The organism is Arthrobacter oryzae (assembly GCF_003634095.1).
Taxonomy (GTDB): Bacteria; Actinomycetota; Actinomycetes; order Actinomycetales; family Micrococcaceae; genus Arthrobacter; species Arthrobacter oryzae.
Genome location: NZ_RBIR01000011.1, coordinates 56,818 through 112,709, shown reverse-complemented (window position 1 = coordinate 112,709; position 55,892 = coordinate 56,818). Strand labels below are relative to the sequence as shown.

The 55,892-nt window shown below is 67.8% G+C and carries 52 protein-coding genes and 1 pseudogene (2 of these 53 only partly in view); 21 read left to right on the top strand and 32 right to left on the bottom strand.

Annotation, left to right across the window (positions count from 1 at the left end; translation table 11 throughout):
- Together C8D78_RS18310 and C8D78_RS18305 are read right to left on the bottom strand one after the other, a co-directional pair.
- On the bottom strand, positions 1-505 hold the 5' portion of the coding sequence (locus tag C8D78_RS18310; protein ID WP_120955288.1) for a carbohydrate ABC transporter permease. The gene continues 449 nt to the left of window position 1, outside the view; only the first 505 of its 954 coding nucleotides appear in the window; it begins with the start codon at positions 503-505; its stop codon lies beyond the left edge, outside the window.
- A gap of 110 nt (positions 506-615) precedes the next feature.
- Complete coding sequence (locus C8D78_RS18305) at positions 616-1,911, bottom strand: ABC transporter substrate-binding protein (RefSeq protein ID WP_120955287.1); 1,296 nt, start codon at positions 1,909-1,911, stop codon at positions 616-618.
- A gap of 140 nt (positions 1,912-2,051) precedes the next feature.
- Between C8D78_RS18305 and C8D78_RS18300 the strand changes: the two genes are divergently transcribed.
- The gene (locus C8D78_RS18300) at positions 2,052-2,783 is read left to right on the top strand and encodes a FadR/GntR family transcriptional regulator (protein WP_120955286.1); all 732 of its coding nucleotides are present in this window, start codon (positions 2,052-2,054) and stop codon (positions 2,781-2,783) included.
- Between the two features lie 81 nt (positions 2,784-2,864).
- On the opposite strand, the gene C8D78_RS18295 is transcribed toward C8D78_RS18300, so the two are convergent.
- Together C8D78_RS18295 and C8D78_RS18290 are read right to left on the bottom strand one after the other, a co-directional pair.
- Positions 2,865-3,896, bottom strand: a complete 1,032-nt coding sequence (locus tag C8D78_RS18295; RefSeq protein WP_120955285.1) for an aldo/keto reductase — start codon at positions 3,894-3,896, stop codon at positions 2,865-2,867.
- Positions 3,897-3,934: 38 nt separating this feature from the next.
- On the bottom strand, positions 3,935-4,807 hold the full coding sequence (locus C8D78_RS18290; RefSeq protein ID WP_120955304.1) for an NAD-dependent epimerase/dehydratase family protein: 873 nt from the start codon (positions 4,805-4,807) through the stop codon (positions 3,935-3,937).
- A gap of 184 nt (positions 4,808-4,991) precedes the next feature.
- Between C8D78_RS18290 and C8D78_RS18285 the strand changes: the two genes are divergently transcribed.
- Positions 4,992-5,465 (top strand): universal stress protein, encoded by a 474-nt coding sequence (locus C8D78_RS18285; protein ID WP_120955284.1) that lies wholly within the window; start codon positions 4,992-4,994, stop codon positions 5,463-5,465.
- Between the two features lie 10 nt (positions 5,466-5,475).
- Positions 5,476-6,183 carry an SRPBCC family protein gene (locus C8D78_RS18280; protein WP_208642004.1) on the top strand — a complete coding sequence of 236 codons (708 nt, stop codon included), beginning with the start codon at positions 5,476-5,478 and terminating at the stop codon, positions 6,181-6,183.
- Between the two features lie 13 nt (positions 6,184-6,196).
- On the opposite strand, the gene C8D78_RS18275 is transcribed toward C8D78_RS18280, so the two are convergent.
- Positions 6,197-7,564 (bottom strand): phosphoribosyltransferase, encoded by a 1,368-nt coding sequence (locus tag C8D78_RS18275; protein ID WP_120955283.1) that lies wholly within the window; start codon positions 7,562-7,564, stop codon positions 6,197-6,199.
- A gap of 118 nt (positions 7,565-7,682) precedes the next feature.
- Positions 7,683-10,418, bottom strand: a complete 2,736-nt coding sequence (gene mgtA / locus C8D78_RS18270; protein ID WP_120955282.1) for a magnesium-translocating P-type ATPase — start codon at positions 10,416-10,418, stop codon at positions 7,683-7,685.
- 248 nt (positions 10,419-10,666) lie between these two features.
- Here mgtA and C8D78_RS18265 point away from each other — a divergent pair, with 248 nt between their 5' ends.
- Entirely contained in the window at positions 10,667-11,401 is a 735-nt protein-coding gene (locus C8D78_RS18265; protein WP_120955281.1) for a GAF and ANTAR domain-containing protein, read from the top strand.
- A 45-nt stretch (positions 11,402-11,446) separates the two neighbouring features.
- On the opposite strand, the gene C8D78_RS18260 is transcribed toward C8D78_RS18265, so the two are convergent.
- From C8D78_RS18260 to C8D78_RS18245, 4 genes are all read right to left on the bottom strand, one after another.
- Positions 11,447-12,241 carry an alpha/beta fold hydrolase gene (locus C8D78_RS18260; RefSeq protein ID WP_120955280.1) on the bottom strand — a complete coding sequence of 265 codons (795 nt, stop codon included), beginning with the start codon at positions 12,239-12,241 and terminating at the stop codon, positions 11,447-11,449.
- Between the two features lie 170 nt (positions 12,242-12,411).
- Positions 12,412-12,621: a hypothetical protein gene (locus C8D78_RS18255; RefSeq protein ID WP_120955279.1), complete on the bottom strand. Its 210-nt coding sequence runs from the start codon at positions 12,619-12,621 to the stop codon at positions 12,412-12,414.
- Positions 12,622-12,918: 297 nt separating this feature from the next.
- A complete protein-coding gene (locus C8D78_RS18250) occupies positions 12,919-13,332 on the bottom strand; it encodes a VOC family protein (RefSeq protein WP_120955278.1) in 414 nt (137 codons plus the stop codon).
- Positions 13,333-14,202: 870 nt separating this feature from the next.
- Complete coding sequence (locus C8D78_RS18245; RefSeq protein ID WP_120955277.1) at positions 14,203-14,769, bottom strand: type 1 glutamine amidotransferase domain-containing protein; 567 nt, start codon at positions 14,767-14,769, stop codon at positions 14,203-14,205.
- Positions 14,770-14,978: 209 nt separating this feature from the next.
- Here C8D78_RS18245 and C8D78_RS18240 point away from each other — a divergent pair, with 209 nt between their 5' ends.
- The 4 genes from C8D78_RS18240 to C8D78_RS18225 all read left to right on the top strand — a co-directional run bounded on the left by C8D78_RS18240 (position 14,979) and on the right by C8D78_RS18225 (position 20,039).
- Positions 14,979-16,853, top strand: a complete 1,875-nt coding sequence (locus tag C8D78_RS18240) for a Na+/H+ antiporter (protein ID WP_120955276.1) — start codon at positions 14,979-14,981, stop codon at positions 16,851-16,853.
- 263 nt (positions 16,854-17,116) lie between these two features.
- On the top strand, positions 17,117-17,368 hold the full coding sequence (locus tag C8D78_RS18235) for a DUF2630 family protein (protein ID WP_120955275.1): 252 nt from the start codon (positions 17,117-17,119) through the stop codon (positions 17,366-17,368).
- A gap of 29 nt (positions 17,369-17,397) precedes the next feature.
- Positions 17,398-18,402 (top strand): CapA family protein, encoded by a 1,005-nt coding sequence (locus tag C8D78_RS18230; protein WP_120955274.1) that lies wholly within the window; start codon positions 17,398-17,400, stop codon positions 18,400-18,402.
- Positions 18,403-18,695: 293 nt separating this feature from the next.
- Entirely contained in the window at positions 18,696-20,039 is a 1,344-nt protein-coding gene (locus C8D78_RS18225; protein ID WP_244208484.1) for an ammonium transporter, read from the top strand.
- A 145-nt stretch (positions 20,040-20,184) separates the two neighbouring features.
- On the opposite strand, the gene C8D78_RS18220 is transcribed toward C8D78_RS18225, so the two are convergent.
- A complete protein-coding gene (locus tag C8D78_RS18220) occupies positions 20,185-21,276 on the bottom strand; it encodes a hypothetical protein (protein WP_120955272.1) in 1,092 nt (363 codons plus the stop codon).
- Between the two features lie 220 nt (positions 21,277-21,496).
- Here C8D78_RS18220 and C8D78_RS18215 point away from each other — a divergent pair, with 220 nt between their 5' ends.
- From C8D78_RS18215 to arfB, 5 genes are all read left to right on the top strand, one after another.
- Positions 21,497-22,945, top strand: coding sequence for a S8 family peptidase (locus C8D78_RS18215; protein WP_120955271.1), 1,449 nt, complete (start codon positions 21,497-21,499; stop codon positions 22,943-22,945).
- A gap of 99 nt (positions 22,946-23,044) precedes the next feature.
- A complete protein-coding gene (locus C8D78_RS18210) occupies positions 23,045-24,367 on the top strand; it encodes an LssY C-terminal domain-containing protein (RefSeq protein ID WP_244208483.1) in 1,323 nt (440 codons plus the stop codon).
- A gap of 105 nt (positions 24,368-24,472) precedes the next feature.
- The gene (locus tag C8D78_RS19770; RefSeq protein ID WP_167467956.1) at positions 24,473-24,616 is read left to right on the top strand and encodes a hypothetical protein; all 144 of its coding nucleotides are present in this window, start codon (positions 24,473-24,475) and stop codon (positions 24,614-24,616) included.
- A gap of 48 nt (positions 24,617-24,664) precedes the next feature.
- Complete coding sequence (locus C8D78_RS18205; RefSeq protein WP_120955269.1) at positions 24,665-25,306, top strand: NADPH-dependent F420 reductase; 642 nt, start codon at positions 24,665-24,667, stop codon at positions 25,304-25,306.
- A gap of 130 nt (positions 25,307-25,436) precedes the next feature.
- Entirely contained in the window at positions 25,437-25,859 is a 423-nt protein-coding gene (gene arfB / locus C8D78_RS18200; protein WP_120955268.1) for an alternative ribosome rescue aminoacyl-tRNA hydrolase ArfB, read from the top strand.
- Between the two features lie 162 nt (positions 25,860-26,021).
- Here arfB and C8D78_RS18195 read toward each other — a convergent pair whose 3' ends face one another.
- Positions 26,022-27,071 carry a Gfo/Idh/MocA family protein gene (locus C8D78_RS18195; RefSeq protein WP_120955267.1) on the bottom strand — a complete coding sequence of 350 codons (1,050 nt, stop codon included), beginning with the start codon at positions 27,069-27,071 and terminating at the stop codon, positions 26,022-26,024.
- A gap of 191 nt (positions 27,072-27,262) precedes the next feature.
- Positions 27,263-27,868 (bottom strand): DnaJ family domain-containing protein, encoded by a 606-nt coding sequence (locus C8D78_RS18190; protein WP_120955266.1) that lies wholly within the window; start codon positions 27,866-27,868, stop codon positions 27,263-27,265.
- Between the two features lie 628 nt (positions 27,869-28,496).
- On the opposite strand from C8D78_RS18190, the gene C8D78_RS18180 reads away from it, so the two are divergent.
- Positions 28,497-30,524, top strand: a complete 2,028-nt coding sequence (locus C8D78_RS18180) for a glycosyltransferase family 2 protein (protein ID WP_147429649.1) — start codon at positions 28,497-28,499, stop codon at positions 30,522-30,524.
- 123 nt (positions 30,525-30,647) lie between these two features.
- On the opposite strand, the gene C8D78_RS18175 is transcribed toward C8D78_RS18180, so the two are convergent.
- The 4 genes from C8D78_RS18175 to C8D78_RS18160 all read right to left on the bottom strand — a co-directional run bounded on the left by C8D78_RS18175 (position 30,648) and on the right by C8D78_RS18160 (position 35,625).
- Positions 30,648-31,577 carry an MBL fold metallo-hydrolase gene (locus C8D78_RS18175; RefSeq protein WP_120955263.1) on the bottom strand — a complete coding sequence of 310 codons (930 nt, stop codon included), beginning with the start codon at positions 31,575-31,577 and terminating at the stop codon, positions 30,648-30,650.
- 9 nt (positions 31,578-31,586) lie between these two features.
- Positions 31,587-33,275, bottom strand: a complete 1,689-nt coding sequence (locus tag C8D78_RS18170) for a long-chain-fatty-acid--CoA ligase (RefSeq protein WP_120955262.1) — start codon at positions 33,273-33,275, stop codon at positions 31,587-31,589.
- A gap of 117 nt (positions 33,276-33,392) precedes the next feature.
- Positions 33,393-34,652, bottom strand: coding sequence for an MFS transporter (locus tag C8D78_RS18165; RefSeq protein WP_120955261.1), 1,260 nt, complete (start codon positions 34,650-34,652; stop codon positions 33,393-33,395).
- Positions 34,653-34,845: 193 nt separating this feature from the next.
- Positions 34,846-35,625: an SDR family NAD(P)-dependent oxidoreductase gene (locus tag C8D78_RS18160; RefSeq protein WP_120955260.1), complete on the bottom strand. Its 780-nt coding sequence runs from the start codon at positions 35,623-35,625 to the stop codon at positions 34,846-34,848.
- A gap of 68 nt (positions 35,626-35,693) precedes the next feature.
- Here C8D78_RS18160 and C8D78_RS20005 point away from each other — a divergent pair, with 68 nt between their 5' ends.
- The gene (locus tag C8D78_RS20005; RefSeq protein ID WP_244208482.1) at positions 35,694-36,503 is read left to right on the top strand and encodes a TetR family transcriptional regulator; all 810 of its coding nucleotides are present in this window, start codon (positions 35,694-35,696) and stop codon (positions 36,501-36,503) included.
- Positions 36,504-36,842: 339 nt separating this feature from the next.
- On the opposite strand, the gene C8D78_RS18150 is transcribed toward C8D78_RS20005, so the two are convergent.
- The 4 genes from C8D78_RS18150 to C8D78_RS18135 all read right to left on the bottom strand — a co-directional run bounded on the left by C8D78_RS18150 (position 36,843) and on the right by C8D78_RS18135 (position 39,430).
- A complete protein-coding gene (locus tag C8D78_RS18150) occupies positions 36,843-37,265 on the bottom strand; it encodes a DinB family protein (protein ID WP_244208487.1) in 423 nt (140 codons plus the stop codon).
- Positions 37,266-37,596: 331 nt separating this feature from the next.
- The gene (locus C8D78_RS18145) at positions 37,597-38,385 is read right to left on the bottom strand and encodes an alpha/beta fold hydrolase (RefSeq protein WP_208642003.1); all 789 of its coding nucleotides are present in this window, start codon (positions 38,383-38,385) and stop codon (positions 37,597-37,599) included.
- 88 nt (positions 38,386-38,473) lie between these two features.
- Entirely contained in the window at positions 38,474-38,971 is a 498-nt protein-coding gene (locus C8D78_RS18140) for an SRPBCC family protein (RefSeq protein ID WP_120955258.1), read from the bottom strand.
- A gap of 18 nt (positions 38,972-38,989) precedes the next feature.
- On the bottom strand, positions 38,990-39,430 hold the full coding sequence (locus C8D78_RS18135; protein WP_244208481.1) for an ArsR/SmtB family transcription factor: 441 nt from the start codon (positions 39,428-39,430) through the stop codon (positions 38,990-38,992).
- Between the two features lie 254 nt (positions 39,431-39,684).
- Between C8D78_RS18135 and C8D78_RS18130 the strand changes: the two genes are divergently transcribed.
- Both C8D78_RS18130 and C8D78_RS18125 read left to right on the top strand, forming a co-directional pair.
- Positions 39,685-40,698, top strand: coding sequence for a medium chain dehydrogenase/reductase family protein (locus C8D78_RS18130; RefSeq protein ID WP_244208480.1), 1,014 nt, complete (start codon positions 39,685-39,687; stop codon positions 40,696-40,698).
- A gap of 161 nt (positions 40,699-40,859) precedes the next feature.
- Complete coding sequence (locus C8D78_RS18125; protein WP_120955256.1) at positions 40,860-41,432, top strand: MOSC domain-containing protein; 573 nt, start codon at positions 40,860-40,862, stop codon at positions 41,430-41,432.
- A gap of 122 nt (positions 41,433-41,554) precedes the next feature.
- Here C8D78_RS18125 and C8D78_RS18120 read toward each other — a convergent pair whose 3' ends face one another.
- Positions 41,555-42,226, bottom strand: coding sequence for a hypothetical protein (locus tag C8D78_RS18120; protein ID WP_120955255.1), 672 nt, complete (start codon positions 42,224-42,226; stop codon positions 41,555-41,557).
- A 221-nt stretch (positions 42,227-42,447) separates the two neighbouring features.
- On the opposite strand from C8D78_RS18120, the gene C8D78_RS18115 reads away from it, so the two are divergent.
- Both C8D78_RS18115 and C8D78_RS18110 read left to right on the top strand, forming a co-directional pair.
- Positions 42,448-43,851, top strand: coding sequence for a cation:proton antiporter (locus tag C8D78_RS18115; protein WP_244208479.1), 1,404 nt, complete (start codon positions 42,448-42,450; stop codon positions 43,849-43,851).
- A gap of 416 nt (positions 43,852-44,267) precedes the next feature.
- Positions 44,268-44,471, top strand: coding sequence for a hypothetical protein (locus tag C8D78_RS18110; RefSeq protein WP_120955254.1), 204 nt, complete (start codon positions 44,268-44,270; stop codon positions 44,469-44,471).
- A 107-nt stretch (positions 44,472-44,578) separates the two neighbouring features.
- Here the strand turns inward: C8D78_RS18110 and C8D78_RS18105 are convergent, their stop codons facing one another.
- The 5 genes and pseudogenes from C8D78_RS18105 to C8D78_RS18085 all read right to left on the bottom strand — a co-directional run bounded on the left by C8D78_RS18105 (position 44,579) and on the right by C8D78_RS18085 (position 50,020).
- A complete protein-coding gene (locus C8D78_RS18105; protein ID WP_120955253.1) occupies positions 44,579-45,586 on the bottom strand; it encodes a carbohydrate kinase family protein in 1,008 nt (335 codons plus the stop codon).
- A gap of 28 nt (positions 45,587-45,614) precedes the next feature.
- On the bottom strand, positions 45,615-46,676 hold the full coding sequence (locus C8D78_RS18100) for an NAD(P)-dependent alcohol dehydrogenase (RefSeq protein WP_120955252.1): 1,062 nt from the start codon (positions 46,674-46,676) through the stop codon (positions 45,615-45,617).
- A 62-nt stretch (positions 46,677-46,738) separates the two neighbouring features.
- A pseudogene (locus C8D78_RS18095) lies at positions 46,739-47,655 on the bottom strand (carbohydrate ABC transporter permease).
- Positions 47,652-48,620 carry a carbohydrate ABC transporter permease gene (locus C8D78_RS18090; protein WP_120955251.1) on the bottom strand — a complete coding sequence of 323 codons (969 nt, stop codon included), beginning with the start codon at positions 48,618-48,620 and terminating at the stop codon, positions 47,652-47,654. The pseudogene C8D78_RS18095 and the gene C8D78_RS18090 overlap by 4 nt, the downstream one beginning before the upstream one ends.
- A 53-nt stretch (positions 48,621-48,673) precedes the next feature.
- Positions 48,674-50,020, bottom strand: coding sequence for an ABC transporter substrate-binding protein (locus tag C8D78_RS18085; protein ID WP_120955250.1), 1,347 nt, complete (start codon positions 50,018-50,020; stop codon positions 48,674-48,676).
- Between the two features lie 274 nt (positions 50,021-50,294).
- Between C8D78_RS18085 and C8D78_RS18080 the strand changes: the two genes are divergently transcribed.
- Positions 50,295-51,233, top strand: a complete 939-nt coding sequence (locus tag C8D78_RS18080) for an AraC family transcriptional regulator (protein ID WP_120955249.1) — start codon at positions 50,295-50,297, stop codon at positions 51,231-51,233.
- A gap of 14 nt (positions 51,234-51,247) precedes the next feature.
- On the opposite strand, the gene C8D78_RS18075 is transcribed toward C8D78_RS18080, so the two are convergent.
- From C8D78_RS18075 to C8D78_RS18060, 4 genes are all read right to left on the bottom strand, one after another.
- Positions 51,248-52,219 carry a GGDEF domain-containing protein gene (locus C8D78_RS18075; protein WP_120955248.1) on the bottom strand — a complete coding sequence of 324 codons (972 nt, stop codon included), beginning with the start codon at positions 52,217-52,219 and terminating at the stop codon, positions 51,248-51,250.
- Positions 52,216-53,013 carry an alpha/beta fold hydrolase gene (locus C8D78_RS18070; protein ID WP_167467955.1) on the bottom strand — a complete coding sequence of 266 codons (798 nt, stop codon included), beginning with the start codon at positions 53,011-53,013 and terminating at the stop codon, positions 52,216-52,218. The genes C8D78_RS18075 and C8D78_RS18070 overlap by 4 nt, the downstream gene beginning before the upstream one ends.
- Before the next feature lie 345 nt (positions 53,014-53,358).
- A complete protein-coding gene (locus C8D78_RS18065) occupies positions 53,359-53,631 on the bottom strand; it encodes a hypothetical protein (RefSeq protein WP_120955247.1) in 273 nt (90 codons plus the stop codon).
- Positions 53,632-53,846: 215 nt separating this feature from the next.
- A complete protein-coding gene (locus tag C8D78_RS18060) occupies positions 53,847-54,710 on the bottom strand; it encodes a helix-turn-helix transcriptional regulator (protein WP_120955246.1) in 864 nt (287 codons plus the stop codon).
- Between the two features lie 136 nt (positions 54,711-54,846).
- Here C8D78_RS18060 and C8D78_RS18055 point away from each other — a divergent pair, with 136 nt between their 5' ends.
- Positions 54,847-55,704 carry an aldo/keto reductase gene (locus tag C8D78_RS18055; RefSeq protein ID WP_120955245.1) on the top strand — a complete coding sequence of 286 codons (858 nt, stop codon included), beginning with the start codon at positions 54,847-54,849 and terminating at the stop codon, positions 55,702-55,704.
- Positions 55,705-55,708: 4 nt separating this feature from the next.
- On the opposite strand, the gene C8D78_RS18050 is transcribed toward C8D78_RS18055, so the two are convergent.
- Positions 55,709-55,892 carry the 3' portion of a carbohydrate kinase family protein gene (locus C8D78_RS18050; RefSeq protein ID WP_120955244.1) on the bottom strand. 671 nt of this gene lie beyond the right edge of the window, so the window shows 184 of its 855 coding nt (coding positions 672-855); its start codon lies beyond the right edge, outside the window; its stop codon occupies positions 55,709-55,711.

Sequence of the window (55,892 nt, the reverse complement as noted above, 5' to 3'; positions counted from 1 at the left end):
GAATGCCGGCCATGCCGAGCAGCTGGTTGACGAAGCCGATGTTGGGGTCGAAGATCAGCCGCCACATCATGCCGACGGCCACGGGCGTGGCAACCAGCGGGAGCAGGATGGCCACGCGGACCCACTTTTCGCCGCGGAACGGGCGCCACAGCAGCAGCGCGATGCCCATGCCGAGCACCACCTCGCAGACGAGGGCAACGCCGGTGAAGCTGAGCGTCCGGCCGACGGCGGGCCAGAAGCGTTCGACGTCGGACAGGACCGTGAGGTAGTTCTGCAGGCCGACAAACTCCGAGGCGGCCCGGACCGAGCCCTGCGAATCCGTGAGGCTCAAGTACAGGGTCCAGGCCAGGGGGAAGACGATAAGGACGCCGACGAAGATCATGGCGGGTGCGGCGAAGAGCCACTTGCGGTGCCGGTTAGCCCAGCCCGAGAAGTTTTCGCGTGCGCCAGGTGGGCGGGCGGCCTTCCGGGATGGTGCGCTGCGGGGAGGGGTCAATACAGACATGGTTCACCTAAGGAGTTGGGGGTGAAGTGAAGAGCTGGCCCGGCGGGACGGCAGCGGACTGCCGTCCCGCCGGGCCGTGTAGGGCACGGGCGCGTCACGCGCCGTGCGCGCTACTTCTTTTCGCTGTCCAGGAACTTCTGGAAGGCATCGTTCGCGGTGTCGGCCGCGGCGGAGGCGTCAGCGCCGGTGATGGTGCCGACGATCGGGCTGCCCACAATTTCGCGGGCCTTGCCTACTGTGACAACCTGGGGACGGTCGTGTCCGACGCCGTTCTTGGCGCTGACGGAGATGGCCTGGGCGAGGTCCTTCGGGTAGGTGGAGGTTCCGGCCGGGTCTGCCCAGACCGAGGCCCGGGGTCCGGGGACACCGGCCTTCTGGGCCTCGAGGGTGCGTTCCTTGCTGGTGGCCCACTGGATGAACTTCCAGGCGTTGTCCTGGTTGCTTGATGCCTGGTTGATGGCGAGGCCCCAGGACGGGATGTTGTACGGCTTGGATCCTGCCGGGCCCGCGGGCAGGGCGGCGAAACCGACCGTGTCGGCCACCTTGGACTTGGCCGGGTCGGTGGCGTTCTTGTAGAGCGAGTCGGCCTCGGTGTAGAAGGCAGCCTTGCCCTGCGTGAAGATTGCCATTGCCTCGGGCCAGCTCATGTCGGTGCTGACGTTGGCGGGTCCGTAGTTCTTGATCAGTCCGCCGTAAAACGCGTAGGCCTTCTTTGCGGCGGCGGAGTTTACGGCGGACTTGCCGGCGGCGTCCGTGAAGTCGCCGCCGAAGCTGTACAGGAAGCTGGAGAACTGGGTGACGGCGGCGGACTTGCCGGTGCGGGCCACGAAGCCGGCCGTGCCCGGAGAGGAAGCCTTGATGGCCTTGGCCGCTGCTTCGAGCTCGTCCATGGTCTTCGGAACCTCGAGGCCGGCGGCCTTCAGCAGGTCCTTACGGTAATAAAGGACTTCGCGCTCGGTGATGATCGGAACGCCTACCACCTTGCCGTCAACGGTAGAGGCCTTGACCGGGCCATCCTGGTAGTCCTTCCAGTCCCAGGTGGGGTCCGAGGAGACCTTGCTGGTCAGATCCGCGAGGTAGCCGTTCTTGGCGAAGGCTTTGCCTTCCTGGAGCGGGCGGTACATCATCACGTCGATCTCGTCGCTGCCGGCGTTGAGCTTGACGTTGTACTGGTCCGAGAGTTGGTCCTCGCCCAGCTGGGTCAGTTCGACCTTGAGGCCGGTCGACTTCTCGAACTCGGGAATGGCCGCCTTGATGCCTTCGGTCCAGACGTGGTTCGCGAGGGTGACGCGGACAGTGCCCGATGTCTTTGCGTCGGTGCTGCCGCTGGCCCCGCCGCAGGCAGTCAGCCCCAGGGACAGGACCGCGGCCACAGCCGCGTACTTCGCAATTGAACGTCGCTTCATTACGACTTCCTTTGGTTTTCAGGGCCGGGCGTCTCTGTCCAGCCAACTGCAAATGCATCTTTACATCTGCTCTGGAAGCGATCTTAGGTAAATAAAGCAGATTTAAACAAGCCCTTGCGCCCCACCAGTATGATTTATTTATGCAAACCCCAAAGGCGGAGTCGTCGGCTGATCTGCATTCCGCGCTGGTCCAGAAGCTGGGGCTCGCCATTGCCGAGGGGACCTTGTCGCCGCATTCGATCCTGCGTTTGGATGAGCTGGAAGCCCAGCACAACGTGTCCCGGTCCGTAGTCCGGGAGGCCACGCGGGTTCTATCCTCAAAGGGCATGCTGGAGTCGCGGCGCCGGCTGGGCACGGTAGTGCAGCCTGAAGAATCATGGAACGCTTACGACCCCCAGGTCATCCGCTGGCGGCTCGCGTCCTCCAGGCGGCTGGAGCAACTCCAGGCCCTGAACGAGCTCCGCGGCGCAATCGAACCCCAAGCGGCGCGCCTGGCAGCCGAGCGCGCGTCGTGGGATGCCGGCAGCGACCTCGTGTCCCAGGCCGCCCGGCTGTGGGCCGCCGGGCAGCGCGGGAACCAGGACGAATTCCTCCGCCTGGATATTGAATTCCACGCCGCCGTCCTGCGGGCCTCCGGAAACCCCATGTTCTCCCAGCTGCACAACCTCGTCACCGAGGTCTTGACTGGTCGCACGGAACACGGGCTCATGCCGCACCTGCCTCACCACGAGGCCTTGCAACTCCACGCCGACGTGGCCAACGCGATCCAGCGGGGCGAGGCCAATGCGGCACACGCCGCCATGAGCCGGATCGTGGAGCAATCCACCGAGGAAATGGGTGACATCTGGTCCAGCCACCACCACCCCGAATAACAACGCGGGGTCACTTCCGGCCCATCCCGACCCTCTGGACCGGCGCGAAGTGACCCCGCGTTGGCTGGTTAAGGCCGGGGGCTAGCGGCCGCCCTCAAGCTTCCGGCTGCGCTGCTCCTGCGCCATCGGCCCGTACGGATAGACGCCGACGCGCGGCCGGCTGGCCTCGGTCAGCCGCTCCGTCTCCCCCTCGGTGAGCCGCAGATCGGCCGCGGCCAGGTTGTCCTTGAGCTGCTCCAGGCTGCGGGCGCCCAGGATCACCGAGGTGACCGCCGGCCGGTCCGCCAGCCAGGCCAGCGCAACCTGGGACGGGCTCACGCCATGCCGTGCGGCGGTTTCCTGCACCTCGGCGAGGACGTCCCAGGTGCGCGGATCGGCGTTGCGCGCCTCCCAGGCCTCCATGCCGCGTTTCGGGTTTTCGCCGAGCCGGGTGGCCCCGGCCGGCGGCTGGTCGCGTTTGTACTTTCCGGACAGCCAGCCGCCGCCGAGCGGGGACCACGGCAGCAGGCCGATCCCGGCGTCCAGCGAGGCCGGGACGATCTCGGACTCAATCTCGCGGACCAGCAGGCTGTACTGCGGCTGCAGCGTCACGGGGGCACTCCAGCCCTGGGCCTTCGCCACATGGACGGCCTTGGTCAGCTGCCAGCCCAGAAAGTTGGAGAAGCCGTAATAGGCGATCTTGCCGCTGCTGACGGCGTCGTGCAGGAACCGCAAAGTCTCCTCCAGCGGAGTGACCGGATCCCATGCGTGCAGCTGGTACAGATCGATCTGCTCCACGCCCAGCCGGCGCAGCGATTCATCCAGCGCCCGGGTTAGGTGCCGGCGGGAGGTCCCGACGTCGTTCGGGGCCGTCCCCATCGGGAAGCGGCCCTTCGTGGCGATGACGGCCCGGTCGCGGATCTCAGTCCGGTCGGCCAGCCAGCGTCCGATGATTTCCTCGGACACCCCCGAGCTGTAGACATCCGCGGTGTCGATGAAGTTGCCGCCCGCCGCGAAGTAATCATCCAGGATGGCGCGGGACTGCTCCTCGGTGGCCTCGGCCCCGAAGGTCATGGTGCCGAGGGCATAGGTGGAGACAACGGCGCCGCTGTTGCCCAGGGTGCGGTATTGCATGGAACTCCTCAGTGGTCGGTGGATGGGTTGCGGGTGCTTCAGTCTTCGGTCGGGGTGGTCCGGGAGGGATGGTAGTTCCGCCAGCTGTGCTCGGGGGCGTAGCCAAGGAGCCGTTTGGCCTTGTCGATCGAGAGCAGTGTCTCGTGCTCGCCGAGGTCCTTGACCACTTTGACGTCGGGGAAGACCTCGGCGGCCAGGCTGGCACTGGAACGGCTCATCACGGTGTCCTCGTTCGCGATGATGAACGCCTCGAACCCGGCCCTGCCGTGCTCCAGGGCCCTGGCCACGGCCTGCGCGCCGTCCCGGCCGTCGATGTAGCCCCAGAGATTCCACTTGCGCAGCGCCGCGTCGTGGTCGAACGCCGGGAACTCCTCATAGTCTTCCGGGTCCATCACGTTGGAAAAACGCAGGCCAGTGATGCTCAGGTCCGGGTCCCAGCGGGTCAGCTCGATGGCCATCTGCTCCTCGAGATGCTTGACCAGGGAGTAGGTGCTCTCCGGCCGGGCCGGGTATTCCTCATCCACCGGGATATAGGGCGGGTCGACGTCGAACGGCAGTCCCAGCACCGTCTCGCTGGAGGCGTACACAATCTTCTTGATCCCGGCCCGGCGGGCGGCCTGGAACACGTTGTAGGTGGACAGCGTGTTGTTCTCGAATGTGGCCGCGTCGGGGGCATGGCCGGGGGCCGGGATGGCGGCCAGATGCACGACGGCGTCGAACCCCGCATGGCGGTCCTCCAACCCCAGGAACACATCCACCACCTGGCCGTAGTTACGCAGGTCCACCTCCGTAAATCCGCGCCCGCGCACGCCCGTCCGGTCCAGGTTGGTCACCTCATGGCCGTCTTCGCTCAGCCGACGTACGACGCTCCGTCCCAGCTTTCCGCTTCCTCCGGTAACAGCAACTCTCATCAGGAACTCCTCGGGTGGCAGGCTCTGCTGACCGTCATGGTCCAGCACGTGGTCCGGTCGTGGCCAACGCCTGGTCGGGCGCCGGCAATCACTGTTCCACCCTAAGGGGAGGCCGGCACGCTGCCCAGCCCCGCGTGACTTTCGGCCCTAGGCAGTCCCGGGAGCAGGGGGAAGTCTGGGGACCATGAATGGTGATCAGCGCATTGTCGTGGGCGTGGACGGTTCCGAATTTTCGACGACGGCGCTCCGCCTCGCGGGGCGGATGTCCACGAGCCTGAACGTCCCGCTGGAGGTCATCACGTGCCTGGGCACGTCCGATTTCTTCCTTGCATCCCACTTGCCGGAGGACAGCACGCCCACCGCCACGCAGCTTGAGGAGACCGCCAAACGCCTCGTGGACCAGGCCTTGGAGCGCGCCTTCGGCGATTCGCGCCCGGAGGGGCTCACCCGCTCGGTCAAGTTCGGGGCGCCGGCCAAGGTCCTTATCGATGAGAGCCAGGACGCCCAAATGCTGGTGGTGGGCCGGCGCGGGAAGGGCGGATTTCTCCATCAGGTGATGGGCTCGGTGAGCGGGGCCTGCGTGGCCCACGCCCACTGCCCCGTGATGGTGGTGGGCCAGGGTGCGGACGACCGTCAGGGCGCTCAGACCGCCGGGTGAGGTCCGGCGCGTGAGCGGCCCGCACGTTCCCGGCCGGTTGCGCGGACCACTCGCCGCGCTGGCCGCCGCGGCGGCGGGGGCCGCATATGTCCTGGCTGTCCGGCCGCGGCTCCTGCTCTGGGGAGCCACTACCCAGGAGGCGGCAGGCCCGCTCGCCGGGGACGAGTTCGTGCCCGGGCCGCGCATGCAGAGCACCCGCGCCGTCACGATTGCGGCCCCGGTGTCAGACGTCTGGCCGTGGCTCCTCCAGCTCGGCGCGGGACGCGGCGGCATGTATTCCTACGACTGGCTGGAGAATGCCGCGGGACTGGGCATTCACAGCGCCGACAGGATTCGCCCTGAACTGCAGCACCTGAAAGTCGGCGACACTGTTCCGCTGTCCCCCGACGGCGGCCTTTCGGTCAGGCTTCTCCAGCCCGAAGCAGCCCTGGGCCTGGGCGGAACCATCGACTTGCGCACGCTGCGGATGTCGCCGCGGATACCTCCGGACGGCGGGCCTCCGGCCGGGCCCCGGGTGGATGTCGGCTGGGCCTTCGTGCTGCGGCCGGTGGGGTCCCAGGCGTGCAGGCTCGTCTCACGCACCCGCTACGACTATTCGCCGGTGGCCGCGGGGCTGCTCCTCCGCCCGCTGTTGGAGCCGGTGCAGTTCCTGATGGAGCGGCGGATGCTGCTGGGCATCCGGAACAGGGCCGAGGGCCGCGGGGCGCACGGCGTCTAACCGTTCAGGCCGTTCAGACGCCCGCAGCCCGCGGGTTGGTTCCGTCCGGGGTCAGCAGGTAATCGATAAACCAGTCCCGTGCGAGGATGGCCGCGGCAGCGAGCGTGCCAGGTTCTTCAAACAGGTGAGTGGCGCCCTGCACGACGGCGAGCTGGCTGGGGCTGCGCATCAGCGCTTTGGCCTTGCGGTTGAGCTCGAGGACCTCGTAGTCCAGGCTTCCCACGATCAGGAGCGTGGGCGCAGTCACGGCGGACAGCCGCGGTCCGGCGAGGTCGGGGCGACCCCCGCGTGAGACGACGGCCGCAATCCGCGCGGACGGCTCGGACGCCGCCCACAGCGCCGCCGCAGCGCCAGTGCTGGCACCGAAGTAGCCGACGGCGCACGAGGCCGCGTCCTCCCGGGTGGCAAGCCAGTCGGTTGCCGAGGACAGCCTGCGGGCCAGGAGTTCGATGTCAAAGACGTTGGCGCGGTGGCGTTCCTCCGCGGGCGTCAGCAGGTCCAGCAGCAGCGTGCCCAGACCGGCCTGCTGCAGGACGCCGGCCACGTAACGGTTCCGGGGGCTGTGGCGGCTGCTGCCGCTGCCGTGGGCGAACAGCACTACGGCCCGGGCCGGGACCGGAAGGTGGAGCTGGGCCTGGAGCCGCACCCCGCGGGACGGGATCTCCACTTCCTCATCGACGTCGGCGGCGCTCCCGGCGCGGGTCCCCGGCCCGGTCCGGAATGTCGACGGCGGCGAGGCCTCGAGGCGTTTGGCTGCAAGATCGAGCAGGCGCACCACCTCGTCGTCGTCGGTGGGCGAGAAGTCCCGGTAGTGGTAGCCGACGGCGGTGAACTGGCGGGGCGTGGCCAGGCAGACCACTTCATCCGGTTCGTTCAGGTTCGCGAGCGTGTCCGCCGGGGCGACCGGAACGGCCAGGATCACCCGCGCGGCACCCTGTTTGCGGGCTATTCGGCAGGCGACGCGGGCTGTGGAGCCGGTGGCGATCCCGTCGTCGACGATCACCGCAATGCGTCCGGTGAGATCCTGCCGGCTCCGGCCCTTCCGGAACAGCACCACCCGGTTTTCCAGCACGGCGCGTTCGCGCTCATCAACCGCACGGAGTTCGGCTTCACTGACCCGGGCGTGGGCCAGGACCTGCTCGTCCAGGACCTTGGCCCCGCCTTCACCGATCGCCCCCATGGCGAGTTCGGGCTGGTACGGAAGCCCGAGTTTCCGGACCACGATCACGTCCAGGGGAGCGTCCAGTGCGGCGGCCACCTCGAAGGCGACGGGCACGCCGCCGCGCGGCAAGCCCAGGACCACAATGTCCTGGCCGCGCAGTTCCGCCAGGCGCCGGCCCAATTGCCTTCCTGCGTCAACCCTGTCCTCAAAAATGCTCATGGGTTATGGCTCTCCAGTCGAAACGTCGGCCATCGGCCCTGCCGGTTCCTGCGCTGCTGAACCGGCGTCCCTACGGGCCCTGCGGGCCAGAAATTGACGAGATGGCCGTTCCCTCCAACTATCCGCCCGGGGCCTTAACCCTGTGAGGGCCTTTGTGCCCGGTTTTGCGCCTGCGGCGCCAGCCCGGGCCGCGGTTGATGAGCAGGGGCCTTGGCGCAGGGATGCTGAAGCGGGCGGCCCGCCGCGCGATGTGGTGGGTGCGGCCGCGGCGCCGGACAGGAGCGGCCCTGAGTGGCCGGGGCTGTTGCGCGGCCCGGGCGTAAAACCAGACTTTGGCCACTTCCACCAGCACCAGGTACACCGCCGCCATGCCGAGCAGGGCCAGGAAGAACGGGACCGGCAGCGGGTCGAATCCCAGCACACCAGCCAGCGGCGAGAACGGCAGGTACACCCCGAGTGCCACCACGCCCAGGGAAGCGCCGATGAGCCCCGCCGACGGCCTGCTCCGGAAGAACGGCACGCGCCGGGTCCGGATGACGAAGATGATGAGCGTCTGCGTCACGATGGACTCGATGAACCAGCCGGCGCGGAACTCGCCGGGAACCGCGTCGAAGACAAACAGCATCAGGGCGAACGTGGCGAAGTCGAAGATGGAGCTGATGGGGCCGAACAGGAACATGAAGCGCCGGATGAAGCCGATGTCCCAGTGCGACGGGGCCACCAGCTGCTCCTTGTCCACCCGGTCCCCCGGAATGGCCAGCTGGCCGGCGTCGTAGAGCAGGTTGTTCAGCAGGATCTGGCCCGGCAGCATCGGCAGGAAACTCAACAGCACCGAGGCCGTGGCCGCACTGAACATGTTGCCGAAGTTGCTGGAGGTGCCCATCAGGACGTACTTGATGGTGTTGGCAAAGATCCGCCGGCCTTCCCTGACGCCTTCGGCCAGGACGCCCAGGTCCTTGTCCAGAAGCACGACGTCGGCCGCGTCCTTGGCGACGTCGGTGGCGCTGTCCACCGAGATGCCGATGTCCGCGGCGTGGAGTGCCAGGGCGTCGTTGACGCCGTCGCCCATGAACCCGACGGCACCGCCGCTTTGCCGCAGCAGCCGGATGATCCGGGCCTTCTGCTCGGGCGAAACGCGGGCGAAGATACTGGCCTCCCGTGCCGCGACCGCCAGCTCCTGGTCCGACATGGCTTCCACCGCCGCGCCGCTAAGCGTCCCGCCGGAGAGGACGCCGAGTTCGTCGCAGACCTTTTCGGCAACCCTGGCGTTGTCTCCGGTGGCGATTTTGACCATGATGCCGAGCGCCTCGAGCTGGTCCAGCGAGGCCCGGGCGTTGGTTTTGGGCCGGTCCAGGAAGACGAGGAACCCGGCAAGGACCAGGTCCGATTCGTCGGCCGGCGTCAGGTCCTCCAGCCCGTCCGCCGGCCGGGTTCCGACCGCCACCACCCGGGATCCGGCGTCGAACTGCTGGTCCAGCACCGCCTGCACCTCCGCGGGGGTGCCAACGCACAGGGCGAGGACGTCTTCCGGCGAGCCCTTGGTGATGATGCGGGCGGGTCCGCCGGCCTCACGCACCAGCACGCTCGTGCGGCGCCGCTGGTGGTCGAAGTCGATGACGTCCAGGCGTTCGTAGCGCTCCGGCCGGAAGTCCGCGGCCTCGGACGATTCCCACAGGGCGGCATCCAGCGGGTTCAGGCCGATTGTTGAGCGCCTCGCCTCGGCGTAGTCGGCCTCGGTGGCCAGGAGCCCGAGCGTGAGCAGTTCAGCTGGCGGGACGGCCGGGCCGACTGGCAGCGCGGCGGTGAAGCTGATCCGGCCCTCGGTCAACGTCCCGGTCTTATCCGTGACCAGGATGTCCATGTCGCCGAGGTCCTCGATGCAGACCAGGCGCTTCACGAGGACCTTTCGGCGGGCCAGCTGCCGGGTGCCGGTGGCCAGGCTGGTGCTGACCACCGCGGGCAGCAGCTGCGGGGTGATGCCGACGGCGATCGCCAGGGAGAACAGCAGCGATTCGATCACCGGCCGCTGCAGCAGCAGGTTCGCGACGAAGATCAGGGACGTCAGCCCGATGGCCACCTGCAACAGCAGGAAGGAGAACCGTTTCAGGCCCAGCTGGAACTCGGTCTGCGGCTGCCGCTCGCCGAGGCCCAGCGCGATCCTGCCGAATTCCGCCCGCCCGCCGGTGGCGACAACCACTCCCGTGCAACTGCCCGACTGGACCACGGTCCCCATGAAGAGGCAGCTGCTCAGGTCCCCCAGCGGGGCATCCTGGGGCACGGGCGCAGGATCCTTGGCGGCAGGCAACGATTCGCCGGTCAGGATGCTTTCATCGCACAGGAGGTCCTTCGCCGCCAGCACCCGCATGTCCGCGGGGATGATCGCCCCGATCCCCAGGTGGACGACGTCGCCGGGCACCAGCGCGGTGACATCGATTTCCGCCGGGGCCCCGTCCCGGACCACGACGGCGCGGTGCGAGACACGCGAGTGCAAGGCCTCCGCGGCGCGTTCGGCCCGGAATTCGTTGCTGAACCCGAGGCCGACGCTGACCAGCAGGATCACGCCGATGACGATCGCGTTCGTGGCGTCCCCGAGGAAAAGCGAGAGCCCCGCGGTGATGAGCAGCAGGATCAGGATGGGGCTGGCCAGCTGCCGGCCCAGGACCGACCACCCGCTGGCCATATGGGTCCGCACCGCGTTCGGCCCCACCTCTGTCAGGCGCCTGGCGACTTCTGCACCGCTGAGTCCGTCCTCGCCGGAGCCCAGGTCTCCCAGCACGGCGGCCGCGGGGCTGGCCGCGGCGCGGGTGATTGCCAGAGGGGCGGTGCGTGAGTCCTTGAGATCGAGGTCCGGCATGCAGATTCCGTTCACGACAATTCGTTTAATCCACAGCCTACGTCCCCGGACAGACAGTTCGGGGGCCTTTGGACCCCGATCAGCGGGTGGAGCCCGCGTGCCCGGATGGATATACTCTCCCGGTACGGTTTTGCAGCAAGCCGTTGGATTGTTCTTCGATCCGGCTGGCCGCTGCCGTATCCGCCACTTGCCGCGGTGGGAAGCACGGCCGGGTCGTCCTGACCTGAGTGAAACGGCACAACAGATAAGTGGCCAGCGAGTCAACCGAAAATTCAATCAACAAGCACCTGAATGAACTGGTGCTCACCAGCTCCGACGTCGAGGAGTTCCTTGGCGAGCTCGCCCGGATCTCGGCGCGCAGCCTGTCAGAGCCCGGGGACGAGATCCTCTGCGGCATCACGCTCCTTCGGCACCGGAAGGCTGCCACTGTTGCCAGCAGCAGCCCCGCCGCGCAGGCCATGGACGAGATCCAGTACGCCTACGGCGACGGCCCGTGCATGACGGCGTCCCGGGAGCAGGAAACCATCCACGTTCGTGACCTCGAACGCGATGGCCGTTGGCCGCAGTACGCCCTGGCCGTGCGCGGGCATGGTTTCCGGTCCATCCTTGCCGTGCCGTTCCTGCTGGAAGGCGAAACCCGGGCCGCCTTGAACCTGTATTCGCACCGGCCGGGCCGGTTCGATGCCCGGGCCACGGGACTGGCCCGGGATTTCGTCCGCCAGACGTCGATGGCCCTGCGGCTCGCGGTCCGGTTTGCGCAGAGCAGCGACACAGCCGCGAATCTGAAGGCCAGCTTGGAAACCCGAACCGGCATCGACGTCGCGGTCGGGATCATCATGGCGCAGAACCGCTGCAGCCAGGACGAGGCGTTCGAGCTCCTGAAATCGGCGTCAAGCGCCCGGAACATCAAGCTTCACGCGGTCGCGGCCGGGGTGGTCGAGTCACTGGGCCAGGGGCCCACCCGGACTCATTTCGACGCCTGACCGCACCACCGTTTGGCGCAGACGGCCCTGTCTGGAACCCGCCGGCTACTCCGGATGGCCCGGCAGCGCGTCACCCACCGCCGCGCGGGGGCCCGTGAAAGCCAGAATCGCATCCCGCACCTCCAGTGCCCGGGTGTGCTGAACGACGTGTCCGGTCCCCTGGACCTCCATCAGTTGCCCCCGGCGGGCCAGCCCGGCCAGCCGGCGGCTCCAGTCCGCGTCCGCCACGGGGTCGTTGGCGCCCCGCATCACGAGGATCTCCGCCGTGACGCCCGTGATTCGCTCCGCCAAGGGGTACTCCATCATGACCCGCAGGGTTTTGAAGTACCAGGCAGGGCCGCACCGCAGGTAGTCGGTGAAAACCACGGCGTTTGAGGAGGGGCTTTCGTAGAACAAGGCGTCCCGGCCCAGCGCCAGGGCCTGCTGGACCACTGTGCCGCGCCGGGGATCAACCACCGGCCCCATCAGCACCAGGTGCTGGACCCGCCCCGGCGCCTGAAGGGCCGCCTCAGTGGCGAACTGTGTTCCCATCGAGTGCCCCACGAGAATGAATTCGGCCACGCCAAGCTGTTCCATGGCGCCCAGGATGTAGCGGGCGTGGTCGGCGACCGAAAGGGTGTTCCGGGGCCTGGGCGTTGCCCCGAAGCCCGGCAGGTCAATGGAATAGGTGTCCATCGAGCCGGCCAGGAGGCGATGCAGCCGGCGCAGGTAGCGGTGCGACGCGCCGATCCCGTGGATGAGCACGACGGGGGTGGCGGACCGGCCGCCAGGCGCACGCGAGGCGTAGACATGCCCGGCGTGGCCCGCCGCAGACACCTCCATGCGGACCGGGCCGCTCATGCCGCGCCTTGGTGCAGGAGGCAGCGCGGTTGCGGGAGGGGGCGCGTGGCAGCGGCCGGGGCCATAGGTGCTCGTTTCGTTGCAGAATGGTCAACCCAGTCTAGTAAGCATGCTGACTAGATGCGGGAAGCCATGCAGAAAAGCCGAGCGTCCCCGGATGATCCGGCCGGTCAGTCGTCCCGCTTGTCCCGCTCCTGGAACTCCTCATCGAGGTCATAGTGCCGGAATTCCGTCTCCGGATTGGGCTCCCCCTCAGCCACGTACTCGTAGTCCAATTGGCGCTGGACTTGGCTGTCGAGGACCTGAAGCTCCTTGTCGGCCACCTTGCTGAGGTCCTCGGGGAATTCATCTCCCGGACTGAGGTGCAGTTTCTCGGTCATTGCATGCCTCTCCCGGCCAGGCGGATGGACTCGTACCTGCACTATCCTGGCCGCCTTCAGGATAGCGCCAACTGCCGTCTGGGCCGAGCGGTTTTGGGCCCGGATTCAACGGGACGCACCGGCGGGAAGCTCGACCTCGGCGTCCTCACCATGGCGGGAATGCCGGCGCCGGCATCCTCACGGCTTCAAGCGCGAGCCGGGATCCTCACGGTGGCCGGATGCACGACGCCGGCGTCCTCACCGCACCGCGGCGGGAATGCCGGCGCCGGGATGAGCCCAGCCCGATCGGCTCGCCGCCTACGCGGGCTCGGAGCCGACATTCACCAGCCAGTCGACGCCGAACTTGTCCTTGCACATGCCAAAGACGTCGCCCCAGGGGGCCTTGTCCAGCGGCATGGCGACCGTGCCGCCGTCGGCCAGCTTGTCGAAGTAGCCGCGGAGCTCGGCTTCGTCGGTTCCGCTCAGGGACACGGAGAAGTTGTTGCCGGCGGTGTAGTCCATGCTGTTGGGCGTGTCCGCGCCCATGAGCACCATGCCGCCGTCGGTCCGGAGCTGGGCATGCATGATCTTGTCCTGCTCCGCCGGGTCTTCACTGGCGTGGTATTCGGCGAAGGTGCTCATGGTCAGTTCTCCGCCGAACACCGACTGGTAGAACGTCATGGCATCCTTTGCGTTGTCGCGGAAACCGAGGTACGGATTGAGCGTGGTCATCTCCGGGACTCCATTCTGTCGGGGGCGCCGCTGCCGGGGTCGGCGCTGCGGGGACCGGCGGTGGGTAGCCGCTGGTGGGATAGCCATGCAGCGCGGCAGCAACGGCGGTGCACTGTACACGGCATATCCTGCCCCAAAAAGGAGAGCGTGGGTAGGTGCCCTCACATAGCCGTTCCGCCCACGAACTCCTGTGCATCTGCGCTCCTGCCCGGTTGCTCGGGGCCCGGACCGGCGCCGGCCGCCGGAAAGGCCGGAAACCCGGGCGTCGCCGCGCCCGGGTGGCAAAGCAACTGGGAAGGAGCGCGGGCACGTGGGCTAAGCCGTGGCCCGCGCACTCGGGATTCAGGCCGTCTAGCCCGCGGCCACGGGAGTCAGGCCGTCTGGCCCGCACGTTCTCCTTCCTGCCCGGTTGCTCGGGGCCCGGACCGCCGCCGGCCGCCGGAAAGGCCGTAAACCCGGGCGTCGCCGCGCCCGGGTGGCAAAGCAACCGGGAAGGAGCGCGGGCTCGGGGGTTAAGCCGTCTGGCCCGGCTTCACGCGGTCAGGCCCGCNNCCGTAAACCCGGGCGTCGCCGCGCCCGGGTGGCAAAGCAACCGGGAAGGAGCGCGGGCTCGGGGGTTAAGCCGTCTGGCCCGGCTTCACGCGGTCAGGCCGTCTAGCCCGGGGCCACGAGGTGAAGCCGTCTAGCCCGCTGCCACGGGAGTCAGGCCGTCTGGCCCGCACGTTCTCCTTCCTGCCCGGTTGCTCGGGGCCCGGACCGGCGCCGGCCGCCGGAAAGGCCGTAAACCCGGGCGTCACCGCGCCCGGGTGGCAAAGCAACCGGGAAGGAGCGCGGGCACGGCGGTTAAGCCCTGGCCCGGGGCCACGGGAGTCAGGCCGTCTGGCCCGCGTGCTCGCCCTCGGCGATTTCCTCAAGGAGCTTGGCATTGAAGGCCGGGAGGTCATGCGGGTTGCGGCTCGTCACCAGTCCTTGGTCCACCACCACCTCCTGGTCAGTCCAGTTCGCGCCGGCGTTCCTCAGATCCGTCTGGAGCGTGTGATACGAGGTCACGTTCCTGCCACGGATCACCCCGGCGTCGATGAGCATCCACGGCCCGTGGCAGATGGAGGCCACCGGCTTGTGCTGCTCGAAGAAGGCCCGGGTAAACGCCTGGGCATCCTTGTCGACGCGGAGGTGGTCGGCGTTGACCACGCCTCCGGGGATGACCAGGGCATGGAAGTCGGCGGCGTCGGCCTGCCCGGCCGCGAGGTCGACCGTAAACTTCTGGCCTTTCTCGGTGCCGTTATAGCCCTGCAGCTGGCCGGTCTTGGGCGAGACCAAGGTGGGTACACCGCCGGCCTCCTTGACCGCATTCCACGGGCTGGTCAGCTCCACCTGCTCCACACCGTCCGTAAGCAGGAACGCGACTTTCTTGCCCGAAATATTGTGCTGTGACATGTGACCTCCTTGTGCCGGGGCGGGGCCGGGCGGCGGTTGGCCGCGGCCGGCACCCGCATAAAGAATGAGTTCGCTTGCAGCCCCATCCGACTTGCCGGATCGGCTGGCTTGGCAATTTCAACTCTAGAAAGCGACAAAGTAATAAGCAAGCTGATAATTCCATTCGGGGATCCCGCCGGCCGGGAGCGGCGAGCTGACAGAATAGGGCAATGGAAGTCGCTTTCGGGCTGCTGGCCCTCGTCGCCATTGTCTGTGCCTGCAGCGCGCTTGGCCACAAAATCAACGTCTCAGTACCGCTCCTACTGGTGCTGGTCGGAATTGTATGTTCCTTCCTGCCCTTCGTTCCGACGATCGAGCTGAACCCCGAGCTCGTGCTGATCGGGCTGCTTCCGCCACTGCTCTACGCGGCGGCCCTGCAGACCTCGTTGTTCGACTTCGGTTCCAACCGCCGCGCCATCGGGCTGCTGTCGGTCGGCTACGTCATTTTCGGCACAATCGGCATCGGCCTGGTGGTCGCCTGGCTGTTTCCCGAGATCCCGTTGGCGGCGGCAATGGCACTCGGCGCCGTCGTCGCACCGCCGGACGCCGTGGCCGCGACCGCCATTGCCCGGAAAGTGGGCATGCCCCGAAGGATTGTCACCATCCTGGAAGGTGAATCCCTGGTCAACGACGCCACGGCACTGGTCTGCCTGCGCGCCGCCATCGCGGCAATAGCGGGAACAGTTTCCGCGGCGGCGATTGCCGGCGGGTTCCTCCTTGCGGCCGGCGGCGGCCTGGTGGTGGGCATTGCCGCGGCCTACGTCCTCACGGGGCTCCGCAAACGGATCCGCAACGTGGCCATCAATACTTCCACGTCCCTGGTCGCGCCGCTCGTGGCCTACCTCCCGGCGGAGGCGATCCACGCCTCCGGCGTTCTGGCCGTCGTCGTCACCGGGTTGATCATGGGCACCAAGGCGCCGTCCATGCCGAACGGGGCCGCCCGGCTGAGCCAGCGCAGCAACTGGAACACGGTCCAGTTCCTCCTGGAGAACTCGGTGTTCCTCCTGATCGGGCTGCAGGTCCGGACGATCATCGAGGGCGTCCAGGATGACTCGCTGGGCGCGGAACGGATCTGGCTCGGCTGCGCGGTGGTGCTGCTGGCCGTGCTGGTCCTGCGCCCGCTCTGGGTCTTCCCCGCAACGTACCTGCCCAGGCTCATTCCCTCAATCGGACGCAACGACCCCGCGCCGCCCTGGCAGTTTCCCGCGATCGTCTCCTGGGCCGGCATGCGCGGCGTGGTGACGCTTGCCGCCGTCCTGGTGCTGCCCGCTGACCTGGAGCACCGGTCCGTCCTCATCCTGATGGCCCTCGTGGTGGTGGCCGGCACCCTTACTTTGCAGGGGTTCACCCTTCCGGCCCTCGTCCGGCTGCTGCGGCTCAAGGGCCCGGACCCCCACGAGGACGCGCTCAACCAGGCGTCGCTCATGCAGCTTGCCACGGCGGCCGGCGTGCAGCGGCTCCAGGAACTGCGCTCGGACAGCGATCCCCCGGAAGTCGTGGCCATGCTGAAGCGGCGTACACAGGAACGCGGACTGGCCGCCTGGGAACGGCTGGGCCGTCCGTCCGCGGAGGCCGCCACTCCCAGCCGGCGCTACGCCCAGCTGCGGCTGGCGATGCTGGACGCCGAGCGCGCCAAGGTCCTCGAGCTGAGGCGCGGCGGCGCATACGCCCACGAGGTCCTCGTCGGCGTCCTCGACCGGCTCGACGTCGAGGAGTCCATGCTGGATGTCTCCCTGGAGGAATCCGACACCTCCGGCAGTGGCGGCGGCGAGGGGATCGCACAGCCCGGCGGAGTGTGCCCCCACCTGGAGTCGGCCCCGGACCCGGCGGTGCCCACGGATCCCTACTGCGCCGCATGCCGGCGGGAAGGGACCACACCTGTCCATCTGCGGATGTGCCTGCACTGCGGCAACGTGGCGTGCTGCGATTCCTCGCCCGGAACCCACGCCTACAAACACTTCCGCGCCAGCGGCCACCCCGTCATGCGCAGCGTCGAACCGGGCGAGGACTGGCGTTGGTGCTACACGGACGAACTCCTCGGCTAGGTGCCCGGCTCCGGACCCCGCATCCGGACGGGTGCGGGCTCCGCGGGCGCGCGCCAGGGGGAACGACGCCGCCAGCGTCCGCCGTGTGCGGGTAACGCCGCCAGCGCGCGCCAGGGGAACGACGTCGCCAGGGTCCGCCGGAGGAAGGCTGCCGCAGGCGCGCGCCGCGGCAGCCCTGTTCAGGGGCGTTTGCCGTCCGTAGGCTGGGAAGGGACCCGCAAAAAGACCCGGACCCCGCCGCCGTCGGACGAAATGAGGACACTGTGGACAACCAAGACATCCTGGAGCGCATCAAGGCGCTGGTGGAGGAAGAACACGTCCTCCGCGAAGGCCCGGCCCAGCCTGCCGGGGGCGGGACCGGAGCCCCGGACATCCTGAGGCTGCAGCAGGTGGAGGAACAGCTTGACCAGTGCTGGGACCTGCTCCGCCAGCGGCGCGCGAAAAAGGACTATGGCGAAAACCCTGACGAGGCTGAGGTGCGGCCGGTCAGCGAGGTCGAGGGCTACCAAAGCTAACCTCAAGCCGCGACCTGGCGGGCATCGCCATGCAAATTGCGCTGCTGGGAGACGTCATGCTGGGCCGGCTGGTGAACCGGCACCTGGAAACGGCCGCTCCCGCCCATCCGTGGGGTGACACGCTGGAGCTCCTCCGGCGGGCCGACCTCCGCATCGCCAACCTCGAGTGCGTCCTGGCGTCCGGCGGCCGGCCCGAGCCCGGCAAGGTGTTCCACTTCCGCTCGGACCTGAAAAACGTGGACAGCCTGCTCGCCGCCGGGATCGACATCGTTTCGCTGGCCAACAACCACGTCCTGGACTTCGGCCAGGACGCGTTCCGGGAAATGCTCCCGGCGCTTGACGGCCGCGGCATCCTGCACGCCGGGGCCGGCCTGGACCTGGACGCGGCCAGACGGCCGGCCGTCCGGCGCGTGGGCGCCACCGACGTCGGATTCATTGCCTTCACGGACAACGAGCCCGGCTGGGAAGCCGGTGACACCGCCCCCGGGATCCACTACGTCCCCGTGGAGGACGATCCCGCGGACGACGGCGGCCGGCGCGGCTCGGAATTGTTGGATCTGGTCCGGCGGACCAGGCCCCGCGTCCAGCTGCTCATCGTGTCGGCCCATTGGGGAGGCAATTGGGGCTCCGAAGTCCCGGACCGGCACCGGAGCCTCGCACGGGACCTCGTCGACGCCGGAGCCGACGTCGTGTTCGGCCACTCGCCGCATATTTTCCGCGGCGTCGGGATCCACCGGAACCGCCCAATCATTTACAGCGCGGGGGACTTTGTTGACGACTACGCCGTGGACCCGGACGAACGCAATGACCAGTCGTTTATTTTCGTGCTTGAAACCGAAGGCGCCGAGCCCCGCATGTTGCGGCTGTACCCCACTGTCATCGCCGGCTTCCGGGCCCGCCTGGCAGGACGTTCAGCGCAGGATATTGCCGCCCGGATGCAGCGCCTAAGCAGGCAACTGGGCACCAGGAGCGAGTGGAACGCAGCCGAGCGGTGCCTGGAGATTCCGCTCCGGCAGGGCGGAACTCCCGGGTGAAACCGACGCCGCGGGGACGCCTCACTGCCCGCCGGCGCAGGGAGACTCCGCGGCCCGCGCAGTTCCGCCCATCCGGTGCCGGCGGACTGCGCCCGACGGGCGAGCTGGAGAGGCCCTGTTTACATTCCTGAAACATGGCGGTCACGCGATCTTCACGTTACGGCGATTCCTGTAACGTGCCCGCAACTTTCCGCCCCATTGCCTGAAACATGGCTCCGCGAGGATTAAACCCGGATCGGGGGGCCGGCGGCGACGTGTCCCGGTACGGAAGAATGACGAGAAGGGACTCGCCGGTGGAACTCACTGCTGGAAGCGTCTGGATGATTGTGTCGGCGGCGCTCGTGCTCCTGATGACCCCCGCGCTGGGCCTCTTCTACGGCGGCATGACCCGGGCCAAGGCCTCGCTCAACATGATGATGATGAGCTTCGTCTCGATCGGAATCGTCGGCGTCGTGTGGGTTCTCTGGGGCTATTCGATGAGCACGGGCCAGGGCGTCCTCGGCGTGTTCGGCAATCCCTTCGCCAACTTCGGCCTGAGCAACATCATCGGTTCGCCGGACTTGATCAAGGCCGGCTACAGCGCCACATTTGCCATCATCACCGTGGCCCTGATCAGCGGCGCCATCGCGGACCGCGCCAAATTCACCGCCTGGGCCCTGTTCGTCCCGGTGTGGATCACCCTCGTCTACTGCCCGCTGGCCTTCATGGTCTGGGGCGGGGGCCTCATGAGTGCCGGCGGCGCCGTGAGCGCCGTCTTCGGCCAGGTCATCGACTTCGCCGGCGGCACCGTAGTGGAAATCGCCTCCGGCACCGCAGCACTGGTTCTGGTCCTGATCCTGGGGAACCGGCACGGCTTCGGCAAAGACCCGAACCACCGCCCCCACAACATCCCCTTCGTCATGCTCGGCGCGGGCATCCTCTGGTTTGGCTGGTTCGGCTTCAACGCCGGCGCCGCCACCACCGTCCAGCAGGCCGGCCTGATCTGGGTCAACACCCTGGCGGCCCCCGCCGCGGCCATGATCAGCTGGCTCGTCACCGAGAAGCTCCGCCACGGCCACCACACCTCCCTGGGCGCCGCGTCCGGCGCCGTCGCCGGCCTGGTGGCCATCACGCCGTCGTGCGCCAACATCAGCCCGCTCGCCGCCCTGGGCCTGGGCCTCGTGGCCGGCGCGGCCTGCGCCGTGTTCGTGGACCTGAAATTCAAGTTCGGCCTCGATGACTCGCTCGACGTCGTCGGCGTCCACCTCGGCGGCGGCCTCATCGGCACCCTCGCGCTGGGCTTCATCGCCCTCCCGGCGGGCGGTGCGGGCGGCGGGCTGTTCTACGGCGGCGGCTTCCACCAGCTGATCGCACAGACCGTTGCAGTCCTCATCACGGTCGCGGTGTCCGGCCTCGGCACTGCGGTGATCGGCCTCGCCCTCCACAAGACGCTCGGCTTCCGGGTCAGCCGCGAGGACGAACTCGCCGGCGTCGACCGGACCCAGCACGCCGAAACCGCCTACGCATTTGCCGAACTCGGCTTCAGCCGCTTCAGCCCGTTCGGCCACCATGTCGGCGCAACGCACGGCCTGCACGCAGCGACATCCGCCCACGCAGTCCTGGCAGCCCAGCACGAGAAAGAAGACAGCCTGGTCTGACGGCCCGGACCAAACGCAGAGGACGACGGCGGGACCTCCCGCCGTCGTCCTCGTTCGTTGCGCCGGATCGCTGCGCTCGACCGCGCTGCCGAGGCTTGCTGGCAGCGCGGCCGCGGTCCCGGGCCCGGGCCCGGCGCCGGCCCGCTCAGGAGGCCGGGTGCGTGTACGCGATCCGTTCGAAGGAGAGCACATCAGGAGTTCCGGCCGGGTTGCTGGTGACCTTCAGCCAGTCCCGGGCGTTGCTGGAGCCGTCCACGGTGACCCGGGTGAGATTGGTGGCCGCGACGCCCTGCCCGTAGAACGTGAGCCAGGAGGAACCGGCCGCCAGCGGGTGGTCCTGGTTGTAGACGTGGCTGTCGCCGTTGATCAAGTAGACGGGGCCGCCGAAGGCGTTGGCTTCCTCGACCAGGGTGTGGACGAGCGGCTTGTAGGCCCCGAAGTCCGCCTGGGCCGGGTTGGCGACCGTGGGGTCGAACATGTCGGCCTGCGTCATCACCACCACGGCCCGGCTGCCGTCCTCGCGCGCCTTCCGGAAGGTGTCCTTCATTTCGCGGATGTCCGCGGCCGTCCGGTCGCGGACCTCGGTGACCTGTTCCGCGGTGGGCGCCGTCTTGCCGAGTCCGGACCACGGCAGCATGGAGTTGTCACTGCCCGGAATGTTGACGGCGGTGAAAGCGATGTCCTGCTTCTGGAAGTTGACGTTTTCGGGGTACCCCTGGCGCACCTGCGACTTGACCTTCATCGGCTGCCCGAGGGTGGTGCCGGGCCGCGGGAAGAAGGTGTCGCGGACCTGCGCCAGACGTTCAAGCGGGTTGTAGGCTCCGTTGTTGGGCCGGTGACAGTCCGTCCACTCGTTGTCCCCCGGAGTGTAGACGAGCGGCAGGGCGAAGGAATCGAAGTTCTTGCGGATCGCCGCGAAGTACTGGTCCGTGCACTGGGAGGAGCCGTTCTTGATATCCCCCACATGCCCGACGAAGGACAGTTCCTTGTGGGAGTTGAGATCCTGGATGTAAGAGGGGAATGCTTGGATTTCGGCGTCGCCGTACGGGACATCGCCAATCACGGCGAAGCTGAGCCGAGCCCGGGAGCCCCCTTCTTGTGCATTGTCCCGCTGGTCCTGGCGTACCTGTGCTTCCTGTCCATGGCCGCCGGCACTGCCGTCGTCCGCCGCCAAGGCCGGGGCCGCGAGCAGCGACGCCGACATCACAGCTGCCGCTGCCGCTGCGGCAACAGTCATCACACGGTTCATGGGGCGCATCTGGTTCTCCTCAGTCTGGTCTTCGGGTTCCGGGCCAAGGCTAGGGTGCGGATCCGAACAGCAGTGGTCCCGAAGGTGAACTCTCTCCGGTGCCGGGCCCACAAGTTTTTCCAGAGGTCCCTGTGTATCGCATGGCCTGAGGCCTAAGATGTTGGGCGGGGGGCACTCGATTTAGCGAACTCGCTTATGGGAGGCCACGATGTTCAGCCAAGCCAGCCGCAAGGCGTCAAAACCGCAGCTAACATCGTTGGCGCGGGCCCACCGCAAGTACCGGCGGGGCGCTCTGCCCAGACCGGACGGATTCTGGTTCGGGCGCACCCTGGCCGCTGTTGCAGCCTTTGCGCTGGTCGTCACGGGTGGCCTGGCGGCGGCGGCCCCCTCGTCCGCGACGGAGACCCGGCAAAGCTACATTGTGGTGCTCAAGGACGGCGTCGTGGACCCCGGTGCCGCCGCGCTGGCCCAGCAAAGCGCCTACGGCTTTACGGCATCCAAGGTCTACCGCCATGCCGTCAACGGTTACGCAGCCACCATGACGGCGTCCCAGGCCCAGCGCGTCCAGGCCAATCCCAACGTCGACTTCGTGACGATGGGCCGAACGTTCCAAAAACCGCAGGAACCCATGTCGGCGGGCAACCAGAAGGTCCCGTTTTGGCGGCAGCGGATCGCGGGAACGGACTCCGATGTCCGGAGGTCCCTCGACAACGGGCCGGACCGGATCAACGTCAACGTCGCTGTGATCGACAGCGGCATCGATGCCACCCACCCCGACCTGAACGTCAAGGGCGGCGTCGATTGCCAGTCCGGATCACCTGTGGATGTGGCCCACCCAGTTGACGTCTTGGGGCACGGAACATTTGTGGCCGGTGTGATCGGTGCCCGCAACAATGGCATCGGCGTCGTTGGGACCGCCCCGGGCACCCCGCTGTGGTCCGTCCGCGTGGTTGACAACGCCGGCCTGATCTCCGAGGAGAGCCTGATCTGCGCCATTGACTGGGTGACCTCGACGCGCACGGACGACAACGAGGACAACGACATCGCAGTGGCCAACATCAGCATCGCCGGCGGTGGCCCGGATACGCCCAACTGCGGCAAGGGCGTGGACCCGATGCACTACGCCATCTGCCGTTCGGTCCGGGCCGGCGTCACCTACGCGGTTGCGGCCGGAAATGCCGGCGAGGACTTCGCCAACACCGTGCCGGCAACCTATGACCAGGTGCTGACCGCCACCGCCATCGGCGACTTCGACGGTAAGGCCGGCGGCAAGGCCGCCCCTAAATGCGGTACCCAGAACTGGGCGCGGTTCGGGCAAAAAGATGACCGGCCGGCGTTCTTCTCCAACTTCGCCACCACACCTGCCGACAAAGCCCACACTGTGGCGGCCCCCGGAATGTGCATCCTCTCCACCGCGCCTGGCGGCTACGGCGTGGAGGACGGCACCAGCTTCGCGAGCCCGGCCGTGGCAGGATCGGTGGCCTTGTGCATCAGCCAAAATGAATGCACGGGCTCGGCCGAGGACATCATGGAGCAGTACCTGCACGTGACGGCGTCGTACACCAAGCGGCACATGGACTACGGCTTCGGCGGCGATCCCGTACACCCGGTCGGGACGAAGTACTTCGGATACCTGACCCAGACAGTGAGCTTCTGACGGGCAGGCCGTGAGGCGGGTCCTGCGGGACGGGTTCGACGTGGCTCGGGAGATTCGTCTCCCGAGCCCACGCCCGCCGGGGCGCGTAGTATGGCGGCCATGACCAAGGCATCCGTTGAGGTCACAGCCCCCGCCGACGCGGTGCCGTACTCATTACTGGACACCGTCTTTTTCGTGGTGGGCGGCGTCTCGGCCGTGTGGCTGACCTGGCTCTTGGTGGGCCTGAGCTTCCAATGGGGCTGGGCGCAGGTCTGGTTCCTCTTCATCTTCTGGGGCCTGCTGGCCTATCTGGTGCTCCCCCGGCTCCACCGGATCCTGACCCGGCTCTATGTTCCCGACTACTTCATCGGCCGGGCGCGGACCAGCGACGGGCTGCTAGGCGATCCCGTGAACCTCGCCCTTTTGGGATCCGAACCCCAGGTGCACAATGTGATGCGGGCCGCCGGCTGGACCCTGGCCGACGACGTGACGCTGGCCAGCAGCCGGAGAATCGTCTCCTCCACCCTCCTGGGCCGAAGCTACCTCGAGGCCCCGGTGAGTCCCCTGTTCCTGTTCGGCCGCCAGCAGGACTTTGCCTATCAGCAGGAAGTCGACGGCACCCCGGGCAAGCGGCACCACGTCCGCTTCTGGCGCTGCCCGCCAGGCTGGCTGCTCCCCGGCGGCCTCGCCGTCGACTGGCTGGCCGCCGGCACCTACGACCGCAGCGTCGGACTGTCGCTCTTCACCCTGCAGATCACCCACAAGATCGACGAGAACACCGATGCCGAACGCGACCACGTCGTCGGAGCCATGACCGCCGCAGACCCCGCTGCCGAGGTCCGGGTGATCCGCGACTTTTCGACCGGGTACCACGCGCGCAACGGCGGGGGCGACACCATCATCACCGACGGCGATCTCCCGATCGTCGATCTGCGGAACGTCGCCGCGGCGCCAGCAGTCTCCACCGGGCCCCTTGGCGACAGGCAGAACAAGCGCCCGGCGCCCACAATTGTCGGAGCCGTGTTCGTTGGCGGCCGCGCGGCCGCAGCTGCCTTGCTGGCGCTGTCCATGGTGCTCTTCCGGGAGGAGCACCTGAACTCGCTGCTGCAGCCCGGCACCGTCCCGACCCTCACGGAGGCCCAAGCGGACGTGGCCCTCAGCATCTCAACGGTGGTGGTTCTGCTCTTTGCCGTGGCCTACACCCTGCTGGCCGGGTTTGTGTTCCTCGGCCGGAACTGGGCCCGGACAGCTGTCATGGCACTCAGTACTGCGGCCATCTGCACGCAGGCGTTCGACGTACTCCACGGCGGTCCGGACATTACGCTGGCGTACAACCTCCCCGGCCTCACCTTGGACATCCTGCTGATTCTGGCGCTCTCCAGCAAGCGTTCCCGCGATTATGCCCTGCGCCCCCGGCTGAGGGGCCGCCCTCAACCGGGCTGAAAGCGCGGACCGCAATGGATCTTGACAGCCCGGAAGGTCCCGGAGCTAGATAAAAGTATCCGGCGGCTTGCTGTTCACCGCAGGATTCGCAGCAGAGGAGCGGACATGACCAAGAATTCGCAGTCCACAGAGCGCGCCCACAGCGAGACCCCCGCCGAGGGTGATGCAACAGCTGTTCCCTTTGACGACCGCGCCCACTCCCAGGACCCGGCAGAGGGGCCCGACCTCGACGAGGAACCGGGCACGTAGTTCGGCATCCGGTGAAATATCCCCGCCCGCACGGGTGTTGGCCCAGACATGACAACAATAGGAATCATCGGGGCAGGACACATCGGCGGCCAGGTCGCCCGCAAGGCAGTGGAACTCGGCTACAACGTGGTGATCAGCAACTCGCGCGGGCCGGAAACTCTGGCGGGCCTGGTGGCGGAACTGGGGCCGAGGGCCCGCGCCGCAACACCGGCCGAGGCCGCAGCAGCCGGTGACTTCGCCGTCGTCACCGTGCCGCTCAAGAGCATCGCGGACGTACCGCTGGAGCCGCTGGCGGGCAAGATCGTCCTGGACACCAACAACTACTACTGGGAACGCGACGGGCACTTCCCGGCTCTGGACGCCGGCGAGGCCACCACCTCTGGCCTGCTGCAGGAGCATCTCCCCCAGTCCAAGGTCGCCAAGGCCTTCAACCACATCATGTACTCCGATATCACCACGGACGGCACCCCGGCCGGCACCCCCAACCGCCGCGCCCTGGCCACGGCCAGCGATTTCCCGGAAGCGGTGGAGCTGGTGACCCGCCTCTATGACGAATTCGGCTTCGACACCGTCAACGTCGGCCCGCTGTCCGAAAGCTGGCGGGTGGAACGGGACCGCCCGGCCTACGTGGCCCGGCAGAACGCCGCCGAACTCACCGGGAACCTGGCCAAGGCCCCCCGCACCATCTGATTCTCCGGCCCAAGGCGCGAATTCGCCGCAAGCCTGCGTGCTCGCCGGAAGCTTCCGGCGAATGGGCAGCTTTCCGGCGAATTCGGCCGTACCTGGCCGGCGTCGCGCGGATCCGTGCAACGCTAGTGGCGTGGATCTGGAGGTATCGCCCGCGCTTACGATTCCCGCGTCCGAACTCGGCTGGCGGTTCTCCCGTTCATCCGGGCCCGGCGGTCAGCACGTGAACACCTCGGACAGCCGCGTCGAACTCGCATGGAACATCGCCGCCTCGGCCGCGCTTTCGGCGGGCCAACGCCAGATGCTGCTCACGCGGCTCGGACAACGTCTCATCGCCGGGGTGATCACCGTGGCCGCCTCCGAGCGGCGTTCCCAGCTGCGCAATCGTGAGATTGCCCTGGCCAAGCTGTCCCATCTCGTGGCGGAGGGCCTTGCTCCCGAGGGTGCCCGCCGTCGGGCGACCAAACCGACCCGGGGTTCGAACCGTCGTCGTCTCGCCGCCAAGCAACAGCGGGCGGCGACGAAGCAGCAGCGTCAACGGCCGTCCGCCGAGTAGCACCGTCCCGGCCGGCAATCGTTAGCCGGGGGCGGCAGCGGGCAGGTCGCACCTGTTCCACAAGAGAGTTGCGCCGGCGATTTCCACCGGGGGGCCGAGCGATGCTCAGCTCGCCGGAGGCGGGGCGGGGATCGTCCGGCACCTTGTGAGGCCGGTTTTCAGTCACCGGCTCCTGGTGCTGGGACTTTCGCCGGGGAACACGATTCCGAGCTGGTTCCTGATGGCATCTGCGACGGCCATGGTCCGGACCGATTCGGCGAGCGGCCGCTGCGGAACCTCCAGTTGCCCTTCCGCAATGGCGCGGGCTACGGCGGCAGCCTCGAAGTGCAGCCCCTCAAAGTGGCCGCCGACCGGCTCTTCATACGCCAACCGGGTCCCGTCCGGGAAACGAACGGTGAAGCCGCCAGGCATGTTGAAGGGCCCGTCAATGGTCAGTGAGGCCTCGGTGCCCACGATCGTGGCAGAGGTGGGCGTGAAGTTGTACAGCTGGGTGTTCATCACGGCCTGGCGTCCGCCGGCAAAGGACATCACGGCCGAAAGCTGGGCGTTGACGCCGGATTCGTGCGGCTCGCCGAGGGCCATGAGGCGGTCCGGTTCGCCGAGGATTGATGTGATGAGCGCGAGCGGATAGGTCCCCAGGTCCAGCAGCGGTCCGCCGGCCAGTGCCGGGTCGAAGATCCGGTGGCTGCGGTCAAAGTGCTCGCCGTATTCCGCGAAGACCGTCGTGAGCTCCCCCAGCATTCCGGCGTCGAGCACCTGCCGGATGACGTCGAACTTGGGCAGGAAAAATGTCCACATTGCTTCGGCTGCGAAGAGGCCGGCCCCGGCTGCCCGGCTGGCAATGCCTGCCGCCTGTTCGCGGTTGATCCCGATCGGCTTCTCGACCAGGACGTGCTTTCCGGCGTCGAGCGCCATGAGCGCAGCCTCGTAGTGGAAGTTGTGCGGCGTGGCGACGTAGATGATGTCGACGTCGGACGCCGCCAGCTCCTCATAGCTGCCGAAGGCCTCAGCGATGCCGTGCTTTCCGGCGAACACCTCGGAACGGTCCAAGGAGCGGGATCCGATGGCGGCAATCACTTGCCGGGTGTGCGCCTGAACAGATTCCGTGAAGCGTGCCGCAATCCAGCCAGGACCCATGATCCCCCAGCGGAGCGGCGGTGCGTCGCGGGAATCCGAAACCCTGGACACCGGAAGCGAGCGCTCCCCGGTCACGGCCGGGCCCCCTTGGCGTAGGCGCCGTTATAGACATCGTTTCGCGCGAGTGGCACAGACTTCTCCTCAGATTTGTCCTGACATAATAACAAAGTCGCCTCGAATTGGACAAGGTTCCCGCGCCTCCTAGCTTGGCCCACTAGCGTGGCCCCGGCCCCCTGCCCGGGGGAGTCGCCCTTGCCCGCGTCTGTCTAGCCGGGCCCGTTCCAGAGCCGGCGCCACCAGGTCCGCTGCGGTTCCGGAGTGGGCGGGGCATCGGCTGCCGCGGCAGCGCGGCGCTCGCGCCAGCGGTCCAGTTCGACGTCGACGTCGCGCGTCTTGGTGATCACGGGCGGGCCGCCCTGAAGCTGTCGGCGGGCATCGATGACCCGGGCGTTGAAGTCCTCCACGATCTCGCGGACCTGTTTTTCGCTGAACTGGGCATCGAGCCGGGCATCAAGCTCCGCGTCCTCCGTGCGGAGCAGGATCGCCTTCGGGCCCAGGCCGGAGATGTTCTCCCGCTGGATCAGGCCCTTGACCCACCAGTCGGGGTCATACGCCTCCCCCAGCCCGGGAATCGGCTTGCCCGCATATTTGAGATTGTCGAACTTCCCCTGCGCCATGGCATCCCGGATCAGGTACTCGGCCTTGGCGGCGTCGTCGATCTTGGCGCGCTTCTGCCGGAGCTCCTCCTCTGCGGCGTTGAGCTCATCGTTCTCCTGGGCGGTGCTGCCCGAGGCCCGCACACTGCGAAGTTCCGCCGCGCGTTCCACCCGGCGCCGGAACGCGCTGCCGGAACCACCTGCGCCGCTGCTCATCAGCCACCACCGTCCTCGCCTGCCGGAATCGCGGATCTGCCTTTCCAGTATGAGGAACAGCCGGGCGGCGGCAAAGAGCGAGCGGCGAAAAGCGAGGGGGGAAACGAGCCAAGGAGAAAGCGCGAGGGGCAAAGCCCGGCCGCTGCTCACGGCTCCCCGCCGAGACGGGAACCTAACACCACCGTAACCGGGTGTTAACTCGCTTGTGCGAGGCTGGAGCTTCTAGTAAGCACCCTTCTCATCCTTGTGCACGACAAGTCCCTAGGAGTTGCCGCCGTGAACAGCCAAGAGGACCATGCATCCGGAAGCCCCCGGCCCGCCGGCCAAAAGGAAACAGCCCAGGATCTGAGCAGCACGCATGTCACGCATGTCCGGGAAGACGTGGCCATGGCGGGACGGTGCGCCAACGTCCACTTGCCCACCGGGCGCACCTGCACATTGCCTGTGCGGCATCCGGGCTCGTGCAATTTCGTCGGGCCCGAGGACGCGGAAGACGTCGCAGTGCACTAGGCCAAAAACCACCCCGAACGCAGTTTTGCGCAAGGATTTCGGCGGACCCGCCCGCACGTGCCACGCCGCGGATACGATGGTCGGACATTGAGCACCGGATCTAGCTGAGGGAGATCACGTGCCTCGTGAAGACCTACGGCAGCGCGCCGACAGCGCGTCGGCTGAAGCACAAATCGCCGGCAAATCGCTTGCGGCGCCGCGGCCCGTTCCACTGGATGCCATGGCGCTGACCCGGGCAGGAATCGCCGGCTGGGCGGCCAGGCTGGGACCTCCCGGGGCGGAAGCACCACGGTCCCGGCGGCTCGCCCACATTGGCGGCCTCGCGGCCATCGCGGCCCTGGTCCTGTACCTGACCTGGCGGGTGCTTTTTACCTTGCCCTCCGGCCCGTGGAATTTGACCATCGCCTGGATTCTTGTGACGTTTGAGGCCCTGCCCCTGGCCGGTCTCATCCTGAAAGCTTGGTCCGTGTGGAACATCGACAGCCACCCCCCGGCCCCGGTGACCGAGGCACCGAACGGCATGCGCGTGGCAGTCCTGATCCCCACGTACAACGAGCCCCTCGAGGTCCTGACCCCCACCGTCGCCGCGGCCTGCGAGCTGGCGCCCGAGCATGAAACGTGGGTGCTAGACGACGGCAGCCGGCCGTGGGTCGAGGAGATGTGCGCCGCCTACGGCGCCCGGTACGTCCGCCGCGACGTCCACGACCACGCCAAGGCCGGCAACATGAACCACGCCCTGGGCCTGATGGCCGAGGAAAAAGCCGCCGGCGGGCCGGGCATCGACATCATCGCGGTGCTGGACTGCGACCACGTCCCGCTGCCCACCTTCCTCACCGCCACGCTGGGCTGGTTTCAGGACCCCGAGATCGCCCTGATCCAGGGTCCGCAGTCCTTTTACAACGGCGGCGCGTTCGACGACGACGGCATCACCGGCGAGCAGGGCACCTTCTTCAACGTCCTCATGGCCTCCCGCAACGTCCCCGGCGCCGGCCCGTTCTGGTGCGGATCGACGTCGTTGTTGCGCCTGAGCGCCCTGGCGGAGGTGGGCGGCGTGGCGACCGAGACCATCACCGAGGACATGCACACGACGCTCAAACTCATCCGGCGCGGCTGGCGCACCGTCTACCACCACCAGACCCTCGCCGTCGGGCTGGCGCCGGCGACGCCTGATCAGTACCTGCTGCAGCGGCGGCGCTGGGGCATGGGGGCCATGCAGATCCTCGTCCACGAGAAACTATGGGCGGCCAAGAGCTGGATGTCGTGGCGCAACTACCACGAATATCTCAACGGCACGCTGTGGTGGCTGGAGGGCATCGCCACACTGGCGGCCTTCCTGATTCCGGTGCTGATCATGCTGTCCGGGGCCCAGACGTCCACCGCCGGCCCGCTGACTTTCACCGGGGTCTTCCTGGTCATGTTCACCGTCAGGCTATGGGGCTCCAAGCAGCTCATGCGCAACGAAATCCATTGGCCCACGGCTTTCGCCTTGCGGATCTTCCGCGTCCCCGTGGGCCTGGCGTGCCTGTGGTGGCTCGTGACCCGGAATGTCTTGGAATTCCAGGTCACGCCCAAGGGCGCGGCGGACCTCCGGCTTCGCGGCCGGACGCCGCGCATCCTGATCGTGATGCTTGTCCTCATCGCGGGGGTCATCCTGTACGCGGCGGCGGGTCTCGCCGGGCTGGTTCCGTGGCGTACGAGCCCCGGTTCCACGGTGGCGTCCGGAGCCTGGCTGGTGCTCGCCGGCGCGGTCCTGATTCTCGGCACCCGGAGGATCCGGGCGGCAGAATTCGCCACGTCCCGCCGCAACGCCTTCCGGGTTGAGGTGGCGGCGCCGGTGGAGGCCGACGGCGTCCGCGGCGAACTGCTGGATATTTCGGTTGGCGGAGCGGCAGTCCGGTTCCCGCGCGGAACACTGCCGGATTCAGGCCTGATCACGCTCCGGTTGCCGGAGGCCGCGCCGGTCCGGCTTCAGGTCATCCGGACCACGGAACAGCCGGACGGAACCCAGATCGCGTCCCTGCGGGCGGCCGACGACGACTGGGCCGTCCACCGCGCGCTCTCGTTGTGGATCTTCCACACTCCCGCAGGGGCGCTGCCCGGCTACCCGCCCGGCGTCCCCGCCGCGGCGTCGCTGCGGGGCCGCTAGGAGTCGGGCCGCCAGGAACCGGGCCGCCAGGAATCGGGCCGCTAGGAGTCACGGCGCTCAAACACACGGCGCGGCTGGCGGGTTTCCTCCGGCGGCGCCGTCGAGGCTCAGGCAGCCGCAGCCTCACTCCCCCTCGAGGCACAGGATGAAGCCGGGAAAGACGTGGCGGCCGGGGCGGCCGCCGGCCTTGTCGATGCCGCGGCGGATCTCCCGCAGTTGCTCCACGGTCATCTGCAGCGGCGGTTCGTCGGGCTGGTAGGTGGTGAAGATCGGGTAGTCGACGCCGGGCTCGCGCGACATTTCGATGTGGCAGCCCAGGACGTAGGTGACAGGGCGGGTGCTGCAGAACCCGATCAGCCGGTCAATGGTGCGGACAAACGCGGGCCAGTCCTGGATGTAGATCCGGCCGGGATAGACCGTGTCCCCGGTGAGGAGGAACCCGGTGTACGGATCATAGAACGTGACAGCCGCGTCGTGGTGTCCCGGGCTGGGCCAGCACTCCAGGACGCGGCCGCCGAGATCCACCCGTGCCGGCGGAACGGCTTCCCCACCACTGCCGTCCTGCAGGCTGTCCGAGTCCCTTGAGCCGCCAGACGATCCCGGGCCTGCGAATCCGAAGAATTCCCATGCCGTGTCCCGGAATGCGTCCACCAGGACCGTGTTGGCACGGCCGGCGAACTGGGCGTCCCCGGCAACATGATCGCCGTGCGGATGCGTATGGAGGACGAGGAGGCCGTAACCGTCGCGGGGATGCGCGGCAAGCCACGTGTCCATGAGGCCGTCCACGACCCGGCGCAGGGGGAAGAAGTCCGCGGATGCCGTCGCGCCCGTGTCGATCAGGACGGCCCGGGCGTTGCCGAACAGCAGGAACATGAACGGGGCCTCGTAGTTGACCGCCATGTTCTGGCGCAGGATGAACGTGTGCTCGTCGCAGGCGTGGACCTGGATATCCGGGTCCGTGTTGTGCTTCGCGGACTCTGATCCGTGGATCCAGGCCACGTCCAGATCGCCGGGACTCGGAACGCCTGCGGTGAAGTCGATCTCAGCGTGCATCAGTTCTCCTCACAGCTCCGGCAGAACCTGCTCGCGCACCTGTTTGCGCAGGATTTTGCCGAGCATGGATCGGGGCATGTCGCCGATCGCCACGATTCGTTTCGGGACCTTGTATCCGGCCAGGTGTTCGCGGCAGTAGGTGCGCAGCGCCGCTTCGTCGAGGACGGCGCCCGGGGCGAGTTCGACGGCGGCGACCACCATTTCACCGCCGCGCTCCAGCGGCTTCCCGATCACGGCGGCGTCGACGACGTCCGGGTGCAGGCGCAGCGCGGCTTCGACCTCGGTGGGCGAGACATTGAAGCCGCCCGTGATGATGAGCTCCTTCGCCCGGTCCACGATTGTGGTGAAGCCGTCCGCGTCCACGGTGACGACGTCGCCGGTGCGCAGCCAGCCGTCCGCCGTGAGCGTCTTCGCGGTTTCCTCGGGGTTGTTCCAGTAGCCCTGGAAGACCTGCGGGCCCTTGATCAACAGTTCCCCCGGCTGGCCCTGTGGCACCTCGACGTCCGGGTTGTCGATGTCCACCACCTTCATGAGCGTGGACGGAAAGGGTACGCCGATGGTGCCGGTGCGGCGGGTGGGAAAGAACGGGTTGCCCATGGCCACCGGCGACGACTCGGTCATCCCGTAGCCTTCCACGAGCAGGCCGCCGGAGACGGATTCCCACAGTTCCACGACGTGGTCGGGCAGGTTCATGGCGCCGGAAATGCAGTATTTGCAGGAGCGCAGCGAGACCCCTTTTTCCTTCGCGGCCATCGCGGTGCGCTCGTAGATCGGCGGGACTGCGCAATAGACGGTGGCGGGCGACTTCTTCATGGCCGCCAGGATCAGGTCCGGATCAAACTTCGGGAAGAGCACCAGCAGGCCCTGCTTCCGGATGCCGTAGGTGAGGTAAAGCGTCATGCCGAACGCGTGGAACATCGGCAGGATCGCGTAGAACACCTCTTTGCGGTATTCCGCGCCGTGCATCCAGGCCTCGCCCTGGAGCGCGTTGGAATAAAGGTTGAAATGGGTCAGCATGGCGCCCTTGGGCCTGCCGGTGGTACCCGAGGTGTACTGGATCGCGGCGAGGTCACCCACGGCGGGGCGCGGGTGCGCGGGGTCGATCCGGCCGTGGCCGAGCAGCTCCTTCCACGGCGTGGTGCCCGGCGCGGGCGCGGTGAGCGAGGCCCGGGTGTCGCGCAGCTTCTTCACTGGAAGATGCAGCGCGAGCCGCTTGACGGCCGGGAACGCCTCCAGCAGGTTGACGGAGACGACGTGGTCAATCTCGACGTCGTCCGGGAACTCCCGCACGGCCGCGGCGGCCTTGTCCCACGCGATCACGATCCGCGCCTGGTGGTCCTCGAACTGGTGGCGCAGCTCCCGGGAGGTGTACAGCGGGTTATGTTCGACGACGACGGCGCCCAGGCGCAGCACCGCGTAGAACGCGACGACGTGCTGCGGGCAGTTGGGCAGGATCAGGGCCACCCGGTCGCCGGCGCGGACACCCAGCCTGCGCAGCCCCTCGGCGGCCCGGTCCACCTGTTCGCCGAGCTCGGCGTAACTGGTGCGCCGGCCAAAGAACTCCAGCGCCGGCGCACCCCCGGCCTCCGCCACGGACCGCTCCAGCATGTCCGTGAGCGACTCGGTGGGCAGCTCGATCTCCGCCGGGACGCCCGGCTGGTAGTTCCTCACCCAGGGCTGCACGTCAGTATTCTCCATGGCCCCATCATTTCTTGAAAGCCGGGCCGGGGCGAATGCGCCCCAGGGCGACGCCGGGACCGGCGGGTGGACAGGCGCCGGGACCGGCGGCGCGACGAGCAGCAGGACCGGCGGCGCTTACACCGGCACGCTCTCCGCGGCCTTCGGGTCCGGCGCGGCTTTCAGGTTCCGCGTCAGCGCGATGGCCCCCAGCGCCAGGACGGCGAGCGCGGCGCAGCCGACGAAGACGCCCTGGTATCCGAGGGCCGTCATCGATCCGAGGGCGATGACGGGGCCGGACACGATCGCGCCTACCCGCCGGGTGTTCATGTACAGGCCCGAGGCCAGCCCCGGCCGGGGGATGATCTGCTGAAACAGGGTCAGTCCCACGCCGGCCACAATGGCAAAGAACCACGCGTTGAGGATCTGGAGCGCGATGAGGCCCACGGGGTCCGCGACGAAGGCCATGGCGGCGTAATAGGCAATTCCGGCCAGGCATCCGGAGGTGATGAGCGCGTAGCTGGAGAAGCGGGAGCTCAGCCGGCCGATGATCAGCAGCGCGGGGATTTCGAGGGCGGCGGACACGCCCAGCGCGATGCCCGCCCAGATGACGTCCAGTCCCAGCCTGCCGGTCACGAACAGACCCATAACGGATACCGCGGCGCTGTTGGTCGCCTGCAGGGCGACGAACCCGAAGACGACGGCGGCGACGCCGGCCCTGGACAGCGGCGGCCCGTCGTCGTCCTGTCCCGACGGCTTCTGCGGGTCGCTGGACGTCTGGGGTTTCCGCCGGATCATGGCCGCGGTGGTGGCAATGTTGAGTACGGCCACCGCGGCGAGGGCCAGGAGGATGGCCCGGTTGCCCAACGTGCCCATGATGAGCGTTGCCAGAGGCGGCCCCGCCACCCAGGCGACGGACACGACGGCCCGGGTTTTCATGACGTCCGCGCGCGGTGCGCCGGAATGCTTGAGGTGTGCAAAGAGCAGCGACACGCCGACTCCCGCCGGACCGCCCAGGGCGATCAGGCCGATCACGGCTACCGGTAGCGAAGTGGTGCTGGCCAGTACGCCCGCCAAGGCGAGGGTCAGCCCGGCACAGACCAAGAGGGGCCGCAGGTAGTTGTTGACGCGGTCCGCATAGGCCGGCACCAGCAGGGCGGCGACGAAACCGCCGGCGTTGTAAACCGCGAGGACCCACCCCACATCCGCTGGGGTCGCGTTATAGAGCGCGACCAACAGGAGCGCCAGCGCGGGGTTGAGCAAGGCGAACTGCAATCCCCAGAGCAGGGCGGCCGACGACACTAGAAGGCGAGGCCGCCCGGCGTTCCGCGTCGCTGCCCCGGGCAGGCCTGTGTTCTGCACGGTTGCCCCGGGCACGCCCCTGTTCCGCTGACGCATGTCCCGGTCTCCTGTCTCGTGGCGGGGCCGTAGTCCGGCGCCCGGATGATCGCCGTCGTTGGGCGGCAGAGCGTGGGTGCCGCCCAACGGCCGCGCCCACGACCTCAAGGCTAGGCGCGGCCGCTATGGCCCGGGAGTCACTGCCAGTACCCCCATTGGCGGGGGCCGGGCCGGGGCGGAACGGGGGGCGTGCCTAGACCGCCGACCACCCGCCGTCGGAGGCGAGGACCGCACCGTTGACGTTGGTGCCGTCATCGCTGAGAAGGAACGTGATCGAGGCGGCCAGCTGGGCCGCGGTGGCCGGCGCGGGGATGTTCACGCCCATCAGCGGCTGGAGCCGTGCGGCCCCCAGCTCGGATCCCCACGTCGCCTCGATGTTCGTGATGGTGGCGCCGGGGGCCACGGCATTGAACCGCAAGCCCTTGGGCCCGTACATGACGGCTGAGTTCTTGGTCAGGCCGATCACCGCGTGCTTGGACGCCGTGTAGGTGGCGCCGGCGGCGGACCCGCGCAGGCCGGCTTCGGAGGCGATGTTGACCACGGAGCCGGAGCCGGCCTCCAGCATGAGGGGCACGACGGCGCGGGTCAGGCGCATGAGGGCCGTGACGTTGATCCGGAAGACCCGCTCCCACGTTTCGTCGTCCACCTCGTGGATCGGCGTGAAGTTGTCCATGATCCCCGCGACGTTCGCCAGCGCATCCACGCGCCCGCCGGCCGCGGTTACGACGGCGGCGACGGTTTCCTCGGTGGAGATGTCGCCGGGCACGGGCACCAGGTCCAAGCCGGCGTTGTCGTGTACCAGTGCGTCCAGGCGTTCCTTGCTGATGTCGGCCGCGATCACCCGGCCGCCTTCCCTGGCGACGCGGAGGGCCGTGGCCTGCCCGATGCCCGATCCCGCGCCCGTGACGATGACGGTCTTGCCCGCGAACCGGCCCGCGGTGACGGTTTCCTGCCATGAAGCTTCGTTGCCCATGATGTCCTTTCCAGACGTTGACGAGGCTGACAGGCCCACCTTATGACACCCTGTGTCATTATGTAAGGGTGAATACTGGCCAGCTCTCCGAGAACCCCCGGCCCGGCGCTGCGCGCGCCGCCGGCCGGCCCTCGACGATCGACCCCGACGCCGTCGCCCGCATCGCCTTGCGCCTGTTCGCCGAGCGGGGCTACGAGCAAACCTCCATGGAGGACATCGCAGGAGCAGCGGGGATCGGGCGCAAGAGCCTCTACCGCTACTTCGCCAGCAAGGCTGACTTGGTCTGGGGCGGGATCGAGCCGGTGGCTGCGGCGGCTGGCCGGGCCCTGGACGCCGCACGGGACCGGGCTCGGGACGCGGCGCCGGATACAGCACGCCAGGAGCTGCCGGGCGGGGTGTGGGAAGCCGCGGGCAACGAGGCGCCGCCGGGCGGCGACGACGGCGTGGCCGACGCCGCGACCACTAATGCGCCCAATGATGCGGCGGGCACTTCCATCGGTGCAATTCGACCCGGGCTGAGTGTGGCGCAGATCCGGGCAGGGCTGAGCGCCGCGGCAAAGGCCGGGGCGGCTGCGCTTCCCGACCTCGCCCTCACACGCGGACGCCTGCGCCTGATCGCGGAACATCCGGAACTGGCCAGCCGGAGCTACGCCGCCTTGGCGCCACAGCGCGAGCAGGGCCGCCGGTATCTGACCGCGCTTGGCGTCCCCGAGGACATGGCCGGCTATCTCTGCGCGGCCTATCTCGGGGCAACGTTCGAGGCCTGGATGCAGTGGGCCGCCGGCACCGAGCCCGATCCCGATCCATATCTGCAGGCCGCCATGCGGGTGCTGCAAGTCCCGGACGCCCGGCAAACCCCTGCGGGCAAAGTCCGCTGACGCACGGCCCTCCCTGACCCCCGATTTGCCCGGCCCTCCCGTTGCCCCCGGCCTATCCCAAGCTACCCCCAGCCTCGAAGTCGCCGGAAGGTGTCGGACTCGCCGTAAGAGTACGGCGAACCCGCACCATGACGGCGACTCCGAACGGCGCACCGGCACCGCTCCGGCGACTCCGGCGACCGCGAACCGCGCACCGGCAAGATTCCGGCGACTCCGGCGTCGGCGGCTGGCGCACCGGCACGACTTCGGCGACTTCAGCGAGCGCGCACCGCGCACCGCGCACCGGCAAGATTCCGGCGACTCCGGCGTCGGCGTCGGCGGACAGGTAGCCCGGAACGCCTACTCCCCCGTCTGCCCGTCCACGGCTTCGCGGAGGAGATCAGCGTGGCCGTTGTGCCGGGCATACTCCTCGATCATGTGGCACAGGATCCAGCGCAGGCTCGGCGCCGAACCGTCGGGCCATGGGCGGCGGGCCAATTGGTCCAGGCCGCCGCGAGTAAGGGCATCCGCGACGCTTGCCCGGGACCGGTCGACGGCGTCTTGCCAGAGCGTGCGCAGCTGCTCTGGGGTGTCGTTGGCGGCGGAATGCCAGTCCCAGTCGGGGTCGGCTTTCCAGTCCACGGCGTCGAACGGCGCATCCCTGTCCCGTGCATGCAGGGAACGGGAAAACCACTCGCCCTCCACATAGGCCATGTGCTTCAGCACTCCTCCCAGCGTCATCGCTGAGGCAGCGGTGGTCGCCCCGAGGCCAGCGGCGTCCAGTCCGGCGCACTTCCAGGCCAGCGTGGCCCGCTGAAAGTCCAGGAAGCCCAGCAGGGTCTCGGTTTCATCGGCGGCAAGGGAGGCTCCGTGCGGCCCTGGTCGTCCACTATCGTCATGCGCGAGAGTCTAGCGCCGAGCCCTCGGCGACTCTAGGTTTACTGGGCCGCGCCGCTCAGCCTCGAACTCGGCGGTAACTCACTCCCTTCGCAGGAAAGGTACGGCGAACCGGCACGCTTCCGGCGACCTCGACGGCCGGTGGCCCGGGACCTCCGGTGACACGGGACCCCCATGCCGGAAGGGACTTCGACGCCGGCCGGTCCCGGACCGTGCCCTACTCCTCCAGGAACCGCAGCAGGTACGGAAGGGTGATCCGCATGGCCCTCAGGTCGCCGCCGGTCGCGCCCAGCTCCCCGAGGTAGTCGCCGTGCGTGCCGGGCACGATCATTAGCCGCGCCCCCGGAATGACGCGGGACATCCGCGCGGCATGCTCGGGGCTGACGACGTCGCGGTCGGCGCACAGCACCAAAGTTCGGGCTGTGATGCGGCACAGGTGGTCGTCCGGCCAGCCGGGGAAGGTCAGGATCCGCTGGCGGTCCAGCTCGAACATCCGCTCGAGGTGCCCCGGCTCGGGATGGAGACGGCGGTCTGCGTCCTTGTAAACCTCAGGCATTTCGTTGAGGGTGGCCTTGGCCATTCCGTCCCAGAACTCGTCGCTGACCGCATCCCGGGTGGCGAAGGTCGAGGCGGCAATCAGGCAGCGTACGGAGGCCGGATACCGCATGGCGAGCGCCAGCGCAGTGTGGCCCCCGGCGCTGAAGCCGAGAACGTCCACCGTGTCCACGTTGAGCGCGTCCATCACGGCTTTGACGTCGTCGGCCGAGTTTTCGGCAGTGAGCGGTCGGTCGGTCGCCTCGGTGCGGCCGTGGCCTTCCTCATCGACGGCGATCACCTGCAGGCTCTCGGCCAGCAGGGCGGGGATGAGCCCGGCGAAGTTGGTCTCGATTGTCGAGCCGCCGCCGGGAATCAGCAGCAGCGGGGGCTCGCCGGCCCTCGGGTGGCCGTGGACTTCGTAGTACATGCGGACGTCGCCGTTGGCCGCGTAACCATGGGTGAAAGTCACAGGGCATCCTAACGCCGCACGTACCAGGCTGAACAGGGTCTTGCGGACGACGGCGGGAGATTCCCGCCGTCGTCCGCAAGGTTGCAGCTCAGGCGTTGACGGATTCGGCGAGGATCGCGTCCACCTGGCCCAGTGCCTGCTTCATGCCCTCTTCCATGCCCATCGCGACGATCTTCTCCATCTGCTCCTCCGCTTCGAAGGTGGACAGAACGGTCATTCGGGTGCGTCCGCCGATTGGCTCCAGCGTCACAACACCGTGGACGGTGCCCATCTCGGCCACGGGCTCGCCGTTGTCGTCCGCGAAGCCGTCGTCGAACTCAAGGCGGTGCGGGGCGTCGATGGTGACGAACCGCCACCAGCCGCGGGCCTTCTCCCCCTCGGGTCCCGTCATGTAGTAGCTGGCCTCGCCGCCGGGGACGAAGTCGTGCTTCTCGAAGGTGGCCGGCCAGGTGGGCGGGCCCCACCAGCGTTCGAGCTGGCGGGGGTCTTCCCAGATCTGCCAGACGCGCTCCACGCCGGCGTCGAACTCGGCGACCACGGTGAGGCTCAGCGCCTCAAGATTCTTTACTGAACTGATAACGGTCATGACAAAACCTTCCTATCCTCAGTTTTGCTGCTCTCCGGCTTGCTGGTTTGTGTGTTGCTGCCTTCTGCCGTGCTGGTTCGTGGTGCCTGGTTGCATGCTGCCTCGTGGCGGTGCGGCTGTTTCGGCCAGCAGGTCCGCGATCCGCTCGGTCCGCTGCCGCCAGATGACCTCATACTCATCGAGCAGCCGACGGACCTTCTGCAGTCCATCGTGGTTGGCCCGCACAATCTGCTCCCTTCCCCGCTTCTCCTTCGAGACCAGGGAAGCGCGTTCCAGCACTGCAACGTGCTTCTGGACGGCCGCGAAACTCATGGCGTAGAGGGCAGCGAGTCCGGAAACCGAGTACTCCCCCACCGTCACCCGGCGCACGATGTCCCGGCGGGTCGGGTCGGCGAACGCCTGGAACAGGCGGTCGAGTTCTTCGTCGCTGAGCGGTTCCCTGAGCTGATCTACAACCATTTGGTTGTAGAATAGTCCGGCCCTTACGGGGGTGTCAATGGGGTAGCGGATCCCAGCACGACCGCCCTCCCGCCGATTTCGCCGGAATCGCGCGAGGTCGCCGTAAGGTTCCGGCGAGCCCGCAGGTGTCCGGCGAATTCGTGCGCCGAAGCCGTCGCAACCCACCCCGGCGACCACCGAGGTTCTCGAAGGGGGCCGCCACGGCGCGTCATCGACCCGGTGTGGCGGCCGCGCGCCGAGCGTAGAGTGGCCCCATGAAGCGCGTGATGATCGACCGCTTCGGCGGCCCAGAGGTCCTGCAGGTGGCGGAGGTTGACCCGCCCAGGCCCGGCGCGGGCGAGGTCCGCGTCAGGGTGCTCGCGTCGGGCGTCTCGTTCACCGACGCGCAGCTGCGGGCCGGCACCTATCTCGGCGGGCCGAAGCCGCCGTTCACGCCCGGCTACGAGCTCGTCGGCATCGTCGATGAGGTCGGGCCCGGCTGCGCGCGGGTTCGCGTGGGCGACCGCGTCGGGGTGCTGACGGTGTGGGGAGCCAACGCCGAGCAGGTCTGCGTGCCGGAGGTGTACGCCGTCGCGGTGCCCGAGGACCTGGACCCGGCCGAGGTCGTGAGCCTCGTCTTCCCGTACATGACCGCCTACCAGCTGCTCCACCGCACGGCCAAGGCGAAGCCCGGGGAGAGCGTTCTGGTCCACGGCGCGGCCGGCAGGGTGGGCACCGCGATCCTCGAACTCGGCGCGCTGGCCGGACTCCGCCTGTACGGGACCGCCGCCGGCCGGGACCGCGCCGCGGTGGAGCGGCTGGGCGCCGTCGGGATCGACTATCAGAACGAGGACTTCCTGGCCCGGGTCCGCGCGCTCACCGGCGACGGCGTGGACATCGCCCTCGACGGGATCGGCGGCCCGTTGTCGCTGCGCTCCTTCCGCGCCCTGCGGCCCGGCGGACGGCTCGTCGTATTCGGCCGCTACGCCACCATTGCGCAGGGGCGCAAGAACTGGCCCGGGGTGGTCGCATGGTACGCGGCCACCGGGGCCGTCGCCCTTTGGGGTGCGCTGTCACCCCGGAGAAAGGTGCTGTCCTACCGGATCCAGAAGTTGCGCATCCACCGCCAGGACTGGTTCCAGGCCGACTTCCAGGTGCTGCTCGAGATCCTCCGCCGCGGCGAGATTCACCCCGTGGTGGCCGAGCGCCTGCCGCTTTCCGAGGTCCGCCGCGCCCATGAGTTGCTGGGGAGCACGGCCTCGAAGGGGAAGATCGTGCTCGTGCCCTGAGCGGCCCCGGCCGAGTTCGCCGGAAGGCTGCCAATTCGCCGGGAGCCTCCCGCGAACTCGCACGCTTCCGGCGAGCCCGGGTGCCGCGGTGGGCGCCGGACTGGGGACTGGCCGAACCGTGCCGCGGTGCCCGGGCTTGCACGGGACGATAGTTTGGTGGCATGACGGCAAGCTACAGGTACGACGTCGAGGTTCTTCATCTGCTGCTCTCTCCGGCGCACGCCTACTTCGGCCGCGCCCGCGACGGCGCGGCGGAGGTCCCCACCACGGACGCGGACCGGGCCGAAGTGGTGGCCGGCAAGGGCATCGTCGGCGACCGGTTCTTCGGCAAGGCCGCGCACATGGACGCCGCTGTCACGCTGCTCGCGGTCGAAGCCCTCGAGGCCATGGCTGCGGAGCTGGAGGTCGGAACCTTTGACCCGCTCCTGACCCGTCGAAATGTGGTCCTGCGGGGCGCCCACCTGGCTCCCCTGCTGGGTCAGGACTTCGCGCTGGAGACGCGAGGAGAACCGGTCTGGTTCCGGGCCGGACGGCCCGCCCACCCGTGTGCGTGGATGGACCGGATGCTCGCTCCGGGGGCGCACGCGGCCATGCGCGGGCGGGGCGGCGTGCGCTGCCAGCCGCTCTCGAACGGCTTCCTGAGCCGCGGACCGGCCGTGCTGGTCAGCCCCGTGGAACTCGATCCACGGAAGGCCGGCCTCGCCTCGGCACTCCGGCCGTCGAGGCTGCCCTAGCGCCCACAGCCCGCAGCCGACGTCGCCGGAAGGCTGCCAATTCGCCGGGAGCTTCCGGCGAGCCCGCAGGTTTCCGGCGACTTCGGCCCAGGAGGCTTAGAAGGGGACACAGACAGGCCCGGTCAGGCGGGGCTTGCGGCGGACGCAGGCAGGGCGCGGTCCAGCCGTTTGATCCGCCGGTACGCGACACGCACGAACCGCACGCCGTTGGAGGCGATGCTGACCACGCCGAAGAAGGCAAAGCCGAAAACCGGATCCCCAGCCTCGGCGATCCTCAGCACCGCGATTCCGGCCAGGAAGTAGATGCTGCCTTCCACGGTGTTCACGCCCAGGGAGAGCAGGCTCAGGCCGCGGGTCGACGCGCTGGCCAGCCCCTCGTACGCCGCCGGGACGGCATAGAACAGCGTGGATACGCCCAGCGTGAGTCCGAGAGCCTCTTCCACCGGTATGAAGAACCGGGCCCCGATCGTGGCGAGGGCAAGGACCACCGCCGAGCCCACCCCGGCCAGGAGGATTTCGCGTCTCTTCCGGGCCTCGGTCCTGGCCACTTCCCGGCACAGGAAGGCATGGATCACGATCCACAGCACGTTGGCGGCCAGCACCCACCAGCTGTGCACGATTGCCGCCAGGGACACCCAGCCCAGTCCGGTGCCGGCGAGCACGCCAAGGCTCATGCCGCTGACGCCGTCGCTGGCCCCGGTGCGCCGCACCCGCAAAAGCGCAGGAACGGACCGGATGAGCTCGACGGCGATCAGCACCATCCCGGCCAGTGCGGCGGATACCTCGGCGAACACCTGACTCCTTCGGATTCCTGCGGCCACTGCGCAGTTGAGGCCAGCCTAGCGGCGACGGGCCCGGGCGTGGCCCAGGCTCCCCAAGGTCAAAGCCCCAATACCCAAGGCCAAAGGCAAAATGCCCCAGACCGAAGGCCCAAGGGACTTTGGACAGGGGCACCCACAGGGCGCCCACGCCTAAAATTGAGCATGAACGGTTCCGGCGCGTTCGAAGTTGCGGCATGCTTGACGCTGCGCCGGAGCCCGATGACTTCTTCAGGCACCGCGGGCAAATCCGCGGTCGCGGCGTCGGACACGATGACTATCTTCGTTCCACTCACGGACGCGTCGTGGAACTGACGGTCATAGTCCTGATTACCGCCGCCTTGTTCGCGTGGGCGCTGGTATCGGCGCGGCTGCAGCGGGCGGATCTGACCGCTCCCGTTGTGTTCACCGCCGTGGGCGCAAGTCTGGCCTGGTTCGGGCTGGTCGATGCCGCCTCGCCCCCGGCGGCCATCACCCCGGTAGTGGAGGTCACCCTGGTGTGGGTGCTGTTCTCCGACGCCGCCCGCCTGCCACTCCAGCAGCTGCGCCGGGACGTGAGCCGGTATGTGCGGCTGCTGGGAATCGGCCTGCCGCTGACCATTGTTTTCGGGTGGGTTCTGGCCCTCTGGTTCTTCCCCCAGTTCGGGCTGTGGCTGGCCCTGCTGGTCGGTGCGGCGCTGGCTCCTACCGACGCCGCGCTCGGGGTCCCCGTGGTGACGAATCCGGCGGTGCCGTCGCGGATCCGTCAGCTGATCACGGTCGAGAGCGGCCTGAACGACGGCATCGCCACCCCGGTCGTCATGGTCGCGATCGCCGGCGCGGCCGCCGCAGCGGGCCTGGAGAGCGCCCCCGGCCCGGGCAGCGCCGCCGTCGAACTGCTGGTCGGCGCCGGCGTGGGCGCAGCGATCGGCGCCGCAGGCGGGTGGCTGCTGCAGCTGGCCCGCCGGCGCGGAACCGGCGCCGAGGACTTTGCCGGCATAGGAGTGCTGGCCCTGAGCCTACTCGCCTACACCGCCGCCCTCGCCGTGGGCGGCAACGGATTCGTCGCCGCGTTCTGTGCCGGCCTGGCGTTCGGCACGTGCGCCGGCCAACGCGCGCCGGCCGAACTTGTCTTCGTCGAACAGATGGGCGGCCTGGTGTCACTGCTCGTGTGGCTGGCCTTCGGAGCCATCACCATTCCCACAATGCTGGCGAACTTCGTCCCCCTGACCCTCGTCTACGCCGTGCTCAGCCTCACGGTGGTGCGCATGCTGCCGGTGGCCCTGGCCTCGATCGGTGCGGGCCTGGACCGGAACACCGTCTTGTTCGTGGGGTGGTTCGGTCCGCGCGGGCTGGCGTCCCTCGTGTTCGCGCTGCTGGCGATGGAGACCCTCGGCCCTGTGTCCGATCAGGCCGTGGCCGTCATCGCAGCCACCGTGCTGCTCAGCGTCCTGGCCCACGGCTTCAGCGCGGCGCCGTTGGCCGCCCGCTACGGACGGGCCGCTGCCGCAGCCGGACCGGAGCCCGGCGGCCCGGTGACGGTCACTCCGGCTCCCGACCGCGGCCTGAGCCGCAAGCACACGCCCGCGGCACGCATCCGGCCCAAGCGGGCCCGGCCCTAGTCCGCACCAGACCCGGCGTCGACCTCCGCCCGCCGGGACGCAGGACCGTCCCGCGGCGCCGCCCCAAAGCAACGTCCGGCAGGGCCTGTTCCGTAGCAACGCGCCGCGGCGCCTGTGATGAGTCTCACGCGCAATCTTCGCCATCTGGCTTGAGCCTCCCTCGGCGCGCTGTGCACTATGGAAAGGCAAGGCAGGGAGCGCGAGTTCCCGGCCGGCAGAGCCGCGATCACTCCGACGCACAGTGTGCGCGGCGGATCGGCGGCGAAGATTTACCCATCCTGGTGGACGCAATGAGGCCAAACCGGTGAGCTCGCAGAGCTGCCCCGAGGTCTCAGGCGTTCCTGGTTTGGCCCCACGGCGGCTCCGCATCGGTGCGGCAGCCGGACCTCCGGAATCACGAATGGAAGCACTGAACAATGACGTTTGAAACTGCCCCCTCCGTTACCCACAAGCTCTGGGACCGCTCCACCATGCACCACGAACTGGATGCGCTGATCCATGACCTCTCGGAGCGCCACAACACCGCCAAGAGCAACATCGCGGTCCACGCCAGCGGCCCCGGCACCTTCACGCTGAGCCTGAACCACGGCGCGGCAAACCTTGAGGCAGTTTCCGCCTAACACCGCAGCGCGACGCAGCACCACGACGACGGCGGGAGTTGGCTCCCGCCGTCGTCGTTCTTTTGCCGGTCCCCCGCTGATCAAAAATTTTCCACGGGGATAGACGATCACGGAGTACGTCCCCGGCCCGCTAATTGCGCTGGCAGCGGACCGAGTTCCGTGGAGTTTGGTGGATTTGCACCCCTCCGGGAGCAGGTGATCGCCGCAGCCCGGTTGGCGTACGCGGCTAGTGACTCCAGCTGGTCTGCGGTCAGCTTTTGCAGCCTATTTCTGCCGTGGGTTCCGAGCCCTTCCAGTTGGGCGAGTCCGGAGACGAGCCCTGCCATGAAGGAGTCGCCGGCGCCCACAGTATCTGCCACGGTGATGGATTCGGCGGCCAGCTCCACGCGCCCGCTACGGGACAGGAGGACCGGGCCGGCGGCTCCGCGCGTCAGTGCCACGACCGCCGGGCCGAGGTCCAGCCAAGCCTCCAGGGCGTCATCCGGGGTCCGGTCCGGGTAGAGCCATGCCAGGTCTTCGTCACTGGCCTTGACGATGTCGCTGGACGCCACGAATAGTTCCACCTGTCGGCGCGCCGCTGCCGCATCGGGGCTGATGGCGGGCCTGCAGTTGGGGTCGTAGCTGATGGTCGCGTGCTCACGGGCGGCCTGCACAAGGGCAAGAGTGGCTTGGTCCCCCGGCGCGAGCATGGCGGCGATTGATCCCGTGTGGACGTGGGTGGAACCTTGAACGGCGGCGAGGGCAGGCAGTGCGGCCCCGTTGATTTCCCAGGTGATGGAGAAGGTGTAGTCGGCGGCGCCGTCCGGACCAAGCGTGGCGAGGGCCGTCGACGTCGGCGTAGTGCCGCCGTTGATCACGCGGACCCCGTTTGCCTGCAGATGTTGGTCGATCAAGAGACCGTGCCGGTCATCGGCGTAGTGGGTCACCAGGGATGTCTGCAGGCCCAGGCGGGCAGCCCCCACTGCCACGTTGAGGGGGCTACCGCCCGGGTGGGCCGTCCCCGCGTCCGGGTGGAGGGGGTCGCTGATGATGTCGACGAGGGATTCGCCGATGACAGTCAGGACGGCGTTTCCGGCGGCCCGGGCAGACGCGGATGGGGTTTCAGGTGCTGGCATGGCTGCGTCCTTGCAATGGTGGCGTGCGTCAGCGGCCCGGGTAGACGACGGCTTTGAGCTGTCCGGCCTGCTTGCCGGCTTTGAGTGCCTCTTCGGAGTCGGCCAGGGCAAACCTGCCGGTGACCAGGATGTCCAGGTCCACCTTGCCGTCCGCGATGAGCTGGATCGCCAGGGGCCAGGTGTTGGTGTAGCGGAAGACGCCGGAGAGCCAGATTTCGCGGTTCTGGATGTAGGAGACGGGGAGTTCGACGTCGTCGGCTCCGAGCCCCACCAGGATGACCCTGCCGGCGGGGCCCACGGCTTTGATGCCGGAACGGACGGCCTGCGGGGCGCCGGAGGCGTCGATGAACGCGTCGACGTCGAGCCCCTCGACGCTATCGGTCCTGGCGTTGAGGGCGTGGGTGGCACCGTGTTCCAGGGCAAACGCCAGCCGGTCTTCGGCGATGTCTGTGACGTAGATTTCGGTGGCGCCGTAGGCGCGGGCGGCCTGGGCTGCGATGATGCCGATGGGGCCGGCGCCGGCGATCAGGACCCGGCTGCCGGGCTTGATCTGGGCGCGTTCGCAGGCCCAGAGGCCGACGGAGAGCGGTTCGATCAGGGCGGCCGCCTCGTCGCTGACGCTGTCAGGGATGTCGTAGGCGAAGTCGCTCTGGATGGTGACGTATTCGGCGAAGGCACCGTCGATCGGCGGGGTGGCGTAGAACTCGATGTCGGGGCACAGGTTGTACCGGCCGGCTTTGCACTGTTTGCAGGTGCGGCAGGGGCGCTGGGGTTCGACGGCGACCCGCCGGCCGACGCGGGCAGGGTCGACGGCGCTTCCGACGGCGGCGATCCGGCCGGAGAGCTCGTGGCCCAGGATCAGCGGATGGTCAACGACGTAGTCGCCGATCCTGCCGTGTTCGTAGTAGTGGACGTCGCTGCCACAGACGCCGACTGCGGCGACCTGCACGAGGACCTGGTCCGGGTCCAGCTGGGGGACCGGCAGGGTTTCCATGGTCATATCGCCCTGGCGCTTGAGGACGGCGGCGCGCATGGTAGCCGGAACTTCGGGATGTCCGGAGGTGCGGGACTGTGCGGTTGAAGTTGTCATCGAAGTATTCCTTTTTCCTGTGCAGATCGAAGGGAAGATGGGTCGGTTACTTGACTGGTCGGCTATTTGACTGCGCCGAGGGAGAGCCCCTGGACGAGTTTGTCCTGGGCGGCGAAGCCGGCGAAGAGAACGGGCAGGGAAATCACGACGGCGGCGGCGCAGACCTTCGCGAGGAACAGGCCCTGGCCCGAGACGAAGCCGGTGAGGAAGACCGGTGCAGTGCCGGCAACGACGCCGGTCAGGACCCGGCGAGGAGGAGTTCGTTCCAGCTGAAGATGAAGCAGATCAGTGCGGTGGCGGCGATACCCGGCATCGCCACGGGGGCGATGACCTTCCGGAGCGTCAGCAGCAGGCTGGCGCCGTCGATCTGGGCGGCTTCGAGCATCTCGACGGGGACTTCGGCGAGGAAGGAGCGCATCATCCACACGGCGATGGGCAGGTTCATCGAGGTGTACATCAGGACCAGGAACCAGATGTTGTCCAGCGCGCCGACGTTCTTGGCGAAGAGGTAGAGCGGCAGGACCGCGGCGACGACGGGCATCATCTTGGTGGAGAGGAAGAAGAACATGACGTCGGTCCACTTCTTCACCGGCCGGATGGACAAGGCGTAGGCGGCCGGGATGGCCAGCAGCAGGACCAGCACGGTGGAGAAGATCGAGGCGGTGGCGGAGTTGATCAGCGACGGCCAAGGGCTGACGCCGGACGTTGCCCCGAAGAACTCCTTGTAGGCGTCCAGGTTAAGGTCGGCGGCGAGGGACGGCGGGTTCGTCGCGGCGTCAACTTCGGAGTGGAACGAGGTCAGGATCATCCACAGGACCGGTACCGCGAACAGCAGGGCCAGCAGCCAGGCCGCGATCCCGGCGGCCGTGTTGTTGCGCGTGGGGTCCATGCGCGACTTGCCTCGGCGCCGTGAACCGTTGGTGCGGATGTGCGGGGCGGGGACTGATGACCTGGCCTCGGCCGGGGTGAGGGTGCTCATCGTGCTGCCTCCTTCTTGAAGAGCGAGAATACGGTGCGGAGTGCGAAGGTCGCCACGATGATGGTGCCGATGACCACCACGACGCCGGCGGCGGAAGCCAGGCCGTACTCGTTGGCGTAGTAGAACGTCTCATAGATGGCGTAGGGCAGGTTGGCCGTGCCCAGACCGCCTGAAGTGATGACGAAGGTTGCGTCGAAATTCTGCACGATGTAGATGGCTCCGAGCAGTCCGCCCAGTTCCAGGTATTGGCGCAGATGCGGCAGGGTGAGGTGCCGGAAGATGTCCCACGGGCTTGCGCCGTCCATCTGGGCAGCTTCGACCGTGTCCATCGGGCGGGACTGCAGGCCGGCCAGCAGGATCAGCATCATGAACGGTGTCCACTGCCAGACCAGCGACATGATGATGGCCATCAGGGGCGTCGAGGACAGCAGGTCCGGCTGGGGCGGGTTGGCGCTGCCGAACAGCGACCAGATCCAGGTCAGGGTGCCGTTGATCAGGCCGTAGACGGGGTTGAGGATGGCGTGCTTCCAGATGAGCGCCGCGGCTACCGGAACGATGAGGAACGGTGCGATGAGCATGGTTCGGGCCAGCCCGCGGCCGATGAACTTCTTGTCAAGGAGCAGGGCCAGTCCGAGGCCGAGGACCAGGCTGACCAGGACCACGGAAACTGTCTCGATGATGGTGGTGACGATTGCCTGCAGGAAGTAGGGGTCGGTGAGGATCTGGACGTAGTTCTCGATGCCGGCGAATCCAGTCTTGGACGGGCTCAGGCTGTTCCAGTTCATGAACGAGATGACCAGGGTCACCACGAACGGAAGCTGTGTGACGATGATGAGGAAGACCAGTGCCGGCAGCAGCGGTCCGCGCCGTGCCCAGGCCATTGCGCGTTCCCGCGCCCTGGCGTTCTTGGAAGGTTTGGCTGCGCTGCTCCCGTGCCGGGAGATGCGCGCCGTTGCGGTAGTCATGATGTTCTCCTGCGCTTCGGTGATGTGCGGTTCGGTGAGGGTGTTCGGAGTGGTTACTTGTACTTGTCGCCGACTTTTTGTGCGGCTTCCTGGCCCTTGGCCACCGCGTCAGCGACGGAGCCCTGGCCCGCGATAGCAGAGCTCACGCCTTGGGACACCCTGGTGCCCAGGGCGGCGAACTCGGGAATGCCGACAAACTGGATGCCGACAGCCGGCCGCGGCTGGACTCCGGGGTTTTTCGGATCGGCGTTCTCGATGGCAAAGCGTTCGGCCTTGAAGAACGGTGCGGCTTTCTGGAAGTCGGCGTTCTCGTAGGTGGAGATGCGCTTGCCGGAAGGGACCTTGGACCAGCCGAACTTGGAAGCGACCAGTTCCTCATACTTCTTCGAACTCGCCCAGGCGATGAACTTGTCGGCGGCGTCCTGCTTCTTGGAGGCCGCCTGCGCGGCCCAGGACCAGGTCCACAGCCAGCCCGAGGACTTGGTCTCCTTCACCGGAGCCTGGGCGTAGCCGATCTTTCCCCTCACCGGGGAGTCATTCGCTTCCAGGGCCCCGGCGGCGGAGGTGGCGTCGTACCACATGGCGACTTTGCTCTGGCTCATGTTTGTCAGGCACTCAGTGAACCCCGCCTGCGCGGCGCCCGCTTCACCGTGGTCGCGCACCAGTTTGGTGTAGAAATCAACAGCGGCGGTGAATTCCGGGGCGTTGACCTTCGCGTTCCAGTCCTTGTCGAACCAGGTTCCGCCAAAAGTGTTCACCACGGTCGTTAGGGGTGCGAAGACCTGGCCCCAGCCGGGCTCGCCACGCAGGCAGATGCCCTTCATGCCGGGAACTGCACCGTCAACCTTGGCGGCAAGATCGGCCACCTGGTCCCAAGTAGGCTTCTCCGGCATGGTCAGGCCTTTGGCCGCGAAAATGTCCTTCCGGTACATGAGGAAGGAGGATTCCCCGTAGAACGGTTCGCCGTAGAGTTTGCCGTCCTTGCCGGTCAGCGACGCCGTGTAGGCCGGCAGGATGTCCGCCTGGTTGAACTCAGGGTCCTTTGCCACGTTGTCCAGCGGCGCGAGCCAACCGTTGGCGGAATAGAACGGGATCTCGTAGTTGGACAGTGACGCAACGTCGTACTGCCCCGCCTGGCTCGAGAACTCCTGGCTGATCTTGGCGCGGACGTCGTTTTCCGGCAGGACGGTGAAGTTGACCCTGATACCGGTTTCCTTGGTGAAGTTGTCCGCGGTGAGCCGCTGCAGGTCCTCCATCTGGGGGTTGTTCACCATCAGGACATTGATGCTGTTCGGGTCTCCGGCGGAATTGCCTCCTCCGGCACCGGCGCAGGCCGAGGCGCTGAGCGCCACGCACAGGGCGCCTGCGGCCAGCGAGGCGACGCGTATTTTTGCGCGCATTAAGGACTCCTTTGTTCTTCAGGGGGTGCAGTGCGACCTGCGCTCCGACTGCTATGTCGGGGTGCGGCGCCGAAAGCGGGACCTGGCCTGGAAGCCCGGGTGCCTCGCTGATGTTCCTCAACTTTAGGCCTGTGGGATAGGACACAACTAGCGCGATGGTTGCCAGTTTCTGATACTAATTTGCCGGAACGCTCCCCCGGGCAGACTGTACTCTGGAAGAAGACGGTCTCTAGCGCCGTCGAAATTTCATAGCCCGAACGCATGGAGAACCACGATGAGCACGGCGGCCCCCAGCAGTGCAGGCATCACCGGCGGTGCGGCGGCCCGGCTTGCGGAAAGACTGCTGGGCATGCGCGCCAACCGGGAGGTCATCCCGGAAGACCCGAACCATTCCGTCCGGTGGCACGAGCACGACTATCCCAGCCCGGTGGCCCGCTGGAACTATCACCCTGAATACGAACTCCACCTGATCCGGAAAGGCACCGGAAAGTTCATCGTGGGAGACCACATTGGCACGTTCGAGGCCGGACACGTAGCACTGGTGGGGCCGGGGCTGCCGCACGACTGGGTCAGCGACCTCGAGCCCGGAGAGATCCTCCACGGCAGGGACGCCCTCATTCAGTTCGACGGAAAGTGGGTTGAACAGGCTGCTTCAATCATTCCGGAAATGGCTGAAGTCAAGCCCCTGCTGGAACAGTCCTCGCGCGGGATCGAGTTCCTGGGCCGGACGGCCGAGTCGGCAGCAGCATCCATCGATGCGATGGGCAAAACCACTGGCTTGGAGCGGCTTCACCACCTTTTTGAACTCCTTGCGATTCTTGCCCGTGCCCCACAGGAGGAGCGTCGGTACCTGGCCGACGAATGGTTCAGGCCCCAGCTGGACGGCCAGGCCGCCGCTGTGGTGGACATCGTCCTCGAGTACGTCTTCAGCAACCACGCCGGCAGCGTCAAGATGTCCGAAGCTGCGGCGCTGGTAGGCATGTCAGAGCCGACGTTTTCAAAATACTTCAAGCGCGCCACCGGCCAGAACTTCAGTGACCTGGTCCGCAAACTTCGGCTGGCCCATGCACGCCGCCTGCTGGAACACAGCGACAAAGCCGTCTCCGACATCTGCTACGAGGTGGGTTTCTCGAACCTCTCCAACTTCAACCGGCACTTCCTCAACGAGGCCGGCGAGACCCCGCGGCAGTTCCGCCAGCGCGTTCAGGCCTGACGGTCCGGGGCAAGTCAGCCGGCTGCCGGGGCGGAGCGCATTTCGGTCTTGACGCGGTACATGTCCTGATCGGCGGCGGACAGCAGGGCCTCGGCCAGTTCCTTGCGCCCCGCCGAATCGGTGCCCGCGGGAACGGTCGTTTCCGCCCGGCCGACGGACATGCTCAGCCGGAGCTCGTTCCCGGCGACCGTGACGGAGCCGGCCAGACCGTTCCGGACACGCTCGGCCACGGCGTCCAGCTCCGCCGGGTCATCCAGCCGCGGGATCAGGACGACGAACTCGTCGCCGCTGTAGCGCGTCACCGCGTCCGCGCCGCGCACCGCCAGGGAGAGCATCCGCCCCACGTGTTCCAGGACCTGGTCGCCGGCAGCGTGGCCCAGGGTGTCGTTCACCTGCTTGAAGTTGTTCACGTCGCAAAAGAGCATGCCCACGCGGTTCCGTTCTTCGCCGGCCTGCGTAAGGGCCGCCAGCAGGCTCTCCCCCAGGTGCCTCCGGTTCGGCAAGCCCGTCAGCGGGTCGTGAAGCGCGCGGTGGTGCGCTTCCTGCAAGAGCTTTGCGCGGTCCGCCTCGGCGTCCTGGAGTTGCCGGTGCGCGTTGGCGAGCTCCCGCTCGTACCGGCGCCGCTCGGGGGCGGCGAAGAAGATCATCAGGTCCCTCGACGCCGCCCCGTCCAAGGTCCGGGTGACCGACAGCAGGACCGGTCTGCGCAGTCCGTCGGGTCCCAGGAGTTCGATCGACAGCTCGCCGAGCTGGCCGTCGCGTTCCAGCTTCGGCCCGGCATGTGTCCGGTACATCAGCCGGTCGCCGGCCGGCATCAGCTCCAGCAGGCGGGTACCGTTCAGGCCGCCGGCGGGCGCGCCCGTCCACGCGTGCATGGTGGCGTTCGCGGCCACGATTGTTCCGTCGATGCGGGCAACGACGTAGCCTGCCGGCGCCTGGTTGAACAGTTGCCCGAAGTCGACCGCCACGGTGTCCGCTGCGCTCATGCCGGTTTCAGGAAGTCGAGAATGGCGGCCGACGTTTCCTCCGGCGCGCTGCTTTGCGGGAAGTGGCCGGTGGCCGCCAGCCGGACCAGTGTGCTGTTGGGCAGCTCGTTGTGCAGGTACGTTCCAACGTGGTCCGGCGTGACGACGTCGTCCGTGCTTTGCAGGACCAGCACGGGGACGGTGACCTGACCGAGCAGGTTCCGGACGTCGGACAGGAAGGCCACCCGGGCAAAGTCGCGGGCGACCCGGGGGCTGATCCGGCCGAAGCTGCCCTGGATTTCATGATCCAGCTCGGGGGCGTGCGGTGTATTCATATAGACCGGGGCCATCGACTCGGCCCAGACAACATAGTTGGCGTCCAGGGATTCAAAGACGTCATCCAGATCCTGCCGGGTGAAACCTCCCACATAGCCGTCTTCGGGGTGGTCGAGGTAACTGGGCGATGCCGTGAGCAGGACGAGGCGGCCGAACCGGCGCCCGGCGTCCCGGGCGGCCGCGCTGACGGCCATCATGGAACCGACGCTGTGGCCGATGAGGGTCACGTCCTGCAGATCGAGTTCGTCGCAGACTTCCACCAGGTCATCCACGTAGGCGCCAAGCGTTGAGTAGGCGGCCGAATCGTAGGCGGACGGGTCAGAGCCCCCGGACCCCACATGGTCCAGCAGGACCACCCGGTAGTGGTCGGTGAACCAGTGCAGAATCTTGCCCCACATGCTTTGGTCGGTGCCGAATCCGTGCGCGAACACCAGGACCGGGCCGTCTTCCGGCCCGCACACCTGAACGTTGTTTCTCATTGCCGCACCAGAGGACATCTGCCAACCCGCCATTCCACTTCAGACACATAAACCCGCCGACCGGGACCGACGGCGGAGCTACACATCCGCACCTCCGGCACAGACGAAAGCGCCAGCTTTTCCAGCTGGCGCCGCCCGCGAAAGGTCCCCCACCACAAGGATGCATTTCGGTACTTGGCTCAATAGTAGTCCGGTGGAGCGGTGGCCCGGGCATGCGTCGCCGCAGCTCATCCGGCGTTTGGGACGACCTGCGGCGACCAGTCCCGGCGCTCAGGAACCCGGGGAAGTACGGCCCTCAGCCGATGCCCTGCCCCGCGTGGAGTCCGCGAGGGGATCGTTCCCGGGTCAGGTGCTGGGCTCAGGTTCGACCAGCATCAAGATCGTGTCCGGGCGTACGCCGTCGTATTTCATGGCCTCGGCCGCGGCCTCGGACTCCATCATTCGCTGGAACGTGTCCAGGTCCGGGACTTCGACGATCAGGCCGACTCGGTTGGTTTTGCCCGGGTCGACAAAGGGTCGGACAGTCATGCCCAAGGGTCCGAAAATTTCCTGGCGTCGCGGCGAGCTGAGCCAGTGGTCAACGTCGTCGACCTCATGGAAGATCACTAGAGTTGCCATCGTTGCCTCTGCTTTCGAAAGCCGAATCAGGAGCCGGATTGGCAGGCAATCGCGTGGGGAACTCCTGCTCCAAGCAGAAGTTACCACGGGCGCCCTATCTCGGATAGGGCGCGAGTTAAAGCGGCCAAAACCGCTCCCTGCGGCTTTCGTGCGTTCAGCGTTTGGTGCCGACGGCGGTCCGGGCCCCGCCGTCGTTAGGCACGCCGCCGCCATGCCTACTCGGCGATGAGCGCTTCCTTTTCGCTGCTGCTCCAGCTGGTGAGGAAGTTGAGTTGTTCCTGGGCGTGGCTTCCCGGTTCGGCCGTGTAGGCGATGAGGGTCAGCCCCTCGCCGGGGAGTTCGAGGGCATCGCCGGTAAGTTCGATGTCGCCGACGAGCGGGTTGTGCAGTGTCTTGCGGGCTGAGCGGTGGAACCGGACGTTATGCCGGGCCCAGCGCGTCGAGAATTCCGCACTTCCGGTGGCGAGGTCACCAATGAGGTTGTTCAAGGCCCTGTCGCCCGGGTTGCGCCCGGACTCGGAGCGGAGGGCGGCGGCAAGGTCATCTGCGATGGCGGACCATTCGAGAAAGAATTCCCGGGCACGCGGGTCGAGGAACATGAACCGTGCGAGGTTCACCGGCAGTTTGTCGGGGCTGAGGATGCCCGTGTACAGGGCGAAGCAGGCACTGTTGGCGGCCACAATGTCTCCACGCGAGTTGCGGACGTAGGCGGGCGTGCCCGTCATGCCGGCCAGGATCCGCTGAACACTGGGGCGCACTTCTGCCCGGACCCGGCGCGCGGCCGTGGCCCCCGATGGCGCGGCGGCTTTGGCGAGATCCAGCAGGTGGGTGCGTTCAGCCTCATCGAGCTGGAGGGTGCGGGCAAGGGCTTCGAGGACGGATTCGGATACTCCGCGGAGGTTTCCCCGTTCCAGGCGCGCGTAGTACTCGGTGCTGACGCCGGCGAGCATGGCCACTTCCTCGCGTTTGAGCCCGGGGACCCTCCTGGCCCCGCCGTAGGCCGGGATTCCGGCCTGGGCCGGTGTGATCCGCGAACGGCGGCTCGTGAGAAACTCGCGGACGTCCTTGCTGTTGTCCATGGGATCTACGCTACGACGCCGCGGCCCGGCCTAACAGGAACTGGCAGTACACCGCACAGCAGGCACTCCCACGCGCGCGCCGGGACTGGTTTTCTTGAATCAGTTCCATCTCCTCCGTCGAAGCAAAGGAAACCCCATGCAGACCGTCACCCTCAACAACGGCGTCCAGATGCCCATCCTGGGCTTCGGCGTCTTCCAGATTCCCGACGACGAAACCCAGGCCGCCGTCGAGGCCGCCCTCGCCGCCGGTTACCGCCACCTGGACACGGCCGCCTCCTACGGCAACGAGGCCGCCGTCGGCGCCGCGATCAAGGCCAGCGGAATCGCCCGCGAGGAACTCTTCATCACCACCAAGCTCTGGATCCAGCACGCCCCGACCGGAAGCGTTCAGGACGACACCCGGCGCGCCTTCGAAAACTCCCGCAACAGGCTCGGGCTGGACTACCTCGACCTGTACCTGATCCACCAGCCGCTCGGGGACTACTACAGCGAGTGGCGGGCCATGCAGGACATCAACAAGGAAGGCCTGGCCCGCGCCATCGGCGTGTCCAACTTTCACCCCGACCGGCTGGTGGACCTCATCGACCACAACGAGATCGTCCCGGCGGTCAACCAGATCGAGACCCACCCCTTCCACCAGCGCGCCGCCGACCAGGCGCTGATGCGCGAGCGCGGCGTCCAGATCGAGTCCTGGGGTCCGTTCGCCGAGGGAAAGAACAACCTCTTCACCAATCCGGTGCTCAGCGCCGTCGCCGAGGCCCACGGCAAGTCGGTCGCCCAGGTGGTGCTCCGCTGGCTCATCCAGCGCGAGGTGGTCGTCATCCCCAAGTCCGTCCGGCCCGAGCGGATGGCGCAGAATCTCGATGTCTTTGACTTCGCCCTCACCGAGGAACAGATGAACCGGATCGCCACTCTGGACACCGGCGCAAGCCTCTTCTTCGACCACCGCGACCCCGCCATGGTGAGCTGGCTGGGCGGACGCCGGATCGTCTAAGGAGTCAACGACCCAGGACGGGGTGCAGATGCTCACTCTCAATGGCGATCCGGGCCTGAGCGGCCGCCCCCTTGAGGGCGTCAGAAATTGACGCTCTCTGCAGGGTCAGGCCGAGAAAGCCAGCCATGAATGCGTCCCCGGCGCCGTTCGTGTCCACTACGTGTGCGGGAACAGCGGCAATCTCATGC

Coding starts and splice junctions, on each gene's coding strand:
- C8D78_RS18230 (WP_120955274.1), top strand. CDS start 17,398: ATGCAAATTGCGCTGCTGGGAGACGTCATGCTGGGCCGGCTGGTGAAC.
- C8D78_RS18205 (WP_120955269.1), top strand. CDS start 24,665: ATGACAACAATAGGAATCATCGGGGCAGGACACATCGGCGGCCAGGTC.
- C8D78_RS18110 (WP_120955254.1), top strand. CDS start 44,268: ATGACGTTTGAAACTGCCCCCTCCGTTACCCACAAGCTCTGGGACCGC.
- C8D78_RS18165 (WP_120955261.1), bottom strand. CDS start 34,652: ATGCGTCAGCGGAACAGGGGCGTGCCCGGGGCAACCGTGCAGAACACA.
- C8D78_RS18285 (WP_120955284.1), top strand. CDS start 4,992: ATGAATGGTGATCAGCGCATTGTCGTGGGCGTGGACGGTTCCGAATTT.
- C8D78_RS18070 (WP_167467955.1), bottom strand. CDS start 53,013: ATGAGAAACAACGTTCAGGTGTGCGGGCCGGAAGACGGCCCGGTCCTG.
- C8D78_RS18260 (WP_120955280.1), bottom strand. CDS start 12,241: ATGAGCGGCCCGGTCCGCATGGAGGTGTCTGCGGCGGGCCACGCCGGG.
- C8D78_RS18305 (WP_120955287.1), bottom strand. CDS start 1,911: ATGAAGCGACGTTCAATTGCGAAGTACGCGGCTGTGGCCGCGGTCCTG.
- C8D78_RS18170 (WP_120955262.1), bottom strand. CDS start 33,275: ATGGAGAATACTGACGTGCAGCCCTGGGTGAGGAACTACCAGCCGGGC.
- C8D78_RS18215 (WP_120955271.1), top strand. CDS start 21,497: ATGTTCAGCCAAGCCAGCCGCAAGGCGTCAAAACCGCAGCTAACATCG.
- C8D78_RS18295 (WP_120955285.1), bottom strand. CDS start 3,896: ATGCAATACCGCACCCTGGGCAACAGCGGCGCCGTTGTCTCCACCTAT.
- C8D78_RS18300 (WP_120955286.1), top strand. CDS start 2,052: ATGCAAACCCCAAAGGCGGAGTCGTCGGCTGATCTGCATTCCGCGCTG.
- C8D78_RS18250 (WP_120955278.1), bottom strand. CDS start 13,332: ATGACCACGCTCAATCCGTACCTCGGTTTCCGCGACAACGCAAAGGAT.
- C8D78_RS18130 (WP_244208480.1), top strand. CDS start 39,685: ATGAAGCGCGTGATGATCGACCGCTTCGGCGGCCCAGAGGTCCTGCAG.
- mgtA (WP_120955282.1), bottom strand. CDS start 10,418: ATGCCGGACCTCGATCTCAAGGACTCACGCACCGCCCCTCTGGCAATC.
- C8D78_RS18055 (WP_120955245.1), top strand. CDS start 54,847: ATGCAGACCGTCACCCTCAACAACGGCGTCCAGATGCCCATCCTGGGC.
- C8D78_RS18100 (WP_120955252.1), bottom strand. CDS start 46,676: ATGACAACTTCAACCGCACAGTCCCGCACCTCCGGACATCCCGAAGTT.
- C8D78_RS18220 (WP_120955272.1), bottom strand. CDS start 21,276: ATGACTGTTGCCGCAGCGGCAGCGGCAGCTGTGATGTCGGCGTCGCTG.
- C8D78_RS18135 (WP_244208481.1), bottom strand. CDS start 39,430: ATGGTTGTAGATCAGCTCAGGGAACCGCTCAGCGACGAAGAACTCGAC.
- C8D78_RS18240 (WP_120955276.1), top strand. CDS start 14,979: ATGGAAGTCGCTTTCGGGCTGCTGGCCCTCGTCGCCATTGTCTGTGCC.
- C8D78_RS18115 (WP_244208479.1), top strand. CDS start 42,448: ATGCTTGACGCTGCGCCGGAGCCCGATGACTTCTTCAGGCACCGCGGG.
- C8D78_RS18255 (WP_120955279.1), bottom strand. CDS start 12,621: ATGACCGAGAAACTGCACCTCAGTCCGGGAGATGAATTCCCCGAGGAC.
- C8D78_RS18190 (WP_120955266.1), bottom strand. CDS start 27,868: ATGAGCAGCGGCGCAGGTGGTTCCGGCAGCGCGTTCCGGCGCCGGGTG.
- C8D78_RS18245 (WP_120955277.1), bottom strand. CDS start 14,769: ATGTCACAGCACAATATTTCGGGCAAGAAAGTCGCGTTCCTGCTTACG.
- C8D78_RS18065 (WP_120955247.1), bottom strand. CDS start 53,631: ATGGCAACTCTAGTGATCTTCCATGAGGTCGACGACGTTGACCACTGG.
- C8D78_RS18105 (WP_120955253.1), bottom strand. CDS start 45,586: ATGCCAGCACCTGAAACCCCATCCGCGTCTGCCCGGGCCGCCGGAAAC.
- C8D78_RS18275 (WP_120955283.1), bottom strand. CDS start 7,564: ATGAGCATTTTTGAGGACAGGGTTGACGCAGGAAGGCAATTGGGCCGG.
- C8D78_RS18210 (WP_244208483.1), top strand. CDS start 23,045: ATGACCAAGGCATCCGTTGAGGTCACAGCCCCCGCCGACGCGGTGCCG.
- C8D78_RS18075 (WP_120955248.1), bottom strand. CDS start 52,219: ATGAGCGCAGCGGACACCGTGGCGGTCGACTTCGGGCAACTGTTCAAC.
- C8D78_RS18160 (WP_120955260.1), bottom strand. CDS start 35,625: ATGGGCAACGAAGCTTCATGGCAGGAAACCGTCACCGCGGGCCGGTTC.
- C8D78_RS18085 (WP_120955250.1), bottom strand. CDS start 50,020: ATGCGCGCAAAAATACGCGTCGCCTCGCTGGCCGCAGGCGCCCTGTGC.
- C8D78_RS18090 (WP_120955251.1), bottom strand. CDS start 48,620: ATGACTACCGCAACGGCGCGCATCTCCCGGCACGGGAGCAGCGCAGCC.
- C8D78_RS19770 (WP_167467956.1), top strand. CDS start 24,473: ATGACCAAGAATTCGCAGTCCACAGAGCGCGCCCACAGCGAGACCCCC.
- C8D78_RS18140 (WP_120955258.1), bottom strand. CDS start 38,971: ATGACCGTTATCAGTTCAGTAAAGAATCTTGAGGCGCTGAGCCTCACC.
- C8D78_RS18125 (WP_120955256.1), top strand. CDS start 40,860: ATGACGGCAAGCTACAGGTACGACGTCGAGGTTCTTCATCTGCTGCTC.
- C8D78_RS18080 (WP_120955249.1), top strand. CDS start 50,295: ATGAGCACGGCGGCCCCCAGCAGTGCAGGCATCACCGGCGGTGCGGCG.
- C8D78_RS18175 (WP_120955263.1), bottom strand. CDS start 31,577: ATGCACGCTGAGATCGACTTCACCGCAGGCGTTCCGAGTCCCGGCGAT.
- C8D78_RS18060 (WP_120955246.1), bottom strand. CDS start 54,710: ATGGACAACAGCAAGGACGTCCGCGAGTTTCTCACGAGCCGCCGTTCG.
- C8D78_RS18290 (WP_120955304.1), bottom strand. CDS start 4,807: ATGAGAGTTGCTGTTACCGGAGGAAGCGGAAAGCTGGGACGGAGCGTC.